The following is a 57,671-nucleotide window of genomic DNA, read 5'->3' as shown; positions in this document are numbered from 1 at the left end:
ACAGAAGAAAAGGAAAAAGCATATGCTTCAGCTGTTGATACGCTAGCATCTTTAACTCCATATACATAAACAAACTGCTCGTCTTTAAAAGATACTGCATCCTTCGAACTGTAATAAAGCTCCCCCGTAGCACACGCACCATAAAGAGTGTTTGGAAAACGAATAACTGTAGGAAAATTATCATACTGATTTCTTCTATAAGTCTGAGCCGCATCAGTACTTGCCAATGTAGAGTCAGGAAAAGAAAAACTAAGAAGAGAATTACTTGAAACAAGATGGAAAATACCTGCACAAATAACACTAACTACTACAACAAATCCAATAAACAGCGCAATGCGATCTTTAGCAGAAAGCTTTGCCATCGCACTCCAAAACCTATTTTTATCAGATGCATTCATTATTATCACTCTCCCAATTTACTGTTCTACTGGACTACCACTTATAGTAGTTGCAATGTCTCCGCACTGCTGATAATTCATTATTCTAAGAGAATATGTTCCCTGAGTTGCAGCAGAAAGTGAAAACTTAACCCCGTACTCAGTCTGTTCAATAGGTGTGCAGTAGGACTGGCCGTCCGGAAAAAATAACTCAAGAACAGCATTAGGATTAGCCATAGTCCAATCAACAGAAAGGACAAAATTCTCATAATCCGAAGGAACAACAACAGGTATAGACTCAGTGACCTCATCGCCAACGATTGCAAGAGACATATCCGTGCCATCAGTTGAAGATGCTTCAGCAGAGGCTAACGCCGCAGCCTCCTCCTCTTGCTTTGCTAATAATTCCTGTTGAGCTGCCTCCCTTGCATCAGTAAGCGCCTTGTCAAGCTTCTCATCATAGCGTACTGTCTTGATAATTGCAGACAATACAGATGCACAAGTATTCGCGGCATCTGTAGTCCTATTTACTGTTCCCACAGCGATAAACAGGTGATTGCCAAAATAAACACCCTCTGGAACATCAAGTGCGTATCCAAGAACTGTTGCCTGCTGATTAGCCACGCCATCAGTAACATATAATGAATCAGCAACATACTCGCCTTTAAAACCATTAATGTAGCCAACTTTGTCAACCTCAGTAGTAATCAAGGTTCTCTCAGGCACATAGTTAATAAGAAGAGCAGCTGGGAACTGAGATGCAATAATATCCTGAACATCATACTGGTCTGTATACTCAGCAACGTATGCAAAATAGCCATTTGAGAGCTGATAGATCATACCAGTACCAATCTTTGCTCCACTTCCAGTAGGAACATCGACCATATAAGGAACTGATTCAAAAGAATATGTGTTAGACAAAGCCTCATTCTCGACATACTCATTATTCTGAGCAACGAATACTGAATCCTGAAGCTCGCCTTGAGGAAATATTACCTGCTCGGGTTTCTCAATATGAACAGCTCCAACAAGCATATTCATTGCAAGCAAAAAAACAAGTAATACTCCAAGCACTGCTAATATTGTTTTTGAACGTTTATTCATACTATAACGGGCTTTACCCGCCTCCTACTAATAACAAAAATCTATATGCATCAAAGAAAATCTGGTTTAACCGGAACTAGGTCATAGCCCTGTTTATTCTTTGCCTTCTTTATTCTAAGGAAGCAATCAGAAGTCTCATTTCCAGCCTTATGAATACCTTCACCAGTGAAATAAACCCTATCAAGATCATCACCAAGATTATCAAGTTTCATGATCCAATCAGCCATTTCTACAAGATCAGCATTGTTTTCAACCACAACAACTGCTCTTCCGACAGTGTTCTTCATATCTCTTGAATATAAGAACTGTTTAATCAGATTAACCTTATAGATGCACCTGTCCTCATGGTCGCCCTTGGACTGAGCAATCTCATATCTGTTAAGATATGCATCGATAACACCAACATGTACAGGCTCACCATTCTCATATTTAAACTTAAGAATAGATGGGATGAAGCAAGTACCGATAGCTTTGGTCTGGAAAATCCCCTGCTTAAACTCACAGAATGTATCAGACAAAGCCATTTTTGATGCAACATAACCTGATGCAGCTAGACCAACAATCTCATATGGGTTCTTTGCTTGTATCCAATTCTGATGTACCATTCTCTTACCAAGAAACTGATTCATATGAAATATGCCATCTTGCGCGCATGTATAAAGTGACATATGTGTAAGCCTCGGCTTATTATCAGCATCAAACGTATCAACTTCATAAGTTATCTTGAAAAGGAACCCACTTGACATGAGCGCATGAAGTCTTGAACGTACATTATCTGAATTATTAACATCCATGATATGAAGTTCAGGCGCTGTTCTATGAAGAGCCTTATTAAACATTGTGATAGCATCTGTATCTGCTACGCCAAGATTTGCAACTGCATAAAGTAGATGGCAATCTGACACGAAGCCAAGCTCATCAGCTGCAAACCTCTTAAGTTTAAGGTCACTATCAAGGTAATGATACTCCCTACCAAGCGTGTCTCTCAACTTATCCTGACAAACATAAACCCTATTTCCACCATTTAACTGCTGTCTCATAATGACAGATTTTTGTTTTGTAGCGATATCCATCTCTAATACCTCTATTGACGGCTGTATTTAAATAACAGCCTTATTCTTTCTTCTGCTTCTATTAATAAACTTAACTGCTGCAATAGTCTGTGGGTCCTTAGATGCAAGCGCAAAAGGAACGACCTTAAACACATGGTCTACAGGGCTAAGCTTCTTTATCTTGCACTTATACATAGCCCCGATGAGAGGTCTTCCAATGTTCTCCGTGTAATCACACATGATCTCGATGCCTTTTACAAAATTTGACTTGCCCCACCAGTATGTTTTACCATCGGGCTTTTCAATACAAGTTACATCAATTACAGCATCTTCTTTTATAAATTCAGGAATGGTTTTCCAAGGATCCTCTGTGATAGTATCTCTTGTAAGTGCAAAGGCCTGTGTTGCATGTTTTCCCTTTGGAAGCATACTGTCAATGAGGAAATCATATACTTCTCCAACTTCTATCGAATTAACAAGCGTCCTCTGGAATCCATTGGTCCAATGCTTTATGCGGCAAATACCAAGAATGCCCTGTCCCAAAATATTTACAAGTACTCTGTTATCTGTAACAGATATGATTGTACCTGGAACAATAAGCTTCTTTCCGCCATTTAAATCGTGAATAATCTCAGAAATAAGTTTTGACTTAGTTGTTCCCCTATCAGAATGCGCACTACGAACAAATACAGTATTACTCTTTTCATCAATATCCTTAACAAGGACATTGAAATCAACATTCATAAATCTGTCTTTGATATATGTTGTAAAATAAGAAAGATCCTTTGCAATAACCTCATTTTCAAGTACAATAGTCACACCATACTCATCCTCTCCGTAAAGAGAACCTTCTGGAGTCGCAAGACCAAATACAACACTAAAAGCCTGATTTTTAGCCTTCGCCTCACGATATCTTGCTAAAGGCTCAATTACATCCCTATCTTCAGGCAAACGAGTTGCATTTCTCTGCTGATCATCTCTAAGCAACGCAGAATACTTTTCAATATACTTACCCATACAAAATCTCCTTTTTAGAAAAACCTATCAAACAAATTTACAATTCTGCTGTCTGCTGCATAGCAGAAAACATATACGATAATTGTCAGCGAGATTGGGATAACAAGTTCCATAATAAGAGCAAATTTCCTTATAGCTGCACTCGACTTGTTAATTCTTCTAATTAAAAAGCCCACCGCAAGACAAAAAATAGAAATAGGCGGCCAAACAGCTTTCAAAGCATCTGCGCCCTTGTTTATCTTATAGCGACCAGCCTCGACATACTCGCCACTCTTGGCATCGTAATACACATTGCTAGTCGCATCTCCAACTCCTCCCACCATTTCGCCGGCAGAGTAGGTATCAAATTTAACATTTATATTCCCACTATCAAGATACTCATTAACGGATTCCTGACCTGCTGCCACATTTTCAGTGATATATGAGCAGCCGCTCAAAGCAAAAATGAATATCATAGAAATAACCGATACTAGGAATGATTTCCTTATTATTTTTTTATCGCTCATCTAAACCACCACGCTCCCCATAATGCCTTTTGCGACAGGACGGAGCAAATTCAGCTATCATATCATCGATGTCAGTAATAAGGGGTTCTGTGAGTTGTTCACCAGATGCCCGCTTACTCAATCTGTAGTATCCAATTGACACCCTACGCTTACCTATGCCGTCTTTGTATGTATAGCCACTTTTCGAAGTTGCCTCAAGCCTAATTTCTCCACTAAGAGGGTCTTCTGGGCAAGTAATATCAACCACTTTGTAAACAAGTGGAAGTCCATTAGCGCCAAAATAACGGTCATAAGGCTTATATACAGCCTTTATTTTCCCTTGTTTGGTTCTCGAATATGTATATTTAACGTCAACAATTACGTAATCTCCGATATTAGGTAATGGATACCTTGCCTCATTATGTTCATATATTGGTCCGAAATCTTTTTTTTGGTGTAGCTTATACCCCGTTTGCTTTCTTTTTTTTATGTCACGTTTTTGTGAATTATCCTCTTTCATACTAAAATTTACCTCTCCTCAAATTCAATAACGCAGATAAATCTGCGTAACATAATACAGAAATATACTAAATTTACGAATAATTTATAAACTTTGCACAAACTGTATTATTTTATCATAAAAAAGCGATTAATAAAGCATAAACATCTATAGCTTACTTACTTAACATTGCAATAAGTTCTTCAGTGCTCATGGACGAATAATCTGTACGACCTGAATTCTCTGTTCTGCCAGGGGCTGGTGTAACCCTCTTAGGCACTGGTGTATTTTTGGGTGAATTAACAACCTGTCTTTCTCTAACAACTTTAGGTTGTCTAACAGGCTTATCAGCACTTCCAGGAATCTCTACTTTCAACAGACCCTCATTACCAAACTTTCCATAAGACGAATCTATTTGTTCTTCATATGACTCAGAAGAATTCTCCAAAATATCATCATCCCAAGACTGCTCAACATCTAAAATCGAAACAGGTTCCTCATCAAGTTCAGGAACCACTTTCTTCTTATTAAATATAGATTTCTTTTCTTTTCTACTGAAATCCACATCACCATCTATACCGAAAAGATCATCCTTACTTCTTTTTATTTTCGTATTTAAAGGTCGTTCATTTTTTTCAACTGCTTGAGGCTCAAAATCCTCAGAAGATTCATCTGAGAGCTGCCCTACTAATTCACTTCCTACATTTGCAGCTTTAATTATTGGCGTCTGTTTTGCCTTACGACTAGTCTTAGACTCGCTTGCGAGTTTTTTCTGAAGCTCCTCAGGAGTAATGCCACAAGTTACACCCCTTGGCATCTTATACTTCTGCTTTGCATAACCGAGTCTGTACGCCTTATTTGCGATGTCATAAAATTCGCGGTACTGCATCAGTATTTCTTTTACTTTAGCAGGAAGAGCATCGCAAAACGCCCCCATTTGGCCTGGATATAGCCATCTTGATATAGTCACAAAGCGTTCAGCTATATTAAGTCCCTCTTCCTTCGACAAGAGAAATTTATAACATTCTCTAAATTCCGAGTAAGTCAGATTGATGTGGTCGGGTATAACCTCATCAATTTTGTAATATTTTCTTGCTTCTTTCCTACCTCTTCCCTTTACGATGAGGTCAGCAATTACATCAGGGTCCGCGCCAAACTTACCATCGGAAAAATACGCCGTAAGGATTCCCGCACTATACAGGTCCTTCATCTCATTCTTCCCTCGATGTGTTGTCGCCAAGACTACAACGATCACCGCCTTCGTATAATCAGCAAGCTCTGCAATTTCCCGGATGCTATACTTCTCTCCACCATCAAGATACTCCTTAAGAACTACTGCTTGTACTTCACTATGTTTTATGATGTAGTCCTTAATAGTTTCCTTAGAAGAACGAAGTACACTTTTGGCCGTATAATTGCGAAGAGTAATCTCCTTATTTATGCTGGATTCAATAGTCTCATGTTTAAAACCGTATAGTATGTTTAAAGCCGCCATCAGTTACCTCCAAAAGCGCATTATATATGAATTTATTAACTATAGTTTGGCTCACCCTAATAAAGGTAATTGGACGTGCACATTTATAGCAACTATTTCTTCAAAAAAAAACCCAAAATATCCAAAGAAAAAAGCAACCCGTTAGAGGTTGCTTAAACGCAGTAAATACCAGCCTTTCAAGGATTTATAAGTTCCAAAAATCAGACTTGCCATAATAAAATTCACACAAAAAACACATTTAGCCAATTAAAAAAAGGAGCCGTAGGCTCCTTTCCAATTTATCATTACACCCAAGTTATTGTATCGCCACTACTAGTAACCCCAACATGACCAATACCAGTCACTGCTGCGAAAAAGAGTGGAGAAGTTGCACCGCCAACAATAGTATATATGCTTCCAGCAGCCGCCATTCCAAAGATCACACCATATTTACTACCAACCTCTATTCCAACATAGGTTCCAACAATGAAAATCGCTATTTCGACACCAATAACCAGCCAACTAAGGAAATTACTTAGAACATCGTTCGCACTATTTCCGTCAACCTTATATTGAACCAGGTCGCTTCTAGTAAAACCGTATTCTTTTGCAATCTTATTTCTAACTTTATTGTCACACAACGCGGTTGCCATCAAAAAGCCATAGCCGTTCCACCCAATCTCTCGGCTCTTATCAACACACTCTTGATATCCAGCAAAATCACCGTATAGTTTCCTACAGGACTCAAAGCGGTAACAATCATTCATCAAGTAAAACCTTTCAGCACATTGCTTAGTAGTCTTAAAGACAGCTAACTGCTCATCCGAAAATCCACGCTGAAAGCCAATACCAATCCCTGCAAGCAATTCAGGTATACGTATCAAATCGATAAAAACATCCTTAGTTGAACCGTGCGTTGACTTATAATAGTCACCCTCACGCAAATATTCACTTATAGTTGTTCCATACTTCCTATTGCTCCTCTCAAATAGTTTAAAGAAATAGGTAGTACTTAAAAAAGATCCTCCTTCATAACTGGAAAGCCCAGTCTCTAAATAAAAAGCCCGAGAAATCCTCAGATACTGCTCACAGTAAGAAAATACGCTATAAAATATCAGTGGTAGTACTTTATCACGATAGAACTTGAACAATTCCCATAACAATTCCGAATTGCCACATTTTTGGATGCTATACCATGCTTCACGCACCACATATCGAGCGATAACCTCGCATAATTTTGGTTCTTTGCTCCTATCTGAAAGCTGTTCCATAATAGGAACCAAATACTCAATAACGTCTTGATTACTAATCCTACACGATTGCAGTAAACCTCCTGACATCCTATAGTAATCAACAGCACTATTAACTCTCTCAAGTCCTTCACCGCTATCTTGTTGTATAAGCTCTAGCATCTCACGTGCAATACCTCGATATGCACAAGCTGAATCCAATTCAAAGTCCCCCTCTGAGGTCTCAGCAATGTATTTATTTCCAACTCTCCTAATCATTCTTCCTCCCATTACTACTAATAAAATATTTGCAAATTTGTATATATCTACTATCAATATAATAACACATGCTATTAAATAGTCAATTATATTTTTCTTATTTTGAAAAAGGCGAGGTAACTATTTTACCTCGCCATGTTTGACTCATTTTCTAGCAATCTGCCCCAAATTAATTCCCATTTGCTGAGCCTTTCTCTCTACCTTAGCCTGCTTATATTCACCATTTGCCTTATGCGCAGCCTTTCCTGCACTGACAACAGCCCCTACGCCATCAGCCATAGTTTCGCCAAACACTTCTGAAGCTCCAGACGCCACATATTGTTTTGCAGTATGATAGATTTTACCCGCCGAACTATCAGCGCCATGGAAGTATTCTGCATCCGTTGTAGCTCCTACGGATGCTATCATTCCAACAGCAGCACCTGTCATAACAGCAGCCTTATCAACCGTGGAAAATGCTTTAGCATAAATCTGACGTCTTTCAGCAGCTTTCTCCACCTCTATTCTCTGAGAAGGACTCAATGCGCCGCCACTAGCTCGCTTGTCAACATAACTACTGAAGCTCGCTATCTTCCTCTCATTAGCCTCCGTTTTTAACTGGCTTTGGAAAGAACTAGCATCGCTAAATGTCCTTCCCTTATCGTGTTGACCATACTCTTTCTCAATACCACTTCGTCGAGATACCTCCTGATTTAGTATAGTCTTAGCAGAGTTGGCTATGCCAATAGCATCGCTACGCTTCTCGATATTAGCTTTAAGTGTATCATTTCTCTTCTTTAGGCCCTCAATATCCGACGCTGACATTTTGCTTGGCTTTTTGCTTTCGAAGTCACGGATCGCTCTCTCATTCTGATGAAGCTCAAGCTTATCTTTTGCATTAAGCGCAGACAGCTTCGCATTCCCTTCATCAATAGCAGATATCTTATCTCTCATATTATCCATGGTCTTAAGGTTAGCATAGCGTTTACTGTTGAAATTGATATCCTCACTGCTACTATTTTCAGAGATACTCTTCGCATCCTTACTAAGCTCGCCATTATCACCAGCCATTGCTTTTTCAACATCCTCACCAGTTACAACAGAATCTGCAAGAACATTATTATAGATATCATCTCCTGAAGCACCACTGGTCTCTGAGCCATGAGGAATATCGTTGTTAATAGAAGAACCAAAGCCATTAGTATTCGACTCACTATCATTCGAATCCTCGAATTTTTCACTAGTGTCACTTCCCTCATCATCTGAATGCTTTGAAGGTGAATTAACAACCTGCAGATCATTCGTATCAAATGCAGCACTATACCTATCACCCAGCTTGTCAGGTTTGTCACTTTCTTCCCCAATATTGTTCGTATCATCGCCACCATTCTCAGGAGCAGAGCTTTCATTTCGACCTGGAACTACACTAAGACCTGTTTCAGTTCCATCGTTATTATGTTTTCCCCGTGCCTCGTCTTCCTTGGCAGATGGAATAGGAGCATTTGCTTTCACTTCAAGCTTATCAGCAGCTTCATTCTTAGCTTTACTACTCTCTTTCTCCTGGTTGGCTTCTTCTTTTCGTGCCCTATGCCTATCAACACCAGATTTAATACCACCAGCAATTACAGCCGCACCCGTTATAGCTCCCTTAGCAGCGGCAGCAATACCACCCGCAAAGCCAATAAGTCCTTTTCCGTTAGATATACCCCATTTATTACCAAGCATTGATAATATCTGATTACGAGTAGGTACAATAGCCTGGTACATGATATACGTAATCAATCCTTGAACAAAACTACCTTTAAAGTCACTGCTCACGCCAGAAGCCTCGCTCATTGCTGATAGCAATATCGATGGCAAAAGCATAAGCGCTATATCAATTACCGGAACAAAGCAATTCGTGAAGAATGTAACGCACCACTGACCTAACGACTGTTTATTATCTAAGAATCCTGCAAAAACAAACATTGGAAAAAGTCCAAATAAGATAAGCTGCATAATGGCTATCTTAATATATGAAAAAACATATGTTAGCGGCAACGAGCATACCAACGCATACGCAAGTGCATTTACAAAGGTGCTAGAATCTTCATACAATTTTTTGTAACCTGCCTCTATACCGTTTGCAAAATTCAGACTAGGTGCAAGCCCCGTCAATGTATTATACATAACAATAGACAAGTTGTCCCTTATAATACATACAGCATCGACAATGTTAGGCATGACAAAAAGGCAAATCATAGCACCAGCAAAGGCCACAATATTGTCCTTTAGAAACTGTCCCGCCTTAGAATCACCCTTCCACATCGCTTTAACGACTGAAAAAAGTGATACAGCAAAAACAAAAGTAAGAGCCAACTGCTGAAGTGTCACATACAAATATGCACCAATTCCACCATACACATTTCCATCAGTCAAGTCAAAAGTAAAGAAGGAATTACCACCAGTCGCGATCTTGCCCATTACGATTGAAGTTATATTCATTGGCACACCAGGAACAGCATTAAGTGTTCTAGAAATCTGAGTACCAATAGAAAAGACAAGACTAGCCATAATTTTTTCAATACTACTCGGCGTCTTATTAGGCTCAGCATCATCGCCGGTGTTTGTATCATTTGAAGTCGCACTAATGTCAACCCCTGCCTCTAAGGTTCCATCAGCAGTAGTTCCAGCGATCCAAGACCAATCCTCATAACCATCAGCACTAGCCGTACTACCAGGCATAGAAAAAACGACAATAGTTAAAATCAACGCGAAAAAAGTAGCTACCCTATCAATTATCTGTAATTTTTTACTTAAATCTTTTGACATAATCTTGTCCTTTAAGCAGACATCTTTGAGAATGCCTCCTCAATTCCTTTCGCATCCGTAGCAACCGCAAGCTGCTCAGTATCTTCACGATAATCGACTTTACAGAACGCAACCGTCTTATTATCAACAATACATACTTCCCCTCGGTGTTTGTTAGAATCAGACTCATCGTCCGGATTGCCACCAAGCGTATTAACAATAAGATCTGCTTGTGCAGGAGTAAGGCTAATACTATCAATAAGGAAATCTTTATCCTGCACATCCTGTTTTAAAATGAATTTTGTAGTAGCCTGCTTTAAAATATCCTGAGTCTCAGGGAATCTCGCATACTCACTAACCGTCTGAGAGATCAGCATAAGTGATACATTTCTAGAACGGGCAGTTCTTGATACTGCATTAAGTACAGCCCTATCATACTGGTTTTTAAACATCTCATGCGCCTCATCAACGATAACCTGCATCTTGGACTCAGCATCAAAAGAAAGTGAATTCTTCTTAATAAAGTTCTCATTTACGAATTCGAGAGCGATCTGCTGAACAAGTTTCTTCTCTGAATCTGAAAGAAGAGAGATATCAATATTAGTGAATGGGCAATCTCTATTAATACGAATAGAACTCTGTCCGTCAAAATATGCTCTTATTCCGCGAACTTCCTTAACAGCCTCTTTAATATTCTGGTCATTCTTATACTCCCTACACTTAGAAGCCTCACTATATGCAAGTGCCTCATATTGCTCCCTACTAAAGAACCTGCATGTTCTCTCGGAATAGTACAACTCTTTTACATAGTTAGCCAAAGACATAATCAGAATATTATAAGCATCAACCATGTTGGAATCTCTGTTATCTCTTCTTGAAATAAGGAGCTGCTTATAAAAATCAGTCATAGTAGGAATCTTCTTAAGGACTCTACCATCACCCAAAATCTCACTATCTGATGCATTAGCACTGCCAGGTGTTGTATACAGAGAGTCTGCATCACCGTCAATAAAGCCAAAGGACTTATAAAGCGCCTTAAGGTTTTCGATTACAATATTTTCTAAATACTTGTTTTCTGCGAGCGAAGTAGTAACGCCCTGCTCATCATCGCCAGCAACAAGCTTTAAAATAATATTTGTAACCATTGTGATCTTGTCTGTAAGTTCCAAACTCCTTATCTCATGCAAAATGCCACTAGCATCCTTAATATTCCTAGTCGTCTCAGTAATATCAAAGATGTTCATTACATCGCTAGACATGTTTGAAATCTGAAAATTAACTCCATCACACAAAGTTGCAAGAGCTGCATACTCACCCTCAGAAGTACCCTTCCTCTGCTTAAAGTCGATTGAAACAAAATGATAGCCCATAAGTACTTGCCTGCAGACCATCATCTTAACAAGTGCAGACTTACCAGTACCAGTTTTACCTGCTACAACAATGGTATAGCCATCATGTGCTCCATCGAATGAATCATATATAATAGGCATCGCCGTAAACATATCTCTTCCAAGAGGAACTCCCTTTCTGTGGGAGAATGATGACTGTGTATAGTTATAAAGTGCAGATACAGAATACTTGTCAAAATTAAAGAATTTAACGGCATCTGACTTAACCGTACTTGAATCGACCTTTACAAGTCTATTAAACGGGGCATTATTGGCAAAAGCTTCTGCCTGTACGCCATAACAACATGAAATGTTGATATTTTTTTCAAGTGCCTTTGAATGAAACTCCTGAGTAAGTTTATTAAGTTCCTTAATGTCTGTAGCATGAAGTGTAAATAAAAATCCTACAGAGAAGAACTTATTCTCACCGCTTTCAATCTGAGCAGCGAAATCATTAGCGTCCTGGATCTGACCTGAAATATCACGCACTCGATTGACATTGGAATTCTTCTCAGCCTCATAAGACTCACCAACAAGAACATTGATATGCTTATTGTACTTACGAAGCATCTCATCTTCTGCAATAGGCTTAATAAATATAGAAGATTCACAATTCTGGAAGTTCATAAGTGGTGCAAATGTGTTTGCAAACCTGGCCCTTCTTGGAATTGAAGTAATTGTAAATGATCTAATATAGACATTCTGTCCGCCATCAGATACAACCATATAACTATTAGGCCCTACATCAATAGAATCCGCAGAAATCACGTTTCTAAGAGTAGTTGCTTTCTCGCGTCTATCGAGAGTGTCATAATCAATATTCTTAAGATTATCATCTCGAAGCTTCTCAACTCTCTGCTCATCCATCTGCTGACGCAAATGTCGAAGAGCATTGATAACAACTACGGCAACAATACCAAGGACAACAAATACAATCGCAGTCCTTATTAACCCTATATAATCTGAAAATTGAACCAAAAACTCATATAACTCTGTCATAGCTACGCTCCTTATACAGCAGCCCCGGCAATCTGTTCAACCTCCTCGACCACCTTGGCATGTTTTCTATTTGCAGCCTCTTCATTTTCTCGAAGCCTTTCCTCAAGCTCTAACATTTCCCTTTCAAACTCTATCTCGCCACGCTTTTCCTTAGCAATTTCTTCTATTGAATCAGTAGTAACATAAAGTGACTTGTAAGAAGAGTTAAGAAGATCATCAAGCCTTACCTCATCGGAAGTAATCGGATGGAAATGTCTACGCAATAAATCAGTAAATCCATCAGCAGTAATAACTTTCCAGGTACATCCCGTATTTTCAAGAGATCCACCATAAATATCTGCAAGATTCTTAAGTTCAGCCTCTGCCCTTAAAAGAATCTCTTCATCAGAAAGTTCCTCCAGATCCTCATCTGGATTGTATGTATAAGAAAAAATTAGCTGATTTGTTTTCTTAGTGTTAAATGAAGCATCTGAAACATACTCCATATAATGAACCATTTCTTTTGCCTCTGAAAGCTGCCACTCAAGTGAGCTCATTGTATGAATGAGTTTTTCAACTCTTTTCTCCTCTTTTGAAAAAAGTTCATCATTCGAAGCAAAACGCTTCATGTTTTCAACCGCAATCTTAATATCCGTCTGAACATTGATAACCTTGATCTCAAGTTCCTGCGCGCGTTCTCTCATATCCTGAATATTCTGTGATATATCAATATTCTGAACGTTCTGACACATCTGAATAGGACTCTCAATGGTATTAAAGAAGGCTATAGCATTATGCATTGTGCGTTCTCTATCTGAAGCCGATGCTGCACTAAAGTTATATCCGTTTACCTCGATGCCACCAATGAAAGTATTGTTTCCTATAGCGATCATGCCCATTCCACTTTGGCCCTGAATAATATCATCAAACTTGACGAATTCATTGACATCCGTTCTTATGAAGTTTGAATAATTTACATTTTCCTCTGCAGAATTAACCTTTTTGATCTTCACAAAATAGAAATATGCTCCAGCCACGCAGATACCAAGCACAATCAGTGTAAAGATGATTAGCATTCCGTAGTTGCTAATGGAATTTACAACATTCATCAGTCATTCTCCTCTGAATCATAATTTTTCAAATACAACTTCTTCTTGCCAAAAAACTTAGTAAGAAGCCTCAAAACAATAATGTAAAGTGGGTAACCTCCACCGTATAAATACTTTGAATTAGGCATTGGGAAAAATGCCAAAACACCCGCTATTGAAAGAGTAATAACTGCAATAACTATCGCAACAGGTATAAGTCCCATCGGAACAAATATAAAAGCGAAAAAAGCAGCAATCAAAAGCCCAATTCCAAATATAAAAAGCTGAGTCTTAGTAAAGAACTTAAACCACTTATCCTCATCTTTAAGTTCTCTAGGAATATCATATGTACCATTTGCCATAATTACACCATCCTTCCAACATCATCTATCTATCAACCTGAAAAGAAAAACGCATCCAGTGTAAGTTTCATAATCAAGTCACCTATGAACGCATAAGCTGAAATATATCCAATAGAAATAAGGTAAAATGTAACCTTCTGTTTTGCATCCGAAACATATCTTGGATAGTTCAAGAACATAAGCGAAACAAGAGTCACAATTATTAGAATTGTTCCAGAGAAATATCCGACAAGCTCTAATATGTATTCAACAGGAATTATGCCTGTGGCAATATCCAGCTCTCTATTACCTGTCTGTATATAGTTAGGATTTAAAATATTAGCAGGACTTATAGGGTCCAATAAAGTAAATCTGTTAATTAAGAAATTCATCTCATAATCTCCATTAATCAAAAACAACCTCCCCAAGCATTACGCTTGGGGATATATGTTTTTATTAGCCAAACAAGTTCTTTCCGACACTTGTAAGAAGAAGGATAAGTGCTGGTACAGCAGCAACGCCTACAACAGCAATAGCCTTCCAGATCATTGAAGTCTTAGCATCCTGTCTTTCCTGAGGTGACATAAAGAAGAGCCTGCCGGCTGCTACAATACCACCAATAACAAAGAGGATAACAATAACAGTAACGACAAGTCGGTTAACTGACCAACCAACACCCTCTGTCTTTTCGACAAGCCCATCAAGAGCACTTGTATCAGCGGAATCTGAACTATTGATGATTGCTTCAAAATCCATACCCGCAGTGCAAAGAGCTCTAGCTGCTGATGTTGGCATTGCTGCCATGAGCTTCATTCCAAGTAGTGACATAAAATAACCTCCGTATTTTTTAATCTATGTAAATTTTTTAGATTTACCAAGAAAAAGCTTTGATCCACTGCGACACGATAAACGTCGTAGCCATTACAAGAACAAACAATATAACATGTGTAGCAAGTTTTCTCTTTGACTCGTTACGCTCCCTATTGTCCTTATTAAGGAACAAGGAACCAAAATGGATCTGCATATAGATTAGGCCAGCAAATATAGCAATTAAGATAACAAACACAGTCAATACCTGACCGAACATTACGGTCCCGTTATACAACTGATGAAAAGCCACACCATCATTAGCCGGACTCTCTGCAAGCCATCCATGAAACTTACCTCTAAAAAACTGTGGCATTATGCGATTCCTCCTCCTAAAAATTTCTTTACCATAGTGTAGTTTCGATGAAAGTGTTCATTTATAGCAATACCTTTTTTGGGTTTTTTGTTATTTTCTTTCATCATTAAAAAAAATCATAACCTCCTTCCAAACTTATTTAAGAAAGCAAAGCAAGAACTTGTACTCTCCTTTATGCTCAAAAGAATATTTTTAAGCATAAAAAAGAGCGCAAATAAATTTGCGCTCAAAAAGATTGTAGCTATAAAGCCAATCTTTTTATCCTGTTACAGAAGTAGCTTACTCCTCAGAAGCCTCTGGCTCATCGCCTGTACTTGGCTGTGTTATAACCTGGCATACGCCGATCACGTTCTTAGCATCAGTTTCTTCAAGAGTACCATTGTACAATGTTACAATGTTCTCACATGAAGCAATAACAACATTGCCTTTTGAAAGGGCAGTGACACCCGCTTTAAACTTAGTGCCATCAACACTCATAATTGTATCAACCGCACCGTTGAAAGCAGTAGCCTTAACTACAGATTCAATCTGTTCTCCTACGCCCGCAACAAGCTTAAAGTTAGAACCATCCTCGCTGATGATAATCCTTGTCTCCCCTGGCTTAGCATTAAGACCATTGATAGCATTGACAAAATCAACAGCCTTAACAAGCTGAGCGCCATCACATCCAACAAGGACATTAGCAGGCGCCTTCAAGAACTTCTCAATCATCTCAGGTGAAGCACCTAAAGTCTTTCCCTGAACAACGGTATAAATAACCTTGTTCTCAATCTGGAATAAAACCTTGCTCTTATCAACAGCAATAGCAACACCCTTCTGTCCCTTAATGATAGATTCAAGATTCTTTACAGCCTTTGCTGGGAGAAGAACATTAAAACTCTCCTTATTCTGCTTAGAGTCAGCACAGTAAGCATCAAGAGACGCCTCCATCTTATCAACAAGTGCCTTTACCTGCTCATTACCGCCTTCACTTGTTAAGAACTTAGCTTTTTCTTCTGCCATTCCAATGATGATTCCATCAGTAGAATAGCCCTTAAGAACGCCCTCAGAACGTCTGAGATTCAAGATCGCATTAGCGGTCTTGCCATTATTAGGGGATGCAAAAGCAAGTCCTTTATGAATAAGGTTTGTAAGTGATGCCCCTGATGTCATAATGTTAAAGAGCATCTCATTATCAGAAAATCCCTGAGGAGCCTCTGCTTCAAGCTCAATAGGAGTCTTGACTTTGCCCTCAACACCGATAATAAGCATTGTACTATCTTTCTCGAAATAGATATCCTCATTGTATGAGGCGATAGCACCACAGATAGTATTGAACTTATCAGCATTAACAATAAATGTCTCTGCCTCACCATTCCATCCCTCTGGCTTCTTTACCTGCATCTGATACTGGATCTGTTCAACATCAGTAGTAACTCTTACACCACCAAGAATGTTTGCGCCAAGGTCTCTTGAACCGAGAACAAGCATCACTTTAGTGTCCTTTTCCTTCACTGTTGCGATAAGTGAACAAATGTTAGAAACTTCTTTAGAATCAAAAATGTACTTCATATTATTATAATCTCCTTGTTATAAATGAAAATAAGGGAAGATGCTTAGTTATAGCAACCTCCCCTTTAAGTCAATAGTAGTTTTTATATAGCTTTAAGCTGCAAGGTCAAAAATTGAGACCTGACCGCTGATCGCTTTTGCCTTTTTGGGCTTGTTAGAAACAAAATCTTTAAGCTCGCTATTATAAACAACAGGCTCAAAATCACCAAAGATATCAAATAATGAAACCTGACTGACAATTGAAGTACTATCAACAACCTTAATAGTTGTGTCAGTAACCTTATTTGTCTTAACCACGCTCTTCTTAGTCGTTGTAGCCTTGGCGGAATTTGTTTTGGAAGTTGCTTTCTTAGTAGCATCAACAATAGTAGTAACACTAGTAATAATAGGTGTAACAGAATCAGTCTTATGCTCTTCATACATTTCAGCACCATCCATTACCTCATAGAAGGTCTTAGGTGGAATGTAATCAGCATAACTATCATCAGGACTATTATTTGACGCATTCATAACATCAAACATGTTCTCAAGAGACTTTCTGTCCTTACCACTATCACCCTCAGCAAGCATCTGTGCCATCTTAAGCCTTGGGTCAATGCCCTTAGCCATCGATGTAAGACCATCTGCCGAGAACTTACCTTGTATAGCAGATGCAGCTACCTGCTTTTCTGCCATGATCTGAATAGCAAGCTGCTGAAGTGTACCCTCAGTAGCCATGTAGTAAGTGTGACACTCTTCGGTCTGGTTAAGTCTATAATGTCTACGTGATGCCTGCCACATAACTGCAAGTTCATAAGTAAGCTGATAGAAGATAATTGTAGGGTAGTTGTAATGTGCGCCGTTATACTTGAAACAGAAATCGAGGCCCGTTTCAACCAGCTTCATATTACAGATAAATACCTTTATACCTTCTGACGCTTTCTTTCTGATAAACTCCTCGCGTTTTGTAGCAACTGGTGATGTAGAGTTCATTACAAGGACCTGACCTTTAAGATTACACTTTTCTTCGACAAGTGCCTGAAGTCTGCCCGTAATATTCATCTCTTCACTACCGGTATATGCACAGTAGATAAAACAGTTTCTATCCTGAGCAATCTCACTCTGCACAATCTCTATAAGTTTCTCTTCCTTAGGAAGAAGCGTAGACATATCATCAGAAATGTACTCATCATGTGATGGAACATTTGTGACAAGAGTATCTGCAAATAAAGGATGCACGATAGGATTGTAGCCGTAAGGTTTATCTGGATATGAAAGTCCAAACTGAAGCATAGTAGAAAGAAGCGCTCTGCCTCCCTTTTCTCTGCTTGCAGCCTTAAGATTATCGATAACTCTGCTATAGCTAGCCTTAACATTGTCTGGCTCTTCGGTCAGAACAACTTCCTCCTTTAATGGTGGTAAATAACTTGAAAGATCCGATAAATCAAGAAATACTGCCTTATCAAGTAAGAAATCAGTAAAAAGAAGTGGTGAAATACCCGGCTGAATCCTAGGGTTTTTTATTACTCTACCCTTAGACATTGACCTATATTCATCCTCATCATCATTTCCATAGCCGTACTTTCTACCCTGCGCTTCATACACGGTCTCAACACAACCATACTGGCGAGCAAAGTCCATAACGCCATTGTAGTCATACCCCTTCTTCTTCATACGTCTTGGGTCAAGCATGTAAAGAAGATAAAAGAATGAATCAGCCTTACCATTACTGATTGTGCCAGTAAGACACAGCGTAAATGAACTAGCAAGCATCAGCGCATGAGCAGCGACTGACTGAGCAGTGCCACCAGCCTCATACTTATGCGCCTCATCAAGAATAGTAAAATCAAAGAACCCTTTGAGATACTTCTTAATGTAAAGTGATGGCGCATATCTTCTTGGACCATACTCAACAGAGGACTTTCTCATATCCTCTCTAATCTTGCCCATGAGATAATCATTTTCATGACCTTTAAGGACAAAGGCAGTTGTTCTTCCCTTTTTCTGGTAGTTCTTATAGTGTGAAACTTTATACCATTTACGTCTTGCAGCGTCTTTTTCCTGCGAGACGCCTATAGGCTTGCAATCGACACCCCACAAATGTTCACCACAATGCATACATGTGTCATTAGTTGAAGTATGTGTTGCAAAATCAGCAGGAGTAAGAATAAGCTTTCCAGCATCCTCTTCGTCCTTCTTATAATAATTTGCTGCAGAGCGCATCAAAAGACCGCCACACTTAGGACATACAAGACCTGTATGTTCACCAAGCTCATACATTTCAACTTGCTTAAAGTTCCTTCCACCACAACGGCTACATTTAGTCTTCCCTGGTTCCTTATAAATAGTAGCGGGCTTCTCAGCCTCTTCTAGACAATCCTTACATACAAATGCCTTTGGAACCATCCTTGCTACATTAGTAGGAATCGGCGAAAGCTGACTTCCAAGCTTACAGAAGTCCTTAGAGATAAGATACCATTCTCTCCCTTTTCTTTCCTTACCTTCTGAACGCAGTTTGATAAGCTGCTCGAAATCATTAATGATAGTTACCTGGGCACCAGGAATCTCAGAAAGAATTTCTTCTCTCCACTTTGATACGAGATGTGAAGGAGCCATAAGTACATTTCTATACTTAGGCTGGTCCCTACTCATGTAAAGGTCTTTAAGACTCTTACCCTTATGTGTATCAAGCCACTTCTGATTGAAATAAGCATCGGCTACAGCTGCGCCCTGAAGCGTCTTACCACAGCCCATACCTTCAACCATGAGTCCGTATTTTGAACCTGCCTTTTTAAGAGCAATGATTCCGTTTACACAAGCAGCCTGCTGCGGATAAAGTCTCTTATTCTTAGCGGCAAAGCCGTCAAGTTCACCTTTAAGTGGAGATAAGGTCTCAATACTCTCTTCAAGATTTCTCACAAGAGAAGCGCCATAATTCTGGATATAGCCATCAAGAGACTCGATAACTAGCTTCTCAGATGGCACATCACTAACCTTAATAACACCTCGCTTAATTAGATCAGAAACACAATCCTTAAGTGTTGCATCATTGAGCTTATCAAAATCGATAGTGATTACATCACGCGCAGGAACATTCTTCCCATGAAGGATGACTCCTGGCATCTCAAAACGATTACCGTCCTCACCAGTTACATCACACTCCCAATATGCTCCATAACCATTGCTATAACGGATATCATGGAATTTAAGAAGCTGATTCTCGATTTCAGGCATCCAATCACGAAGAAGTGGCAGCCTATAATTCAACATAAGGAAATTATACATATCATCGTACTTATGCTCTGCATCGGTCAAAAGATACCTCGAACCTATCGCCTTGTTAAGAACAGTGACAAAGTTAAAGCTATCTCTACCGTTAGTAACCTTCTTATAGATCGTGTAATAGTCATGACCAATAGTATAAGCACCAATAGTATTATTAATAGTGACGCTATCGCCATCATTGATAGATGCAACAATAGCCTTTGACAAAACCTTTGATCTCTCAATAAATGAAAGAGCAATAAGTGGTCTACTGCTTGATGTATCAATTAGTGCAGAAACACCATAAGCATTATAAATACCTACTTTAACATTTTTTCTAATATTGTTATAATTCATTGTTCCTCCTAAATAAAAAAGAAGCCCACACTATCGTGGGCTTCTATAAAAACCCACTGCCGTGGACTCCAATCTTAAATTGGAGTATTAAATTGAATCAATTAAAACTTTTACTCTAGCACTGTAATAGTTCCATCGGTTTCAATGATAGACATTGTTACCTTGGCTCTAGTTGTAACAGCAATAGTTCCGTTGTCTGAAGCATTCGCTCCATCGCCGCTCTTATACTCGGCTTCCTCAATTACTTCAGCAACGCCTCTCTGAAGATGAAGATCCTTACCTCTTGTACCCGCAAACCCCTGACCTACACCTGCTGTAATCATAAGATATTCGCTATCTTTCTTAAGAGGGATAGGTGGTTTTCCGAGGTCACTCGATGCATATTCCTTCTGAGTAGCTCTCTTACCAGCAAGCTTCTTATAATCATCAAGATCTGCCTTAATTGAAAGAAACTGATACGCTTCCAAAGGATGAAATTCCTTTGTTGCAAAAAGAGTTATCTCGGAAGATTCCGAAGGATATACCTCAATGCTTTGATAAAGTTCTGTTCCTTCAAATGTAAGCGGAAGCTCAGGTATCTTGGTATCATCAGCATACTTATCATGGTACGCTGCTATCTGGTCAGTAAGTGCAATCTTAGTGGCCGTTTTTCTAGCAACAATGAGTACCTGATGCCATTTTTCATACTCAGAACCTCTGAATTTCCATACATGAAGTGTCTCATAATGGCCTATCATGTACTTGATAGTAGCATATTCAAGAAATCTTGAATATGGGATTACCCACACTAAGATACCATCTTTCTTAAGGTATGAACCGGTTACCCTTTCAAGGAATGTTCTTTCAAGTCTGTCCCTCTTTCCATCATCAGTATCATCATCGTCCATATATGGTGGATTACCGAATATGAATGAAAAAGCATTGTTCTTGATAACAACTCCATTTGTAAAGTCAGCGCTAAGACAGTCCTCGATAAGCGGATCCTTTTTTGTCTGCTGGGCTACATTGTCATTAAGCTCTACACCGAAAATTTTAACATTCTCGTTGTTTGCCCTGTCAGTGATAGCCTTAACAGCACTTCCATCTCCTATGGAAGGCTCTAATACACATACTTCCTTCCCTTCTGGGAATTTGAAAAGCCCCTTTGCAGAGTGCATTTCTTCAAGTCTTGTATAGTAGGCTCCCATTACTTTTGTGTTTGCATTGGTTCTTCCAAAAGAACCATTCTGTGTACTTACTCCGTACATAGATTTTTCCTCCTTGTTTAAAAATAAATTAATAGTCTATATATAAAAAAGCTGGCAAACAAAAAAAGCACAAAAGAAACCTTTTGTACTTACTGCGTGCGAACTTTATAATCTTCTCCTTGTTATATTATGTTAACCTCGGCATGAGGGTTTGGGTGAAACATAGTGATGATATTCACTAATACGAAATATCCTAATAAAAGACATACTAATTTTATAAATATTTGAAAAGTACTGCAATAACAAAATGCCGCAAAAACGCACAAAGAACGCCGCAGATATGAGATTCTATGGAAAAAAAGTATTGTGATACATTAAATCACCCGTCACCGCAAAAAAGAGCCGGCAAAATGTTATTTAGGGTAATAACATTTTACCGACTTTCTATGAAATGAAGAACATGATTATCAATATCAAGAATTAGAACAATATGCTCGTTGATATACATAAGTAGTATGTCCTGGATAATTAGATGAATATGAGCATGTAACTGTGTCAGATGTAGGCGTTATTGCAACAATAATACATGAGCCATACTGTGCAACTGTTGAGTATTCTCCGCCTGTCACTGAATAGCTTGGGTTACTAGAAAATCCTCCCGTAGCTTCAATTCCTATCATCAACATGAATATCTGACCAAGTTCCTGCGCGTTGTTCAGTGTAATTCGGCTTGTAGCATACTGTCCTAACCCAGGACTTGTTGCTTGTGTTGAACTGATCAGCCGCCAAGAGGTAGATGATGCTGGTCTACCAAACTTTTCTATATAGCCTAAAATATCAGTATAATATCCATCTTCACTACTTTCTTTTGAAAGTGCACCTCTATTTGCTACACTGTTCTGAATAGTAATGTCATTAGGATAATAGCCGCTAGGCAACGTGATTGATTCATTTACTCCAATATTAATGGTAGATATTCCATCAACATCAACCCCTACAGTTGGATTTGATGATGAAATGCCTACTCCAAGACCACTATTATCGCCACCATCATAATAATTACCAACGGCAGTAGTTGGTGCCGGAATATTATTGATATAGCCAACAAGTTCAGTAAATGAAGTGTCAGCTGGAATATTAGCTTTTGAATAAACATTACCATTCAAACCGCTTATGATAGCACTCTTATACTGACTTGTTGTGTCTGATAATGTATCAAAACTAGAGCTGAGTACTGAAATCTGCTCGTTTAATGAATCAATTCCTGTAGATATAGTTGTTAGATCATCTGAGTAGAACAATACCTCTGGTTCATCATCATTGTCCGAGTCATATTCAATATTTCCTCTGCTTTTAATACTATCTGCTTTAGTTTCTGAAGCAACTACCGTTATTCCAAAAGTAAGCGACAGCACAAGTGCTGCACCAATAAGTTTCTTCATAGAATTCGAATAAAACATAATATACTTAATAAAACCTTTTCGCTCACAGTAACGAGAGCGTCCTTAAAATACTAATTATAGTGAAGATGTACATCCGTTACTTGTCCCTGCTTTTTTCCGCAAGAGCATATATAAACAGTCTCAACTATATGCTGACTCTCAGTTGAATTTGGAGAAGTAGTCCATTTATCAACACTATTATTCACTGTTTTTGTAATCATAACATCACAAGGACCTAACGCCCATCCTGAGCCCATCCCTGCTGTCATTCTGTGCCCACAGCGAGAACAAATACACTCTAAGTAGCAACCATCTGATGCTGTATGCCAGCTCTGATATCCGCCGCACTGCTCTCTCACTGTATAGCTACTTGAATATTTGACATGATAATATGGAGTCGTAAAGCATCCCCCCGGCACGCTGCTTCTATAAGAATCATCATAACCCGCGCTCACAGATGTTACGTCTAAACTGTCATTTTCTTCACTTTTTGCGTCTGTCTCCAGATCATGAACATGATGAGAGTATGTCAGCGTAGCATCCAATTGTGTGTAATCGCTCGTAACGGTAAAAGATTCATAATATCCAGCAGGAAATGTCTTTGTTTTTTCTGTGTTTGTTAAAATAACATTTACATCACCTCGTGCTGGTATGCTATTTATCGCATCAATAATATCAGAAAAGCCTGACTCATCTGATAGATTATCTTTAGCGTAAACATTGGAATTTAGTCCATTGATTATATCTGTCTTATAGTTCAGTGTCTTATTCGTTAACTCATCAAAACTATTACTAAGCTCTCCCACCTGAACATTCAACTCACCTAATCCATTTGATACGTTAGCTAAATCTTCAGAGCAGAACAAAACATCGGGTGCCCCATCTTCATTGGAATCGTATTCGATATTCCCTCTACTCTTAATTTGTTCAGATGTAGTTGTCGCCCCTACCGATGTAGCGAAAGCTAATGAGAGCATCATCGATGCACCTATCAACCTCTTTACATCAATTGAATAAGCAAGAGTTCTTTTCATATAAAAACCTCCATATCCATCCCATCAAAAATACAAGAAGTGAAACGCCCATTCCCAGCATCTTTCTTACTAAATATACTCTCATAGGTATTATTTAAAGCGAACCCCATACGCTTGAAAAGAGACATTGTTACTTACACTGTGCGTCCATGGTGGAAGAGGCATATAGCCACGATATTCTGCAATTAACTTGTCTCCCTGATTCAGCTCAACAAGACCATTTACCGCATAACCATAATAGCCGCTTGCATATAACCCAGCGTTCTGCTGAGTTATTGTCTCTTCGGTTCCATCCGTTCTTTTGATATATAACCTTCCGGAACAACTCCAACCATGAGTATACTGATTTTCAGGGCCGGGGCCTTCTCCTGGTTCCACTTGAGCCCATGTTGAAGCTTGAAATTTTTGAATTGATAAAATCTCTTTTTGAGCTTCACAAGTATATGTTCCTCCTGAACACGACATGGTTTCCGCATTTAATGCCGCAATCTGATTATTTACAGCTACATCAACCGAAAATGCAGGATAATATCCAGCCTCATATTCTCCATTAAAGGAAATAATACCTGACTCCGGTATATCAGAACTTCTATTTACTACATTATTTTGAATAGTAATATCATTAGGATAATAGCCACTAGGTAAGGTGATCGACTCATTTGCACCGATATTAATGGTTGATACTCCATCAACATTTACTTCTACGTTTGGATTCGAAGCTGAAATACCTACTCCAAGACCATTATTATCGCCACCATCATAGTAACTTCCAACAGCAGTAGTTGGTGCTGGAATATTATTGATGTAACCAACAAGTTCAGTAAATGAAGTGTCAGCTGGAATATTAGCTTTTGAATAAACATTACCATTCAAACCGCTTATGATAGCACTCTTATACTGACTTGTTGTGTCTGATAATGTATCAAAACTAGAGCTGAGTACTGAAATCTGCTTGTTTAATGAATCAATTCCTGTAGATATAGTTGTTAGATCGTCTGAGTAGAATAGTACCTCTGGTTCATCATCATTATCTGAGTCGTACTCAATATTTCCTCTGCTTTTAATACTATCCGTTTTAGTTCCAGTAGCACCTACCGTTACACCAAAAGTAAGCGATAACATAAGTGCTGCTCCAAGGAGTTTCTTTAAATTATTTGTATTATACATAAGTTTATCAAATCCTTTTTAACACCAGCAAAAAGAGTATTATTATAATATTTACTAATTGAAATGTAGATGTACATCCGTTACTTGTCCCTGTTTTTTTCCACAAGAGCAAATGTAGACAGTCTCAACTATGTGCTGACTCTCAGTTGAATTTGGAGAAGTAGTCCATTTATCAACGTTGTTTGTAACGGTTTTTGTAACTGGTCTGTCACAATTAGTAGGTCCTGTATGTGCCCCCCATCTATTACCGCACGATGTACAATAATCAAACACCCCTCTAGGATCATTAACAGGATCATTTGTCCCTGTTGCAACATGACCACCACATCTTCCTTGATATGTATAGCTGCTAGAATATCTAACGTGATAATAAGGAGTAGTAAAACATCCTCCTGGAACAGAACTCCTATATGAATCATCATATACTGTGCTTACTGACGTAACATCCAAGCTATCGTTTTCTTCGCTTTTTGCATCAGTCTCCAAATCATGAATATGATGAGAATATGTAAGCGTTGCATCTAACTGTGTGAAATCACTTGTCACAGTAAACGAATCATAATATCCAGCAGGAAATGTCTTTGTTTTTTCTGTGTTTGTTAAAATAACATTTACATCTCCTCGTGCTGGTATGCTATTGATCGCATCTACGATATTATTGAAACTCGACTCATCTGATAGATTATCTTTAGCGTAAACATTCGAATTTAATCCATTGATTATATCCGTCTTATATCCATTTGTCTGACTAATAAGCTCGTCATAATTATTTGAAAGAACTGCAATTTGACTATTAAGAGCTTGCAGGCCAGTTGAAATAGCAGTCAAATCCTCCGAATAAAAAAGCACCTCTGGATTGCTGTTTTTATCGCTATCGTACTCAATATTTCCCCTACTCTTAATACTATACGATGTAGGTTCAGTAGCACCTGCTGTTACTGTAAGAGAAAGTGATAGTATAAGTGATGCACCAATAAGTTTCTTTATATTGTTCGCCGTTCCTATTCTATGCAAAATATACATCCAAAGCCCTTTCCGCTGTTACTCCATAACAGCCTTGTATGCATCAGTATATTTCTGATAAAGCTCAAGATATCTAGCTTCAGCATCATTAACTCCTGCTGCCATTGTATGAACATCTGATGCATCATAGTAAACCTCGTATCTACCATCCGAATCAGGTTCACCCCACTGTAATCTTCCAAGACTTTTAGTAGTATAAGTAACTCTATTAACAGCAGAATCTCCATCCGCAAAAGCATCTTCATAAGATGCTTTTGGGTTAGTAGGTTTACCTGTATAGTAACTAACAGTAACCTGTGCGTTTGTATTATTAGCAATTGCACTTGTCACAATGCCACCAAAACCAATACCAACTGCAACAATGCAGGAAATTAACGCTGCTCTACTAGCAGCGTTGCCATTCTTAAATTTCAATTTCATCTAGTCCACTCCTTAATGAATAACAAGAGTAGTAACGCCATCAGCATCAGTTGTGGCTGTTACACTAAGGTCTTTGTACTGAGACCATGTGTAATCAGAAGCCTTTGCTGGCGCTGATGTTGAAGCAGATGTAGCGATACCCATGTACTTAGTATCAGAAGAGGGATCAGCTGACATCTTAGCGTTAGAATATACAGATGGGTCCTCAGAAGCATAGCGGATATATGTATAATAGGTCACACCATCTTTTCCAGCTGCACCCTGCGCACCTGTGGCACCAGTGGCGCCCTGACTTCCAGTCTGTCCTGCGCTACCCTGAGCACCTGTAGCACCACGCTGACCTTCACTGCCGCGTTCACCCTTTTCTCCATCTTTGCCATCACGACCATCCTTACCATTTAACGAACCATTGTTTACCTGCTCCTTAAGAGCATCAACCTCGGCCTGTACCCTGCTCACATCGGCATTAGTACCATTTGTACCGTTTGTGCCGTTAGCATTAATGCCATTTGTACCGTTTGTTCCATTTTTTGAAGTTCCATTTGTACCATCTTTGCCACTAGTATTGTTGATAATCTGAGTAACAGTTCTGTTAGTGCCATTTGTACCGCTTGTTCCGTTAGCTCCATTAGAACCGTTTATGCCAGCATTACCGTCAGTAGCAGAAGCATCAACACCGTCCTTACCATCAGCACCATTCTTGCCATTGCGGATACGGTCCTGAGCAGACTTTCCTGCTGCCTTTACGGTCTCCCTTGTACTATAGTCATAAATAGGCATACCCGAATCAGTTCTACCAGTAACAGTAACGCTACCCTTGTAGATAGGATTGCCCGCTGCATCATATCCTAAGATGTTAGGATCAGCTCCGAAAGTGCCAAAGATAGGATTACCATCCTTGTCATAGCCAACCACAGTATTCCAATCAATATTTGTGTTAGTTATGTCATTAAGCCCACGAAGTCTAGCCTGCTCAATCGCAGAATAATCGTAGATAGGAAGGCCGTCCTCGGCATTACCAATAACCTTCATATCGTCTGCAAGAATTGGAGCACCAAGCATATCATATCCGCCAACGGCAGAAACCATTCCATTTGTACCATATACAGGATTACCATCTAGGTCGTAGCCAATAACATTATCCCAATCAATATCGAGGATTATACCGCCTGCGGCATTTCTCTCAACGTTAGGAGAATTACCCTCAATAAGGTCGCCAGCAGATGCACCGCCTTGCTTTAAACTGATCGACTTAAGTCCACTTGCAAGGCATACAACTAAAATAAGCGCTAAAGCGCCAACAACAGTTGCAGCTGCGATGAACTTCTTTTTGTTTTCAGGATTGTTCTTAAATTCTTCGAACCTATCCTTTAAGTTCTCGATAAAATTACCCATTTTATACTTCCTCCACTTATAAAATTGACTCTGCCATAGATAATGGTTGATATCTGGGAAAGCGAATGTGATTAGGTTTTAACGCGACTATCGAAAAGCGTGATAATGCTTGAGTGTTGGGGAAACGCGCTTGACGATATAAAAAGGAAAAATAACGCTTGAATACAAAATATCAACCACTATCTATGACAGAGCCTCGGATAAAAAAATCGCCATAAATCAGATGAGTAGAATCTCTCCACTGCAAACGACTTATGACGATAATCCAATCCGGTTTATCAATATAATATTAAAAAACTATATTGAAGATTATCATAAAGCTGTTCAAGAGGGAACACTCTTAATGTGATACAATACCCAAAAAAACCCAAAAATAAACACAATAATCAAATTACTGTTTTATAAAAGGCTTTTTTATTTTATATATGCACGCACCATAAAAAAAACAGTACAGCTCATTTAAAACAATTAGTTCTTTATCAAAGCCTTATACTTGGTTGTGTTAGTCACCTTCTTAGGTATCTTGATATCTACTGGTTTAAATTTTATCTTCTGCTTATCTTCATCCCAACCTTCAATCTCTGCGATTTCTTTGATAACAAACTCATCTATATATACAACAAGATCTGTCTGTTCACATAGTACTCTGAGTGCCTCATTCTTTGGTCTATCCTTTGTTGACCCAAGTGTAGCTACCTGTTCAATACCTGCTCTTGCAGAAGTTGAGTGAATAGAAGTCCAGCAGATGATGTTTCTTGATACCGCATCTACATACTGCGCAGCTTCTCCTCCCTTTATCTCACCGTTAATAAGATAGTCGATATCCATAAGTAGTCCAAAGCGAGTAAGGTAAGACAAGTCGTATGTGTACTGTCCATCCTCGGAAGGTCTGATAATTTGGAAAGTAAACAGTGGATGAGTCTTAGAAAAAAGCTCATCGTTTTCCTGTACTACAAGTCCTCTCTTATCGTGCCTGATGAAGTCAAGCATTGTGTTAATACATGTTGACTTACCAGATGCCATTGTTCCGGTAAAGATAATTGAAGCTCCTCTTCTCACCTTATCTACAAGATAAGCAGCAGTCTGAGGTGACATCATCTTGCGTTCAACAAGTTTGCTTAATGTATATTTCTCATTAGGCACCTTTCTAATAACAAGTGAAGGCTCACCATTTGCGTTGATATATTCCTGTGAATATACAAATCTCATACGGGCAGCCTCAGAAGTCTTTGTATCCATGAATGTCTTATCTGGCTTCTTATCTGAAAGATCAACATGATTCATCTTTACGATATGGTTGATAACTGCCTTAAAGTGGTCCTGAGACCTAAAAATGATACGTGAAAAATATCTCTTACCATATCTCTTGATCTGAATATTGTTATAATCAACAAGTGCGATATCAGATACAGCTGGATCTTCGATGAAAGGTGTAAGTATATCATAGTTCCACATGAACATGATGAAGCTCTCAAAAATATACTGTACAGACTCATCTGAAAGACCAGGATATTCCTTTATCTTCTTCTGAAGATCCTGCTCAAACTGACTCCTTTCTAAAAGACCGCTTTCAAGGTTTGACAATGGAATAGGATCAGTTTTCGTATAATATCTGAGGATATCTTCAAGGATCTCTTCTTCCTCTGTGAGGTCTTTCGTTATGACAATAGGGTTAAACGCTTTCTCTTCCATCTCATGAACAAAAGAATTTACATCTCCATCTTTAGCACTTAGCCAATCAATATCCTTAAGCTGGTCTTCCTCCATCGTTTCAACAAGAAAAGGCATAGTATCGATCTCATCATACTCTTCCTCGTTCTCTGAATGGTTTTCAGACTGTTCAGTCTCTACAGAATCTTTTGCATCTTCTAATAACTCAGATGGAAGTTCAGGATAAATTTTCTCTAATTCCTTCTCAGAAACAATATCCTCTACAATACCAAGAGCAGTATCACCGTTATCTGCATGCTCTGCCTCGATAATACCCTTGGCATTCCCCTTAGCCTTCTTTTTCTTAGAAGGCTTTTCAGAAACAGCAATCACATCCTCTGCACTAGGAGATTTTTTATCAGCTGCTACCTTTGGCTCAACCTCTTTAACTACATCTGCACTCTTCTTTTTACTCTTTTTAGAATGAATATTTTTGCCAGTCTGTGTAGTATCATCAGAAGTAATCTGCTCTGGAGAAAAGTCCTCGGTAATCCTATCCTTTTTAGTATCGCTTGCATTCTTTTGTCCAAGCCCCTCAACAGAATTAACTACTTCTTTTTTATTTTTTAACTTAGCTGAGACTTTGTTTACACTATCCTTATCAAGAGCTGTTCCTTTGTCCTTAGTTGGAACGAATGAAGCAATACCATAATATTCATACGCTTCCTCAGAAAGCCTACCATCGTCAAGAATAGACCTGATCTTAGGCCATTTAAAATCTGTCATATACAAAAAGTCATAATAGCCAAGGTTATAAAGTGCATTAAGTTTACCAGATGACTTTTTTGCAACTTCCATAAGCATGATTAGTACAAGGGATTCGTTAGCCTTCCTCCACTTATTGAGTCTACCAACGCCAATCCTCATGCCATCAACCTCTTCAGAAGTAATAAGCACGTCCACTACCGAAGTATCAAGTTCTTCAAGCTGCGAAGCCTTATTGATGAAAATGATATCGTCAGCTGATTTAAAGCTAAGCTTCTCGTTTTTATATGCTAAAAAGCAATTTGTCATACTAGATTTAAACTTATCCCACTTAACAGGATTAGAAATATCACTTATAGCGATTACTACCTTACTCATAGTCCCTCATCCTTAAAAGAAATATATTAAACTAGGCTGCTGCCCGGGAAGTTATTTTTATGTTTCAGAATCTGCAGACTCTACTATCCCTCTGATAGGACCATTGCCATCCACATACTCAAAAACAACAACTGTTCTATATTTGTGCATCGTGCACGTTGAAAGGCAGATCATATTTCCGCCTGAATATTCGTTATAAACGATGCTTGATGCATCTTTAAGTTTTGCAGCCTCCTCTTCACCAACGTCCATCTTAGAAACGACATAGACATCCTCATCAGTAGGCTGTGTGAAAATGTAATATAAAAGTCTATAATGCTTAATCTCGCCACTATCCATGTAAATATAAGCATTCTGGTGTAGGTCTCCCCACTTCTTATCAGAATATTTGTGAAGGTCTGTAAACATAGAACCATTTGCCATATTGTGACCGAAGATAATAGTCTTAACATCTGACATATCAGACGAATTGGCAAAGTTAATAAAAATAGCTCCTGCATCAGACTCATTTCCGTATGCATCCATACCAAGGTAAGTCTCATTATCGTTACCTTGAACAAGAGGATAATCGATGGCGGTATCAGGAAGATATAGCCAGCTAGTAGAAGTACTACCCTCAGACTTAACTACGCTAAAATCCACCATCCTCTCGCCATCAACAACCTTAACAGCATTGTCAGCGACAACCTCATAAGTTGTCTCGGCAGCAGTAGCAAGGAGCTTTTGTTTCAAAAGCCCCACTACTGCAAAGACAAGCAAGACTACTGAGCCAACAATGAGGCTATTAAGTAGTAAAAGCTTCTTATTCAGTTCCTTTTCCTTCAAAATCTGCCTCTGAGTCTTTACGACTGCGGGCTTTGTTGGCTTATAGTAGTCGTTTGTTGCCATTATCTGTTTCTTTTTCCTCTCTTACCGTTTGATTTAAGGTCACCCTTTGCCTTTGAAGCCACTACGATGAATATTACAAGGCAAGCGATTGCGATCATATAAAACACTATCTTTCCCGTTCTGCCAGTCTGTACATTGCCTGAGCTTGTACCTCTTCTTACTGTACTTGCAGAAGCATTTGGAATTGGGGCAACAACAGTGCTTGCAGTTGATACTGATGAAGCTGCATCAGTTGTAGCTGCTGTAGTAGATGCATCAACATAGCCCGGAACAGAGAATCCAGCCGTATAAGTGTTACCATAAGGATCTCTGTAAGTTGAAGTGAATGAGTTACCACCTTCTGCTGTAACTGTCTGTGAGTTAACTTCAAAATTCTTGGTAGTACCATTAGTGCCATCAGCGTAATAAAGAGTAACTGTCACATCATCAACGTTATATTTATTACCGACTAAGATCTGACCGCCCGTATAATTAGCTGCAATTGATTTAACTGTCTTATAACCATTTACAATAAATGGAGCAGAAAACTCCTTTTCATTTTGCGCTTTATCGACGTAATAAGCATTGATAGAGTTATCACCCGCCTCTGTTACTTTCTTTGTAGAAAACTTGGTAGGCTCAACCTCAAAACCTTCCTTCTTATTAGCATCATCTGTGTAGTAAGCCATCACTTTTACATAGCTTGAATCATACTCGTTACCAACAAGTACAGCTGGTCCTGAATAAGTAGCTTCTATAAGTCCGATATTCCTTATTCCCGGAACTGTAAGTTTAGCCGTCATAGAATTATTGCCATCCTTATAAGTAACTGTGAATGTATTATCACCCTTCTTAGTCACATCATAAGAATCAGCAGACCAATCATCAGCAGTAAGAGGAACTTTCTTACCCCCTGCGTCAATGATTGATACAACAACATCGCCCTTTGAATACTTCTCACCTACCGTAACAGGTTCGCCATTATATTCAGCGACGATACCCACAACCTCAGCTCCAATCACGAACGATGCTGTCTTTGCGCCCTTTGCTCCTGTGAGTATTTCTGGAAAGACACTAACAACATATGAACCCGACTTCTGTGTTGTATAAGTCTTTGTTGTTGCGCCCGCAATGTTAGAGTCGTCCTTTGCCCATGAGTAAGCAAGCGGAGCGATTGTTGCACTTGCCTCTGTTATGCCACCTGTATAGAGCTTTGACACAGCATCAACAAGCATAACTGCCTTATCGCTATCATCTTTAAGTGAATAAGTTCCAGCAGCATTTCCGTTAATGGTCTTAGACTTGATCTCAACAAAACTACGGTTATCGTTATCACCATTAGCGCCACCAAAAGCGTAAGCTAAGATGTTTGCGCCAGGCGTTCCATCAATGAACAGAGTTGTAAGCACATCATCTGCTGCGCTATCCTCTGCTCCTTCAACCCAAAACATATTGATTGAACTACCGTCTGTATCCTTAAGCACAACACCTGTTGCAGTGAGAATAGACTCTGGAAGTTTGATAGTTGTGAGCTTCACTGAAGGATAATCTGCATTAACTTCCATAGCGGCGATTCTTCTCAGCTCTACCGTATTAGATAAGTTCATTGCTGAAAGATCAAGTTCAGTAAGTGTATAACAGTTCTTCATCATCTCATAGGCACACTCAAGATTTGATGAGCTACCAAAGTTTGAAAGCACCTTCTTAAGCTGTGACGATGGGAGTTTGTAATTGTTACGGAACATTGTTCCAACATCCTGAAGGTTTGCCGCCGTAAACTTCTTACCAACACTTACAGAATTTAAAGCACTACATCCATCAAAAAGTCCCTGTGCATACACAAGGTTTACTGTGTCCCAACCTGACAGGTCTGCATTTGTAAGAGATGAACAATTCTTAAAGAAATAAGATGCATTCTTACAATTTGACTGAACAAGATTAGTTACACCAGCTGATGCAAGAGCAGTATCATTTGCGAATACGCCTCTTGCATCCTTAAGTTTGTTACCCTGTGCAAAAGCAGAAACCTTTGCAAGTCCTGTATCATTTGCAAACATGCCCATGATAGTTTCTGCATTAAATAAAGACTTAGCATCAGACATCATGTTTACAAGACCAAGCTTCTCGTTATCAGCAAAAGCAAAGGCAAAGTTCTTAACGTATCTTGTATCCCAATTTGATAAGTCAAACATTGAGATCTTTGTGTTACGAGCAAAGCTCTCTGCGTTTGTAAGAACAGATGAGACACCCCAGTTCTTAACCTCAACACCACTTATAAGTGATGAGCAATCTGAGAACATGAATGAAATGTCTTTTGTTTTTGACATATCCCAGCTTGATGTATCTACCTTTGTCAAGGCAGTATCGCCATCAAACATGAATCTAGCATCCTCAAGTGAACCGAACTTAACAGTACCCATAGCATCATTGCCAAGGCTTGAAAGGTTCTTACAATCTTTGAACATACCAGCTGCGCTGACAACATTATCAAGAGCTGATATGCCTGATGTATCGATAGTGCTAAAACCTGATGATGCAAACATTACATCTACATGCTCAAGTACAGGAGCAGACCATCCGCTTATATCTGCGGATGAAATTGCTGCCTTTGAGCCCGCCCCTCTGAACATAGCAGTTGCGTTCTTAAGAGTCGGCATTGAGCTACCCATCTCGATATTAGAGATATAGTCACATCTAAGTGCAAGACATGAAGCATCAATAAGCTCTGGGTAAGAAGCACCGAACTTGATCCCCCTGAAGTTCTCGCCATTATGAGAGAACATATAGCCCATCATCTTTACATTATCCATGCCCCAGTTTGACATATCGACAGTGCCAGTAATGACATCACCATACTCTGTGATATCCAAAAGACCAGGGTCCATATTTCCTAATGGCTTATCCAAGTCGATAACACCATCAGCATCGCCAGCGCTAAACATAGCGGATGCTTCTACAACACTACCAAGATTCCATGAATAAATGTTATTTGTACCTGCTCCATTAGGTTCAGATACAAGGTTGGCATTCTTTGCTCCAAAGAACATACCTGAAGCACACTGAACGCCATCCATGTGATAACTTGATACGTTTGGCTGAGAAATAGACTCACATCCACCATACATGAATGCTGTCGAATAAAGGTTTGTCGCGCCTGAAAGATCCATAGCATCAATAAAGGAATCTGTACCATTTACAAGATTCTTATCTCCATAGAACATGTAAGCAGTCGAAACCATATTAGTAAGCGGTTTTACATCCCCATTTCGAACATAGATATTCTCAAGAGTACCAATTCTTGCAAACATTCCGGCAGCAGATGTGACCTTGCTCATATCACAATAAAGATAAACATTCTTAAGGCTTGTATATAAGCTATCACCCATATCTCCAGCCTTGCCTGTCTCTCTTATATAAGTGAAATTACTGTTAAAGAGACCATTCATGTTGCCTGAAAGTTCGATATCGTCAGAAATGTAGATCTCAGTGATAGAACCCTCTTTTCCGTGCCAGCCAACCTTACTTGGCTCCATATCGCCACCAATATGTCCGTCAACCTTTGAGGCAATAGAAATATCCTCTCTATTAGCAATCTCCAGTGACATATAATTCTTGGTTGGCTCCGTTGTTGTGTAGAATTTCTCTGAAAGAAAATCCTTCTCATCTCCAACAACTGAATCATTAACCTTACCACCACCAATAGTAGTAAAGTCATACATGAGAGAAGGCCATTCAACATCAAAAGAAGTGCCAGTAAATTCAGTTTTAACTGTATTACTGCCAGTAGCTGTTCCATTATCTGATATTGTTACCTTTTCTCCTATTTTTCCTGTTGTACCGGTGATATAAAGCTTTCCATCATAGATGAACCACTTGGCATTTGAATTGCCACCCACACTATTACCATGAGCTTCTACCATATCCTCAGTAACAACAGTCACTACTCCGCCACCATCTAAAACAGATGGATTTGGTGCAGTCCTACATGTCTCATACAGAAATGAGATCACTGTTTTTCCTGCGTCTGCAACCTCGGCTTTCGCATTTGTAAAATCTGCGTCAGAGGTTGTATCTGTAGCAGTAAGGCTTGTGCCATCAAGATACTGATACGAAATAGTATCAGCAGCATAGACTGGCAGAGGGCTTCTTGTTGTCGCAAAAAGCGCAGCCGTACTTGCTATTGCAAGTAGATACCTTAGTCTTTTCATATAAACCTCCAATTTGCATTTGCATACGATGTAAATTAAATATGGAGGTGCACAGATATAGCAACTCCCATTGTTATTCGCCAAGTTCCCTAAAATACCGACAAAAACCCAATTTTCATACTCGCCACATCCAAAATTAATTAATCAAAAACAAAAAAATGCTTATATAAAAAGAAAAAACTTTATAAAAGCACCCAATGAGTATATCCTAAAGTATGCAATCTAAGGCTAAGATGGAGAAATTGATGAATAATAAAAACCCACAGCACCCATTATTAAAAAGCGTATTAAAAGCACTGATGATAATCATAGTCACATCAACAGTTTGCTATGTATTGTTACAGACAAACAAACATTTCTTGCATGTCAAAAATGACTATGAAGGATATGAATACTACTCCAGCATCTTCATAGATAAAAATTCTGCTGCGTATCATCCAGAAAAGGATATTGAAGATTTTCTAAAAGAATATCCAGACTATGTATATATACTTGATGAATTTTACCAGGATGGATTTTCCCTCATATACGAAAGCCCTATGACTTATAAAATACTCAATCCTAGCAAAGACTATACTCCCCTTGCCCATCTTGGAATAAACAAGATAACTAAAAAACCCATTGTAGGCATTAGAATTAATACTGTCGAGGATCAATTCACGCCACATACAATAATGCATGAACTAGGGCACTACATTGATTCCTGTCTAGGTTTTCCTTCACAAAGCGAAGAATTCAAAAAAATACTAAAAGAAGAACATAACAGTTCAAACATTACTAACGATTATTACTTTGCTCCTAGAGAATATTTTGCTGAAGAATTTGCTGATTACGTTACATATATGCAAAAAGGCAAGAGCATAGAGCTTTTTTCAAGAGAAACAGATACCCAAGTAGAATGTCCTAAGACATTTGACTATATTGAAAAAATTCTGAATACATTTACATACGAATAATTATGGGCTTATACTAACAACAAAAGAGGTTAAATCAACCCACGAAAAATCATCGCATTAGAGGAGAAAATATGAATATCATTTTTCCAAAATACACTGAAAAAGATGCAGAGTACCTTGTAGCACAATTACAGGATGAAGTAAAGCAACTTTCCGAAAATAATTTCTTATGTTTATTACCAAAGCTCATAATAGGAGTCATAACACTCATTGGACCACTTTACCTTTCCATAAAACTAATTATCTCTAAAGCTGATATATTTTCACCATTAGCACTTGAAACATTTAGCAGTTTACTTATATGGAATGTTGTTAACACGTTCTTATACAAATATATATTTCGCCCCTATATTGATCCAAAACTGCAACCATTTGAATCTTCCATAAATGAATTATATGAGACAATACAAAAACTAATGGACCTTTATAGCAGCTATAGATTATCCGATAGACTAAGTTCTCTTTCTGGAAACTGGGAATACCGTGTTAAGTATGACAGCAAACACAACAGTATCGAGGAAATCATGTTCACGTCAGAAACTGATTATTTTATAGAATCTTTCACAGAAGGTCTAACGTATGATAATGGAGTTTTGTCTTTTGCTAAATTAGACCTCGCCTACGAAAAAAGTGCCGAAATACTAAAAACCACAAAGGAAATCCGATTAAACAAACAAGGCATTAAGGAATATTAAAAATTATGGAAAGAAAGCCGGAATTACATGACAAAGAATATGCATAAAAAATGATAGCGCATTTAAAACGTGCATTAAAGGATAGTGATAGACATCATCTAAGAGGTAGTAATTATCCTCTTGGTACGGAAATCACAGCGGACTTTGAAATAAAATGGCTCGGCAGATTACTTTGTTCAGTGATAGAAAAACGTGTAGGAAATATAGGCGAAGAAAATGATGAATTTCATGAAATGTGGGACAATTTTGTAATTGAATTCAAAAGAGCGATTATATTTGAATATAATCGCTCTTCTCATTCACAGGAAAGTGTCACTCAAAATCCATCTTAGGAAGAAGCAATCCCTCTGCATCAAATATCGATTTACATAGTAAAAAATAGTCACCCCATGGGAGCGACTATTTTTTGTTACTGCGCTTCAGCAGACTTAGAATCTATATCGCTGTGTGGTTTTGCACCCACAATTCGTCGAATCAATTCTAATATCTCATGTTCTGAATGGCCTTTTTCCTCGCACCATTCGATCACTTCTTTAATTTCTGCTTTATCCATAATTGTTTCTACCATGCCCATACCTCCATAGCAGGACACTTTCTTTGATATATTCTAAGCCAAAGAAAGTCCCCAAGGACTCCCTTTAGTTTACCCATAAGGGAATCCTTCTTAGTAAGGACATTCTAGCACATCAAGAAACAGTGTGCCACCAAGCGTCAGCGTGACGCTAAGTTTTAAAATCAAGCAAGAACAGAACCTTCTACAAATCTGAGAATTCTACCAATAGCATCTCTCTCATCGTCATTTGCAAAGTAGATTGTCTCCTGCTCGTGATCCTCAGAAACTATATAAACAAGCTGCTGATTCTCAACATTACCATCCTCATCTTCTGCCGCCTCATCACGGGAAGTATTAAGGATGTTAAGCGCATCGTAAGTATCGTCAGTAGTATCCCACTGATAATCTCTTACATACTCGCATGCCTTCTCGATATTGAAAAACTTCTTGAGTTCCTCAACCTCACACTTTCCATTCTCTGTATAGCGTCTTACTACAACGTAGTTACGCTTGCCAAGGAGAATGTAAGCGAGTGCAGTTAAAAGAATTGCAAAGCCCATGAATAAAATAAGTCCTATATAAGGAAACTCATCACTCACAGCTTCTCCCACAACTTCCTCAAACCTGTTAGCGCCAAGAACTGCTACTACATCATCTTCTACTGCGGTCTTAACTTTATTTGTTGTTCTAACTGCTCTCTTAGACGCAGAAATTGCAGGTGTCTCCACCTCTGTTTCAACAACAGCAGTATTAACGACTGTTTCGACTACAGCAGGCACTGGTGTTTCTTCTACAACAGTTTCATGTGTTCCATTATCATCACTATTAGATGAAGGAACAGTTTCATGCACTTCCTCTGAAGGAATGTTGTTAGCAGGTGCTGGTGCAGGAGCTGGCTCTGGTGTTGGCTCCTCTACTACAGAAGGTGTTGGTTCAACCTCAGGTTCAACAACAGGAGTTGGCTCTGGTGTTGGCTCTTCTTCGTGAGCTGGCTCAGGTTCATCATTATGCTCCTCAACAGGAGTTACGTCCCAAACTACATCTGAAGAAGTCTGCTCATAACCCTCTTCTGCATTAACAGTAACCTTTGCACAAAAAAGTGCAACTACCATTGTTCCAAATCCTAAAATTACGTTGATCTTTCTCATTTTGTTTTCTCCTTTTTGACAAGCTCTTAGTAGCTAATTAAGAACTCATCACCCTTTCATTTTTGTTTTCATTGCAATAAAAACAAACAGGAGCGAACAAAGAGAAAGACTCTCCGTGGACACTCCTGAATGTTTGGTGACGCTCAGGAGCGTCCGTGTTTCTTAAACACCCTCTTCCTTATCCGCCAATAAGCGAACAATATCGAGAATATTCAAGGCGATCAGCAGGCAATTTAAACCCACTAACCATTTTGTTCTTTTTGACATGCGCAGAATTGTTATGGTAGAATGGTTCCAACGAAAGGGGAGGTTGCTGCTCCCCTCTGTTGAACCACTGAGTCTGTCACCTTAAAACGGCCTTAAGAATCTCAATCAGGACGTATGCAACTCCTTTTGCGATTGCAATCTTTTGGTCTACGGTGAACGGGCTCTTTTTCTTTTCGGTACTCAGTACAGTTTTCCTGCAATTTCCCTTATTCCTATCGTGAACCATAACGTTCCTCCTTCCAAAGCCGGCCCCCGAATAGGAGAAGTCGGCGTTTGTCGATACTGCACTCCTATTCAGGCAGCCATGCACTTTATCAGCTAAAATAGCTAGAAAGGAGGCGATGTCTCCTTATTAAATTGTAAAACAAGTAGAAAAGCCTTAAAGAAGGGTTCTCCACTTTAAAACTGACAAGGGCCTTGAACCCTTCTTAACATTGAACCTAATCAATGTCTACCTAGCCGATAAGCTAAGGTGGGTTCCGACCCGTCAGTTGCCATGTGTACGTCCCGCATATTCCCAGGCTGAAATATGTAGCAAGCAGATCTTTCTACTCGATACGCTCTTCTGCAGAGCTCGTATCAAAAAAACATCTTTCAATCCTTATCAGACTTAAAATCCCTTATTATGGAAATTGTAAGCTTTATAAGAACTGCTGTCACTGCAATGGCTGCAATTGACAATAAAATTATTTTTGACATAGTAGTTCCTCCATGGTAAAGTGAAATCAGAGGGTGAGTGGCTACCTCACCCATCTGTTTCACAGAGATTCTTAACCTAAAAGTTTGCTTAGCGCATAGGTTATCAAGCAATCAGCCACGATGCTCAACAACCAAGCTACAAACTTAAAGATTAAGCGTCTCTTTTTCTTTTCAGAAAAATGTTTCCATCTATACAATAGACTTCTACGCTTTTTCCTTCTAGCCATGGAATAAACCTCCCTTCTGTCGACTATCCCCTGATGAGAGGGATAGCACTTTTGCTCAACATCCCTACTCATTCATCAGATGAATAGTCTTTAACTCTTTATCTGCGTTATCCTCAGAAAGGTGGTAAAGCAACCAATGTCTTATGCAACAAAGTCTTTAAGCAGAGTTTGTTGCATAAAAAACTGACAAGGGCCTTGAACCCTTCTTAACATTGAACCTAATCAATGTCTACCTAGCCGATAAGCTAAGGTGGGTTCCGACACGTCAGTTGGTTTGAGAGATTTATACAGGCACCACCCTGTTTTCAACATATTCCAATAACGCAACTCCTCTCATAGTGCGATATCAGTCACTGCCATCTTTCGTGGGCAAAAGGTCCTTCCAACTTAAGTGAAAGAACAACGCCCTTCTTTAGGGAAAGCATCAATCTCGGTCTACAGTCAATTCTGTAGAATCTTTTACAACTCTAAGTTGAAGGGCTGGTTGAAGGCCCTAGAGGGATATACCCTCATTTACTCATCATGCCATAAGGCATACTGATAAGTAGTCTTTATGACATGATAAGTAATTAAGGTTGGAAAGAGACCTTAATTACCATCAAAAAAGACAATAAAAAAAGATCTTTATCTTTCCTAGTAGCAACTTCATATCTGATAAGATAATTAGCCACCCAAGACAATACGTCCTGATAAAACAAAGGTAATACACCAATGCTACTAAAAATAAAATAAAAATCTACGATTGTTATAGCACATAATAGCCTTATATAGCAATATTCTGAAAGCTTGATATATAAAAATACTTTTATAGAAATAAAAAAGAAGAGCAAAGCTCTTCTTTTTACATGGCAGGTCTAATGTCTGGTAAAACACCTGTTAAGAGAATATCATCAAGACCTTTTCCCCACTGAGCATTCCACTCGCCGGTAAAGACTGTCAGTTTTCTCTCTTTAAATGCTGTAATGACTAGCGATTCTGCATAGAGTACCGCCTCATTGACCTTTTTATCAGCATCAAGAACAATTACAAAAGCTCTCGTTCCTTTTCTTATAAGAGAATCAACAAGGGTTCTTTCCATACCCTGCTCATTTTCAAATAGTTTAAGGATAGAACTAGTACCTGGTACTGAAACAACAGGAACATTAAGTAAAAGGTTGCCTACAATCGCTTTCTTCTCTCCCTCTGTAACATATACAATAGTAGGATCGTCACCCGGCTTTGTATATAAGCTACAGAAAGAGCCTGACTCACACCCATTGGTAAACTTATTAATCCTTCTAGGATTACCCTGTTCATCTTTGAAGTGTAATTCTTTAAATGAAGTAAAATTCATGTACTTTCCTACAACCTTACCGTCAGGATAGCCTTTCTTATTTAAAGAAATAAGATTGCTTTCTGATCCGTACTGAAATGCAAGAATTGGCTCTGATTCACCATCTGGCATAAAATACCATCCAGGTATCTCGTCTTTCATATAATAGTTAAAGACACCATCCTTGCCATTAAGTGTTCCTTTTACCTTAGGGTAATCATTCCCTATCCTTATTCTAATGATGTTGCCATCACTATCAAAAACAGGAAAAACAATACCGCAAAGATAATACAAAGTCCATGTACCATCTTTTCTCTGATAAAATCCCGGCACACCTATCGGCTCACCAAGTTTATCAATGATGTTAGCCACTATCTTCTTCCTCGAAAGATTCTTAAACCTTTCTTTAGAGGAAAACCTAACTCTGTCCTCCGGAGGCATGGATTTTATTTGAAAATACTTAATTGCCTTTTCAAACGTACCCTTCTGACAATCCCATTCAGCTCTGAGTTTAGCCTCATGCTTATCCTCAAGAACAAGATTATTCAGTAGCTCCCTATAAAACACATTAAGCGTCTGTGGACTAGCACATTCAGATGTACCTTCTAAGGGAAGTGCATTCCAGTCAATATAGTCTGCTGACACTACCCTCTCATTACTACTGCCATTTCGATATGAGGAACTATTATAATAAGTTCCTTTTTGTGAGTTTTTAGGTAGAGCTTTTATAAAACTCTCCCTATTTGCATCATACTGTTCCTTAGGTTCCCATACTGTAAAGTGTTCAGGAGTAATTTTTTTCCATACCCACATTTTTCCAGATGCAGTTATGATATCTCCTTTTGCTCCATGAACTCTGTGACAATACCATAGATAATCACCATTACTGAATGTAACTTGGTTACACCAGTCTGGTTTACCACATATCGGACAGGGATTTGAAAAAGAACAGTTTTTAGATACACCTCCGCTCATAGCGGGCCTCCTTTCAAAGAGGCAAGATCTAGCTGATCTTTGCGCGCTCTATTTTTAGACATAAAAATAGAGCAAGACGCATGTTTGCTTCTTGCCCATTAATACAATGTGCCGACGAAATATTATAAGAATAATAAGGCAATAATAAAGCGACATGCTACCTCTGTCAATACGAAAATACATTAAAAATCGCAAATATTCATTTATAAAAGGATATTAAGTATACATGTTTATTTATAGCAAGAGAAAATTAATTCTCTATATGACAATGAAAAAAGCAAATGACGATAGCAAAGGAATATGGAATAACGCAAATATTGGCCAATACGCACGCAAAACATTCAACGTTGATAAAATCATCGTTGAAATGAAAAAACGCTCTAAAATCGAAAATTATAGCGTTTTTTACTTTGACAAAATATAGTAAAAGCTACAAGCACAAAATTTCGCAAAAACAAAAATCTTTTTAAAAAAACTATTGCTATAAATAAACACTCTCGGATTAAATCATCAATATGATGCAAAAACCAATTTCAAATAAGGAGACGTCATGAACGAAGATATTATTAATAGCAACAACGAGAATATCTTTGCTGGCAATAGTATATTTAGCTCAAATAAGGTGGAAAAAACATGCAAAGAGGCAACTGGAGACAGACGTGCCGACAACATTGATACACCACCCTCACCATATAAAGATTCAATGCCAGCAACAGATGAACACACCCAGAACGAATATAACCAAACATCACCTTCAGATAGTTTTATGAAAGACTTCGACTTCTTTTCATCAACAGGTATGATTGAAGAGCCAGAAGTAATACCCTCAACAGAATCAGAAATACTATACTCTACTTTTGACATTGCTAATGAACTGGGTATCACGCCACAGACCATCAGAAACTACACTGGGTATTTTAAAGATTTTCTTAATGTAGTAAAGAACGATAGAGGTATCGCCCTTTATACAACAGAAGATCTCGAAACACTCCGACTTATATTCAGTCTTAAGCAGAATAAGAAGTACGACAAGGAAAAAATAAGAATATATCTAGAAAATGACGGAAAAATGCCCCCTCTTGGCGGCATCAATGCCGTAAAAAAAGTTAAAAAAGAACAAACATCCCTCAGTAAAGATGCCATGCTCAAATTTGCAGACTATATCCAAAAGCTCTTTGAGTCAAACTTTAACAAGCTTGAGAGCACATTCACAGCCAAAGTAGAAAATGTTGGAAGCCTAATCAATGGAATGGACGCAACAATTAAAGAGCAGGCAGATATTATTGAAAAGCAGCGAGCTGAATTAGAAAAGCAGCGTGATCTAATAAACGGTGTTAAGAGCATGGCAAAACAAAGCAAAGATACCATCGAACAAATCAAGCAGACACAAGACGATAACGCTGGCAAAACAGACGAAGCACTCAAAAACACTGAGTCTGCAATGCTCAAAGCAATCTCAAACATTACAATACCAGAGTTCAATTTACCTGAAATCGACCTGGAATCTGTAAAGGAAGACATTAAGAAAGACATTGATAGCAAAACTAGATCAACAGCAAACGAATTGAAGGATACGCTGAACAAACAGCAGCAAACAATCGGAAGCCTTGATGCAAAGCTTTGTAAAATCGAAAAAAACACCGACACAAAAGATACTCAAAATGAAGCAAAAGACAGCATAAACCGTGTTAAAGACCAGCTTTCTTCAAAGATTGATAAGACAAACAACGAACTCACTAAAGCGTTCAAAAAGGATAATGAAGAACTCCTCAAAAAGATTGATAAAAAGCTTGAGAATATCAACGCTTCATCAGCTCAAGAATCAGAGCTGGTAAATTTACAAGAGTATGAACATCTCAAACACGAACTAGACAATGTCAGCGAAAAGCTTGAAATTGCTCAAACCATAATCAGCAAGTTAGAAGAAGAAAACTCAATGCTTTCCACCAAACTGTCCCTCTCAACAGAACTTATTAGCAGATTAAATCCCCCTGCTGATGACTATGTTGAAACAGCCGAGCCTACACAAAATATGGCACAGAAAAAAAAGTCGCAAAATTACGAATACGAAAATTATAATGAGGAACCTGAAGAAGATCTTGAAATAGGCGAATTCGCTGATATGTTTGACCTGCTTGATGAAAATGAACCCTCCCTAATTAGATAAATAAAAAAAAGAAGCCTAGGCCCCATAGGCCCTGGCTTCTTTTTTACTTCAAATCCCCAAACAAAAGCTCTTCGTATTTACGTGCCTTATCAATATAATCCCTATTTTCTTCGATATCTTTATCTATGAGATATCTTATATAAGTACCTACGCCTACACTTCTCTTACCTGTCTCCATCTCGTATTTTTTAATGAGAAGGTTCAGATCTTCCCCCACTCCATCGCCAATGTTAACAGAGATGAATTTTCTTTCCATAGCCTTACCTGTTGGCTTTCTGCCCCTTCTATCCTTAGGCTTTTCCTCGTCCGCAGAGCTATCCTCGGAAGGTTCCATTGTCACATCTTTAACCTTTTCCGATTCTATTTTTTCTGTTTTTGTCCTTGGTGAAGTGTCGTTTGCTTTTTTTTCTGCAGATGTTTTGCGCTCTTTTGTCTCAGGTTCACTTACTTTTCCCTTTTTACCAAGTTCAACTTTTTCTATTCCAGAAAAGAAATCACTCACTTGTAATCACCTCCAATAGTTCTCTCACAAAATTACTGTAATCTGTCGCTCCACTATTATTATCATATTTATATATTGAACCCTTTGCCTCAAGTATCCTTTGCTCACTATAGTTTTTAGGCTCATCTATTGAAACCCACGTCTGAGTTGATGAGATGGCATCTGAATGTCTAATCCTTGTTTTAAATGGATAAAGATTATATTGAGATAATCTATTAAAATCCTCACTAATTTTCTTATGAGTCGCACTATCCTTCAACATCGTTAATAATACGCCATATATCTTTAGTTGAGGATTAAGCTCATTCTTCGCTTCATTGATATCTTTAATTAGACTCCCAATACCATCAATAGAATACATCTCAGCTCTCATTGGGACAATTACACCATCCACTGCAGCAAGGACATTATCGAGCATGATCCCCGGAGCGGGGTCTGAATCAATGACTATCATATCATATTGGTCCTCTATTGGGGCTAATGCCCTTCTAAGTCTATATTCGCCAGCCTTAACATTCACGAGTTCTGTCAATGCAGCTTTCAACGGTTCACCAGATGGAACGATATCTCCCATATCATTTCCCTTGACTACTACATCCCTAATATCTGTTTTCTGCATAATCGCATCATATATATTAGGCTCCTGTCCCTTAACTCCAAATGTGCTTGAGCAGTTGCCCTGAGGCGCAAAGTCAACCAAGAGAGTTCTATAACCAATCCTTGTCAACGCATCCGTAAGACATATTGCTGTTGTTGTTTTTCCGACTCCCCCTTTTTGATTAACTATTCCAATCTTTATTGCCATACACCTATTCCTCCTTTGGCTATTTTATTAATTGCAAAACTGTCTGCATGTCATACATTAAAAAATTCAAACACTAAAACACAAAAATGCATGTCATTGTTTACTGTCAGATATAAAAACAGTAAAACATAATTACACATGGGCAAACATTATCCATCGGTTGTAATACTGTCCATATGTCACACATTAAGACATTATTCGCTCTCTTTAGACTTATTTAATATAATAACATAAATAATGTCATACAGTAAAACAATTAAACAGTAATAATAATCTCATTGTTTAGGTTTTAAATTAGTGTCAGACATAAAAACATCAAAACATAATTACATGTAAACAGATTTTATTTAATACATGTTTACAAGAGTATAATATAGCACTTAATTATATAAATCAAGAATTTTATATATTTTCAATCTTAAAACATTAAATTAATTACTGTTTTCATGTATGACATATAATAGTTATTAAATATTTACTATTTTATATCGTTACTGTTAGACAATCACACTTTCATGCTTTTAAACTATATTACTGTTTGCTAGTTATTCAGTTTTACAATATGACTATCATACTGTTTGTCAGTATGATAGTCATATTGTAGAGATGTCACACATTTAATATGTCTTATTGTTTTTTTGCATATATTTATTTATGTCGTTCAGTCAGACATACTGAATGTTTATTAAAAATACATCTTTGATTTAAGACTGCAATACTGTTGGACTTATATAATGTTTTTCTGTCTATAAATCAAACATTCAAGAATTAACTATTTCAAACATAAATAACACAATAAATACAAAACAAAAATTATAAAGACATTCAAACAAGGTATATGTAAAGAAGTAATAATGTTTTAGTGTATGGCATCAAAACATAAAGGCATAAAAACATCCTATAAATCATTTCCTTTTAATATATAAATGAACCCTTGCTATAACTGAACACACTGCGAGATTATAAGGAGAATTATGAAATTATATAGTAAAGAAGGAAGGTTAATATGCTACCGATCATCATTGGATTTATTATGCTATGCCTAAATATATTATTACTGACATACAGATATGGCTATGCAATGTACAACGTTCAAGAAATTGTTTTAACAACAAGCCCAATCTACATACTAATTGCATCAGTTCTACCAGTCATCTGGTGGCTATACTCAACAAAAGAAGATTCTTTCAACTTTTATGACAGAAAGAAACTGACACTAAAACTAGTAATAACAAACGCTACCATGTGTGTAGGACAAACGATTTGGACTTTTGTATTTGATACTTTGGTATTTAAGATCTGTAAAATTCCAACAGGAAGAAATCTAGATTCAAAAATGCTATTCATCCTATGCAGACTCGCCCTAATCGGAATAACTGGACTATTTGCATATGCAATCTTCGCGATAGTGAGAAGAGTAAAGGAAAATGAAGAAATCGTTGAAAATATTGAGAACGTAAGATGGCAACAGTTATTTGACACAAGAAAGAACAAGGACGTTGCATTCGACCTCAATATCCTACGTGATATGAAAACGGGAAAACCTATCCTAATCAAAGAAAATGACCGATTTGTTCACACATTCACGCTTGGTAACTCCGGTACAGGTAAAACATCAAGCACGTTTATACCAGCAATAATATGCGACCTAAACACAAAGCTAAGAAACATGAGCAAGAGAATTCCTCTCGAAATAAAATTTATAAAAGAGGGAAAGGGAAAAGCATATAAAAACGATAATGGACCAACAACAGAATACGACGTTATTCCAAAAAAAGAATACTCAGACGAGCTGGAACAAATAAGAAAGAGATATCCTGATTGCGGTATTACAGTCATGGCCCCAAACAACGCAATGAACAAAGACATAATAAAATTAGCAGCCGCTAGAAACATGAAAGTAAATGTTCTTGATCCAGCAGTAAACTACAAGAACAAAAATGTAAAAATGGTAGGATTAAATCCATTCTATGTAGAACATGGGCTAGATAAAGAGCAGAGACAGATTTATATAAAAAACAAGGCTCAGACATTTGCAGAAGTTCTTCTAGCTGTAAATGATATCCAAGGAAAAGGGGGAGATCCATACTTCAGAGGTATCAATGAGTCGGTTACAACCAACGCTGCCGTAATGTGTATGTTATACGCAGTCCTAAATGGCAAGCAAACAAACATTACACAGATTCAGTCAGTAATCTCTGATTTTGGAAAACTAAAACCAATAATTGAAGATATCGAAGAAAAACTTCACATGAAGGTTATTGTTCATGAATTAGAAACAAAAACTAATCAGAGAAAAGATAGAAGAGATGTAGATAGAGATGATATACAAGAGCCAACATTTGATGAAGATGCTACTGACGATATCATATTCTACCCACTCACTGATGAATCAGAAATACCGGAAGAATATAGGCAGCAAGGAGTATCCCTTGAAGAATATTCAGAAATGCTTAAAAGAGAAGCAGAAGGTTATGCGGAAAATATCCACTTCGTTAAGCAGGAGCTTCTTGGTGCAGGGGCAGAGAAGATGTTTGAGCAGGCGAGAGGTCTTAGAAACATCCTATCAAACCTCTTACTTGATGTGCGTGTTAAGAGAGCATTATCAGCACCTGAAGAGAATCTTCTTGATTTCGACAAGGCATTTGCAAGAGGCGAGATCACGCTTATAAACACAGCTATTGAATTTGGCGCGCAATCATCAACTGCACTTGGTCTTTTTATCCTCCTTCTTATGAAGCTTGCGGTAGTACGTAGACCATCAGAAAATCGTATGAACCACTTCGTATATATAGACGAAGCTGCTCAGTACATGCACCCAGTATACGAGGATATGTTTGCTCTTTACAGACAATACAGATTATCAGCAAACATCGCAATCCAGTCACTGTCACAGTTCAAGAAAAACGCAACAACACAGTACCTTAGAGACGTTATCATGGGTTCTGGTGTGCATATCGTATTTGGACGTGTATCTCCTGAGGAAATGAAGATATACGAGCAGATGGCAGGTATTGAGCATAAAGAGACGATACAGACAGCCATTAACTCCAACTCAGAACTTGACGTTAACTACAACGTTACAAAGAGTAAGAGAAGGACAGTGGAAGATAAGAGCGCTGTGGCAGGTGACAAGATAAGAATGAGAGGATTCCAGGAAGTCACAGTATATGCAATCGATGAAGGAAGAGTGCTTAAAGGCAAACATGCTAAAGCATCATTCCCTAAGCCATCAGACTTTAAGAATCAGAATGTACCAGATTACTCATTCGATAAGTATTCAAAAGAAGGTTCTCCAAAAGGAAAAATAATAGAAATGCCAAAAGCAAATAAAACCGCGAAAGAGGATCTCAAAAAGTACAAGACAACACAGCAAGTTCACAATTACAGGAATGAAGAAGATGCAATTGAAACACTCCCACTTAATGAGCTGGAAGATATTCAAAGTCTTGCAAGCGACGATGTAGTAAAGCAAAGACTAGGAAATGCATCCATGCTGCTCGCAAATGTGGATATAAGAAGGAGCTACACATCATCTCCGGAAACGGAAGATACTCCAATAGAGGTATTAAATCCTTCTCTTCTCGCGGCAAAAACAGAAAAAATAAATGAAAACAGAGTGGCAAGAGCTGATAAAATTCAAAAAAATACACCAATAGCGAAAAAGCCAAAGTCACAAGCAGACGAGAATACAAACTTCAATGACTTCTTCGACGATGATAACGAAAATGAAAGCACAGATATGTCCGAAGAAGATGCTCTCGATGAACTTCTAGCAGAACTTAATGGTGAAAAACGGAGTATGTAATGAACAGAATTAACCCATCTAGATTTTCGTATGAAAAAGGTTGCAGGATAGAAAACACAACCATAAAGTCAAAACTTAGTGACAATGAAAAGGCAACAGGAGAACAGATCATCTTGTCACTACTAAAAAAATATGGATACATGAACATGATGCACATACAAAGGGCATTAAACATGAATTCGCATAGAACAATCAATGCAAGAAAATCAATAAACAAAATGATGAGCAGGGGACTAGTCGAAAAATATACCATTACATATCCTGGTGATGAACCTGATAATGATGTGTATATATTATCTAAAAATGAACGTGACAAATCAAAGAATATGCGCTCTGCCTTTAGATTCAACATGAATGACATACCTAATATCCTTGAACACCTATCAGCAACACAATGGCACATATCCGTGCTTGAAGGCTCTGGAACAAAGGATAAGATGTTTTACAAGACCGTCCCATACCAAAAGTTCATAACTCAGGTCCCATCACTTATTCAGATAAGAACTCGTCTTGGCCGTAGGATGAGCATTTGCGCAATCCCAATACCAAAAGGAGACCGCAAAAACAAGATAGCTGCACTTATTACTCAAATAATAGCACTTCATGGCTATTTTTCAGAGGACATAGACAGATATGGTTCATTCGTACTCTGCCTCATCTGTGAATCAGAGTCACAGATAGAAGAAGTATCAAAGTTACTTCAACAAGTAAGTGAAACTTCAGACTTCTACCTGATTTACTCACTTGACTGCATCACAGACGATGAGCTGGTAGATCCACTTTCTCTGATTTACGACGTTGAAAGAGAAGATGGTGCAACAAAACTAAGTGTATTCAAACTAAGAGGTTAATCGTGAATAGAAAAAAAATATTATCAATCCTCCTGATATCATCAATAACTGTATCAACATTCTTATCCGGATGCGGAAAGGATAATTTAAGCGCAGAAGATTTAACATCAGGATATGCAAACAATGAGACCATCGAAAAAATAGCAAATGGTGCCATAACAGCATCGGAATATGCTGAGGATGGTATTGACTATGTAACAGACGAAAACAATATAAACAATGCCAAGCAAAACGCCGCAGACCTAAAGAATAAATCAATAAACTGGTGGGACTATTGGATAGCAAAGATTGAGATTTGCTGGAATGATTTTTTAGCAACCTTAATAGCTCCAACATCAGATTTTAAAGGACAGACATACGACTACAACGATCTTTCGGAATACGATACGCTTGGCGAATTTAAAAACCCTTGGCTTGAAGCTCAGGGAATAGACACCTCAAATCAAGGGACTCTAACAAAACAGCTAAAAGAATTTATCAACAAAGCTTCAGAAGATACAAAAAACACAGCACAAGCGATAAAAGATAATCACGATGCAAAACATAGTAACAATACTTCTGAATCTTCAGATGAAACATCTGCTGCCTCATCAGAGCAAGACACCATCTCACAGATAATATTAAGTCTTGTACCTGAGTATAGCGGAGAACCATATGTTGTAATAAACAATAACATTCCTTTTTTCACAGCAGATGATTACACATACGAACCCTTCGAATACTACTCGCCAAAGGATTCCCTTGGAAGATGTGGAATGGCATACGCAAATATTTGCAAAGATATAATGCCAACAGAACCTAGAGAATCAATAGGTCAAATAAAACCTTCTGGCTTTAATCAGGCAAAATATGACATTCTTAAAAATGAAGATAATCTTCAGGGATATATGTGGGCACGTTGCCACCTCATAGGATTCCAACTTGCAGGAGAGAATGCAAATGACAAGAACCTTATCACAGGTAGCTTCTACTTCAATACTATTGGAATGGAGCCATTTGAAAACGCTGTAGCATCATATGTAAGATACTATGACAGGCACGTAACCTACAGAGTAACACCTATATATGACGGCAATAACCTTGTTGCCAGTGGTGTCCTCATTGAAGCAAGAAGTGTTGAAGATGATACTATTAGCTACTGCGTATTTATCTATAACGTAGCCCCTGGTATCAAGATAAATTACGCAGATGGCTCAACTAGCCTACTGTAAGGTACAAAAAATGGAACTATCTTTTGATTGTAAAAACTTAATAGGTTCAAGAAAAGTCTATATAGACACGCAAAAAAACAATGTAATTATTGATAAAAACACCCCCGCGGCAGCAGGCTTTATAATGAGAGCAATGCTAAACAAAGGTGCATCAGTTATAGTGTATGGAAAAAACATGGACTATTACAGATATATATACGATATCGCACCAAATTACATTTACGGTGTAAATGGAAGTGAGCTTATAAATAAGTTTTCAGTTCCATTTATAAGAAACAATACATATTCAACAGCAAAACGATGTAAAGAAGTATTTAAAGATTACCGACAGGAGAGAATCCATGACTACATGAACATTCCTTCTAAAAAAAAGTTCTTTGATCCTAATATGTTCCAGAGCTTTTTTATAATCGACACTGCTGGAATTACAAAAAGAAAGCTTATTGCAGAATCACTGTTAACAAGCATATTAGAGCAAGCAATATCTTCAGAACCTATCCATGAGCTATGTATTTTCATGGATGCGCCACTTAAACCGCTCACATCAACTTGCATAGAAACATTAAAAGCAGCGGAATGTATGAGTAATATATCATTTGTATCACTATATAAAAAAGTGCCAGTGCTTGATAAGAATGATGTGTTGATTGAAAAAAACGAATCAAAATTCTCTTTAAATAGTTCAAATAAAAGATTTGAGGTTATATGTAATGAAAAAACAACAGCATAAACACAAAGAAAAAAAGACTATCATGACAAAGACTTTTTCAGGAAAGCAAGCCCCCGCTATTCTCTACATTGTGCCTATCAGCATAGCAGTGGTTTATGTTTTTGAAGTAGTTAAAAGTGGTGGTTATCTTGGCAGTGCAGTAACAAATGCCTCAATATGTTTAATGATATCTTCCCTGCTGGTAACATTCGTATGGATGATAGCCTATAAAAAAATGCTGATGGGAGCAAGCATAAAACAAATAGATTCTATGAGCGGAGAGCAGTTTGAAGATTACCTGGCTTACATGTATAAAAGCAAAGGTTTTAACGTAAGGACTACACCAAAAAGTTGTGATTTTGGCGGAGATCTTATTGTTGAAGATATGAAGACTGGTTCACTTACCTGCATACAAGCCAAAAGATGGCGCAGAAATGTCGGAGAAAGCGCTGTGCAGCAGGCTATATCAGGAGCGCAATATTATGAATGCGGTAACGCAATGGTTATTACAAATAGCACCTACACAGACGCAGCCAAAAAACTAGCACACAAGTGTGGAGTAAAACTGATAGACAGATTCTCACTTGGCACTCACAAAATGTATGAAATATAAATCTAACCCAACTACAAAATTAAAAACTAATATTTGCCCCATATAGAGGTTTTTATATAGTATGGCAATAAAAAATATGTAAAAACAAAAAAGGGGCAAAATAAGGCAAAATATTAACATTTATTTGGAAAGGCTCAAAACTAATGATAAAAATTGAAAAAAATTACCAAAATCATTAGGTACTATACTTATTTAAGCAGCTTATAAAAACGGAAAAGATGCCAAAAAGGACGGATACGCTTATGCATTTAAGTCAGCAATCATTGATTGTACACTATGGTTCAAAACTATAGACAATAAAAAAGGTATTTTAGTTTGAGTGTGTTTACATTTAAGATTAACTGTGTCTGGGTTATAATCTGATTAACAGTATAAGGAGCTTAAATGTAAGTTATCTTTAGTAGTTAATTTATAGCGAGGTAGATTGAGTGAATACTGCCGATTTGAGCCAACTTGGAGAACCTGATATAAATTTATATGCCACCTATATAAACGTTGCTCCGCTCTTTGTATTACTATTCATTATCGGAGTCAGAATTACGTTCTTGTTACTGAAAAGACACAGATTCCGCAAGGTAAACATCCTGTTATCTATAATCAATGTGTTCACTACAATAATCGGAATCTCTGGTTTTGATACATTTCTGAAGGACATATATCGTGGCAGTTTTGAGGTTAATCTTGCTACTGTCAGTGGAGTATGCGCCATCTCATCACTAATTGTGATTGTAATTATGCTGTTTCAGTTACTAAAGAAGGACTCTGAGAAATAAATCAGCTTGGGAGGATTGCTCCAAACACACTGCCTTATTTTTCTAAAGAATCATATCGAATTTTGTCTAAACACAGTTAAACTTAAATACCCTAAAAAAGAACACAACTCTATGCTGTTGTAGGTTAAAACACAATAAACTAAAAGGAGACTTATATAACATTATATAAGTCTCCTTTTTCTATGCACAAAAATGAGCAATAGACTTAAATTATGTTTTCTACAGATAAAAACATGTCAACCTACGGCAAAACATAAAAAGCTGAGTAAAACAACGCAAAATATAAAAGAGTTAACAAAACACATTTAAGAATCAAAAAGAGCTACTACACTAAAAGAATATAAGGTAAAAACTATAATCACATGCTAATCAATGAAACCTGTGCACCATCAGCCCTTTCAACAGCAGCTTTTTGATCTGATTTAATTTGTGCGCCATTTGTTGCGGCAGCAGTAGCAACCCCGCTCATATTCATTGTTGTAGAGGCGTCTGCAGAATGAATTGTTGATGTAGAAGTCAGAGATTCATTAGCTGAATGAATTTCTGACTGAGGAGTAGTATTTGTAGGAACTGTAGAAGCTGAAGCTTCAGGAACACATTCCTCAAAGAGCTCCTCTTCGCCCGGCTGAATGTCGTTATAACACATAGCAAAAGCATAGAATCTGCTAGTTGTAAAAGTGATTGTAGAATCATCGTTGTCCTCATCTTCAAAAGAATAAGGTTTACCATCTCTTGAAATGCAGACCATTCTCCAATGTCTGTCCGCCTGAATAAGATCATCTGGAATAGTAATCTGTATCTTTACAGGACTTTGAGTTTCATAAGTCGCAAGTGAATTATTAACCGTAATGTTAAAATAATCAGTTACAAGCCAATCTTTACCCTGTGCATACTTGAAAGCAGCATCACAAAGTGGTCCCTGTGAATGGTGATATACTTGAATAGGGCCATTCCCACCATCGCTCAAAATCTTATAAACAGCATTAACAGCATTTGCTTTTCCATCGTTACCACTCTTTTCAGAAGTAGTCGTTTCACCTGCAAAATTTGCTGTAACAACAATATTAGAATTAGCTACAGTAATAGTTGTAACTTTTGCCTTCTGATCCGCAATTTTCCCGCCAGAAGCAGTCCATGAAACAAATTCCTTTCCTGACACAGAAGAAGCTGTAATGGTAACGACATCACCCGCACAGGCTGTATATGTATCAGCCGTACCGCCATACATTGTGATAGATACCTCTTTTTTGATAGTAGCTGTAATAGTTACATTCTGAGAAGGCATTTTGAATGATACAGTAGAACCACTCTGCGGAATTCTTACACCATTTGCGTTAGTTTTCCAATTAGTAACAACCTCTCCCTCTCCAAGTTCAGCAGAAACAGTAACAGTATCACCTACCTCATAAAGACCATTTTCATTATCGAAACTAAGCTTATTTCCTGTAGCCCTATAAATTGTGGCAGTATTACTTGTAATAGTACCGTCATAAAGATTAGTATCTTTCAAAGTACAATAATAAGAACCAGCAGTTGTAGGCATATATTCTCTACTGTTTGAAACAGTAGATCCATCCTTATACCATGTGTACAGTGCCCCGCTTGTAAGTTCTTGTTCGCCATCATAGGATGCAGTTAGCTTTCCGGTTGTTGAAGAAAATGTTACATCAAGCTCTCCTTTAAGTGTTTTTAGCTCCTTGTCTGCTGCACTCACCTTAGGAGCGTTAATCAATAAAATAAAAAGAATGACAAAAACGCTGATAATAAAGGCTACCAAATTGATACTTAGATTAAGCTTCTTCATTGATTTTCCTCCAAATCTATATTTTCAGGGAAGATAACAAGTTCTCTCGTAAAATCCACTATTGTATCAGAAGTATCTTCTGAGAGCTTGTAAGGAAAATCAAACTTATAAAATCTTTCAATTCCCATATCTGATACAAAGCTAATTTCAACCCTGCATATATCGCCATCACATCTGGCAGTAGCATCAACTATCCTTGCTGATTTTTTTAACTCATCGCACATCTGATATAATCCAAGCTCTTTTTGTTTCTTTTTGTCACTATTTTTTCTTACAACATATTTGGAGAATGAATACGACTCAGTAAATTCATGTGATCTTAATCCTTTGATAATAAGGATTCTTAAAAATTTACTAAGAGATTTCAATGAAAATAATAATCCTCCAAATACTGCTATAAAAACAAATAGCGATGTATAAATGACATTCTCAGATCTTCCAGTGATAAGATAGAGCAAGCCCTTAAAAATATAAAGCGCCAAAACAAAATAAGCAGCATATATAAGATAGTAAAATATCCTGCCCAGCGTTCTAGGTAACAATGTTTTAAGGTTTTCTTTCTCAATATCGCCATTAAATTCTTCAATGACATTTACAAAAGAATCAGCCGATATATCAGGGTATACAAAGTTAATCTTCATACATAGCTTCCCTTCATCTAGCAATCTATAAAACTCTAAATCCATGTGTTTAGTTATAGCAATAGGTAGTGAATTATTTTTTAAATAATGTCATACATAAAAACAAACAAACATATAAACATTAATAATATTTTATTCTTTATAACCATCGTTCTCATTGACATAAATCGACATCCTACTCTAGAATTCAATTAACTTAGAGAGGAAACAACAATGAAAAGCAATAATAATATAGTTTTTACTTTAAAATGGATTGGAATAGCAGCTGTTGTATTTGCAATATGTCTCGTTACACTAAACTTCATTGCTGTGCCATCGATAGTTGATGGTAAATCGATGTATTCCACTCTCGACAACGGAGAGATGGTTATATGTGATAAAAGAGCATATAAGAGCAAGGATCCTGAAAGATTTGACATAATAATATTTAGCGTAGATAAAAGACTTTCGGAAAATGGATACTACATCAAGAGAATAATAGGATTACCCGGAGAGACAGTTCAGATTGATTATGAAGGTAAAATCTACATAAATGGAAACCTATTAGAAGAAGGTTATGGATTCCAGCAAATAGAAAATCCTGGAAGAGCGATAATGCCTATAACAGTTCCAGAAGGATGCTATTTTGTACTTGGAGATAATAGAAATCACAGTCAGGACAGCAGATTTGAAATGCCTGGATGTATTGAAAAAAATACAATACTTGGAAAAGTCGAAATTAGATTTTTACCTCTAGAAAAAATAGGTTATATAGATTTATACAAAGAAAGATGTAATAGATGAGAATGTAAACACAACATTTAAACATTTTTGTTGCTGGAAATACTATCGGTGTTGTTTAAAAATTATTAATACAACAAATTGATTAATTAATTAGAGAGATACAAAATATAGTAAATAAGCGGTAATTAAACGTTTAAAATGCTGTTCTTTGGGATACATTATGCTATAGTTTGGGATATATGATGCTAAAAAATGGGTGAAATTCTGCTGTAGATTAGGATT

General features: G+C 37.8%; 45 protein-coding genes (1 of these 45 running past the window's edge). 10 read left to right on the top strand and 35 right to left on the bottom strand.

Translation table 11 applies throughout. From position 1 onward, the window contains the following. The 27 genes from bhn_RS14780 to bhn_RS14650 form a co-directional block, all read right to left on the bottom strand. Window positions 1-398 carry the beginning of a hypothetical protein gene (locus tag bhn_RS14780; RefSeq protein WP_071177603.1) on the bottom strand. Its footprint begins 805 nt before the window's first position, so the window shows 398 of its 1,203 coding nt (coding positions 1-398); its start codon is at window positions 396-398; the stop codon falls past the left edge of the window. Window positions 399-416: 18 nt separating this feature from the next. Beyond that, window positions 417-1,481: a hypothetical protein gene (locus bhn_RS14775; protein WP_071177602.1), complete on the bottom strand. Its 1,065-nt coding sequence runs from the start codon at window positions 1,479-1,481 to the stop codon at window positions 417-419. 50 nt (window positions 1,482-1,531) lie between these two features. Continuing rightward, window positions 1,532-2,554, bottom strand: a complete 1,023-nt coding sequence (locus tag bhn_RS14770) for a hypothetical protein (RefSeq protein WP_071177601.1) — start codon at window positions 2,552-2,554, stop codon at window positions 1,532-1,534. A 27-nt stretch (window positions 2,555-2,581) separates the two neighbouring features. Continuing rightward, window positions 2,582-3,550 carry a hypothetical protein gene (locus tag bhn_RS14765; RefSeq protein WP_071177600.1) on the bottom strand — a complete coding sequence of 323 codons (969 nt, stop codon included), beginning with the start codon at window positions 3,548-3,550 and terminating at the stop codon, window positions 2,582-2,584. A gap of 14 nt (window positions 3,551-3,564) precedes the next feature. Then, the gene (locus bhn_RS14760; RefSeq protein ID WP_148661983.1) at window positions 3,565-4,056 is read right to left on the bottom strand and encodes a hypothetical protein; all 492 of its coding nucleotides are present in this window, start codon (window positions 4,054-4,056) and stop codon (window positions 3,565-3,567) included. Further along, window positions 4,046-4,555: a hypothetical protein gene (locus bhn_RS14755; protein WP_071177598.1), complete on the bottom strand. Its 510-nt coding sequence runs from the start codon at window positions 4,553-4,555 to the stop codon at window positions 4,046-4,048. Before bhn_RS14755 ends, bhn_RS14760 begins: the two co-directional genes overlap by 11 nt. Window positions 4,556-4,709: 154 nt before the next feature. Continuing rightward, entirely contained in the window at window positions 4,710-6,029 is a 1,320-nt protein-coding gene (locus bhn_RS14750) for a hypothetical protein (RefSeq protein ID WP_071177597.1), read from the bottom strand. A gap of 284 nt (window positions 6,030-6,313) precedes the next feature. Beyond that, complete coding sequence (locus bhn_RS14745; RefSeq protein WP_161487342.1) at window positions 6,314-7,573, bottom strand: hypothetical protein; 1,260 nt, start codon at window positions 7,571-7,573, stop codon at window positions 6,314-6,316. 87 nt (window positions 7,574-7,660) lie between these two features. Next, a complete protein-coding gene (locus bhn_RS14740; RefSeq protein WP_148661981.1) occupies window positions 7,661-10,219 on the bottom strand; it encodes a hypothetical protein in 2,559 nt (852 codons plus the stop codon). A gap of 98 nt (window positions 10,220-10,317) precedes the next feature. Further along, the gene (locus tag bhn_RS14735) at window positions 10,318-12,672 is read right to left on the bottom strand and encodes a VirB4 family type IV secretion system protein (protein WP_071177594.1); all 2,355 of its coding nucleotides are present in this window, start codon (window positions 12,670-12,672) and stop codon (window positions 10,318-10,320) included. 11 nt (window positions 12,673-12,683) lie between these two features. After that, window positions 12,684-13,760, bottom strand: coding sequence for a hypothetical protein (locus bhn_RS14730; RefSeq protein ID WP_071177593.1), 1,077 nt, complete (start codon window positions 13,758-13,760; stop codon window positions 12,684-12,686). Then, window positions 13,760-14,101: a PrgI family protein gene (locus tag bhn_RS14725; RefSeq protein ID WP_071177592.1), complete on the bottom strand. Its 342-nt coding sequence runs from the start codon at window positions 14,099-14,101 to the stop codon at window positions 13,760-13,762. Before bhn_RS14725 ends, bhn_RS14730 begins: the two co-directional genes overlap by 1 nt. A 32-nt stretch (window positions 14,102-14,133) precedes the next feature. Then, complete coding sequence (locus bhn_RS14720; RefSeq protein ID WP_148661980.1) at window positions 14,134-14,472, bottom strand: hypothetical protein; 339 nt, start codon at window positions 14,470-14,472, stop codon at window positions 14,134-14,136. A gap of 64 nt (window positions 14,473-14,536) precedes the next feature. Further along, window positions 14,537-14,908: a hypothetical protein gene (locus tag bhn_RS14715; protein WP_071177590.1), complete on the bottom strand. Its 372-nt coding sequence runs from the start codon at window positions 14,906-14,908 to the stop codon at window positions 14,537-14,539. A gap of 43 nt (window positions 14,909-14,951) precedes the next feature. Continuing rightward, a complete protein-coding gene (locus bhn_RS14710; RefSeq protein WP_071177589.1) occupies window positions 14,952-15,263 on the bottom strand; it encodes a hypothetical protein in 312 nt (103 codons plus the stop codon). Window positions 15,264-15,542: 279 nt separating this feature from the next. Beyond that, window positions 15,543-16,814 (bottom strand): hypothetical protein, encoded by a 1,272-nt coding sequence (locus bhn_RS14705; protein WP_071177588.1) that lies wholly within the window; start codon window positions 16,812-16,814, stop codon window positions 15,543-15,545. Between the two features lie 93 nt (window positions 16,815-16,907). After that, on the bottom strand, window positions 16,908-20,414 hold the full coding sequence (locus bhn_RS14700) for a DEAD/DEAH box helicase (RefSeq protein WP_071177587.1): 3,507 nt from the start codon (window positions 20,412-20,414) through the stop codon (window positions 16,908-16,910). A gap of 110 nt (window positions 20,415-20,524) precedes the next feature. Next, window positions 20,525-21,661 carry a DUF6094 domain-containing protein gene (locus tag bhn_RS14695; RefSeq protein WP_071177586.1) on the bottom strand — a complete coding sequence of 379 codons (1,137 nt, stop codon included), beginning with the start codon at window positions 21,659-21,661 and terminating at the stop codon, window positions 20,525-20,527. A gap of 413 nt (window positions 21,662-22,074) precedes the next feature. Then, window positions 22,075-23,043, bottom strand: a complete 969-nt coding sequence (locus bhn_RS14690; protein ID WP_071177585.1) for a hypothetical protein — start codon at window positions 23,041-23,043, stop codon at window positions 22,075-22,077. Between the two features lie 71 nt (window positions 23,044-23,114). Next, the gene (locus tag bhn_RS14685) at window positions 23,115-24,077 is read right to left on the bottom strand and encodes a hypothetical protein (RefSeq protein WP_071177584.1); all 963 of its coding nucleotides are present in this window, start codon (window positions 24,075-24,077) and stop codon (window positions 23,115-23,117) included. 90 nt (window positions 24,078-24,167) lie between these two features. Then, a complete protein-coding gene (locus bhn_RS14680) occupies window positions 24,168-25,244 on the bottom strand; it encodes a hypothetical protein (protein WP_071177583.1) in 1,077 nt (358 codons plus the stop codon). A 54-nt stretch (window positions 25,245-25,298) separates the two neighbouring features. Then, entirely contained in the window at window positions 25,299-26,258 is a 960-nt protein-coding gene (locus tag bhn_RS14675) for a hypothetical protein (RefSeq protein WP_148661979.1), read from the bottom strand. Between the two features lie 27 nt (window positions 26,259-26,285). Continuing rightward, a complete protein-coding gene (locus bhn_RS14670; RefSeq protein ID WP_071177581.1) occupies window positions 26,286-26,687 on the bottom strand; it encodes a hypothetical protein in 402 nt (133 codons plus the stop codon). Window positions 26,688-26,699: 12 nt separating this feature from the next. After that, the gene (locus tag bhn_RS16045) at window positions 26,700-28,082 is read right to left on the bottom strand and encodes a collagen-like domain-containing protein (protein WP_071177580.1); all 1,383 of its coding nucleotides are present in this window, start codon (window positions 28,080-28,082) and stop codon (window positions 26,700-26,702) included. A gap of 468 nt (window positions 28,083-28,550) precedes the next feature. Continuing rightward, entirely contained in the window at window positions 28,551-30,875 is a 2,325-nt protein-coding gene (locus tag bhn_RS14660; protein WP_071177579.1) for an ATPase, T2SS/T4P/T4SS family, read from the bottom strand. A 57-nt stretch (window positions 30,876-30,932) separates the two neighbouring features. Continuing rightward, window positions 30,933-31,763, bottom strand: coding sequence for a class B sortase (locus bhn_RS14655; protein ID WP_071177578.1), 831 nt, complete (start codon window positions 31,761-31,763; stop codon window positions 30,933-30,935). Further along, complete coding sequence (locus bhn_RS14650) at window positions 31,763-35,950, bottom strand: BspA family leucine-rich repeat surface protein (RefSeq protein ID WP_071177577.1); 4,188 nt, start codon at window positions 35,948-35,950, stop codon at window positions 31,763-31,765. The genes bhn_RS14655 and bhn_RS14650 overlap by 1 nt, the downstream gene beginning before the upstream one ends. Before the next feature lie 245 nt (window positions 35,951-36,195). On the opposite strand from bhn_RS14650, the gene bhn_RS14645 reads away from it, so the two are divergent. The 3 genes from bhn_RS14645 (at window position 36,196) to bhn_RS14635 (ending at window position 37,933) form a co-directional block, all read left to right on the top strand. Beyond that, complete coding sequence (locus bhn_RS14645) at window positions 36,196-36,906, top strand: hypothetical protein (protein WP_071177576.1); 711 nt, start codon at window positions 36,196-36,198, stop codon at window positions 36,904-36,906. A 71-nt stretch (window positions 36,907-36,977) separates the two neighbouring features. Then, window positions 36,978-37,601: a hypothetical protein gene (locus tag bhn_RS14640; protein WP_071177575.1), complete on the top strand. Its 624-nt coding sequence runs from the start codon at window positions 36,978-36,980 to the stop codon at window positions 37,599-37,601. 50 nt (window positions 37,602-37,651) lie between these two features. After that, window positions 37,652-37,933, top strand: a complete 282-nt coding sequence (locus bhn_RS14635; RefSeq protein WP_071177574.1) for a hypothetical protein — start codon at window positions 37,652-37,654, stop codon at window positions 37,931-37,933. 77 nt (window positions 37,934-38,010) lie between these two features. Here bhn_RS14635 and bhn_RS15755 read toward each other — a convergent pair whose 3' ends face one another. The 4 genes from bhn_RS15755 to bhn_RS14625 all read right to left on the bottom strand — a co-directional run bounded on the left by bhn_RS15755 (window position 38,011) and on the right by bhn_RS14625 (window position 42,782). Further along, complete coding sequence (locus tag bhn_RS15755; protein WP_161487341.1) at window positions 38,011-38,169, bottom strand: hypothetical protein; 159 nt, start codon at window positions 38,167-38,169, stop codon at window positions 38,011-38,013. A 167-nt stretch (window positions 38,170-38,336) separates the two neighbouring features. Then, window positions 38,337-39,302 (bottom strand): hypothetical protein, encoded by a 966-nt coding sequence (locus bhn_RS15825; protein ID WP_071177573.1) that lies wholly within the window; start codon window positions 39,300-39,302, stop codon window positions 38,337-38,339. A 343-nt stretch (window positions 39,303-39,645) separates the two neighbouring features. Then, window positions 39,646-39,795 carry a hypothetical protein gene (locus bhn_RS15750; RefSeq protein ID WP_161487340.1) on the bottom strand — a complete coding sequence of 50 codons (150 nt, stop codon included), beginning with the start codon at window positions 39,793-39,795 and terminating at the stop codon, window positions 39,646-39,648. A gap of 1,541 nt (window positions 39,796-41,336) precedes the next feature. Then, window positions 41,337-42,782 (bottom strand): DUF3854 domain-containing protein, encoded by a 1,446-nt coding sequence (locus tag bhn_RS14625; RefSeq protein WP_071177572.1) that lies wholly within the window; start codon window positions 42,780-42,782, stop codon window positions 41,337-41,339. Window positions 42,783-43,332: 550 nt separating this feature from the next. On the opposite strand from bhn_RS14625, the gene bhn_RS14615 reads away from it, so the two are divergent. Continuing rightward, a complete protein-coding gene (locus bhn_RS14615) occupies window positions 43,333-44,949 on the top strand; it encodes a MerR family transcriptional regulator (RefSeq protein WP_071177570.1) in 1,617 nt (538 codons plus the stop codon). A gap of 43 nt (window positions 44,950-44,992) precedes the next feature. On the opposite strand, the gene bhn_RS14610 is transcribed toward bhn_RS14615, so the two are convergent. Continuing rightward, window positions 44,993-45,451 (bottom strand): hypothetical protein, encoded by a 459-nt coding sequence (locus tag bhn_RS14610; protein ID WP_071177569.1) that lies wholly within the window; start codon window positions 45,449-45,451, stop codon window positions 44,993-44,995. Continuing rightward, on the bottom strand, window positions 45,444-46,256 hold the full coding sequence (locus bhn_RS14605) for a ParA family protein (RefSeq protein WP_071177568.1): 813 nt from the start codon (window positions 46,254-46,256) through the stop codon (window positions 45,444-45,446). The genes bhn_RS14610 and bhn_RS14605 overlap by 8 nt, the downstream gene beginning before the upstream one ends. Before the next feature lie 1,081 nt (window positions 46,257-47,337). On the opposite strand from bhn_RS14605, the gene bhn_RS14600 reads away from it, so the two are divergent. From bhn_RS14600 to bhn_RS14580, 5 genes are read left to right on the top strand one after another with little or no spacing between them, the layout of a single operon-like run. After that, complete coding sequence (locus bhn_RS14600; RefSeq protein ID WP_161487339.1) at window positions 47,338-50,064, top strand: TraM recognition domain-containing protein; 2,727 nt, start codon at window positions 47,338-47,340, stop codon at window positions 50,062-50,064. Then, window positions 50,064-50,915, top strand: a complete 852-nt coding sequence (locus bhn_RS14595) for a hypothetical protein (RefSeq protein WP_071177566.1) — start codon at window positions 50,064-50,066, stop codon at window positions 50,913-50,915. The genes bhn_RS14600 and bhn_RS14595 overlap by 1 nt, the downstream gene beginning before the upstream one ends. Before the next feature lie 2 nt (window positions 50,916-50,917). Then, window positions 50,918-52,126: a DNA/RNA non-specific endonuclease gene (locus bhn_RS15980; RefSeq protein WP_236845993.1), complete on the top strand. Its 1,209-nt coding sequence runs from the start codon at window positions 50,918-50,920 to the stop codon at window positions 52,124-52,126. A gap of 10 nt (window positions 52,127-52,136) precedes the next feature. Beyond that, window positions 52,137-52,856 carry a hypothetical protein gene (locus tag bhn_RS14585; protein ID WP_148661978.1) on the top strand — a complete coding sequence of 240 codons (720 nt, stop codon included), beginning with the start codon at window positions 52,137-52,139 and terminating at the stop codon, window positions 52,854-52,856. 22 nt (window positions 52,857-52,878) lie between these two features. After that, entirely contained in the window at window positions 52,879-53,448 is a 570-nt protein-coding gene (locus tag bhn_RS14580) for a restriction endonuclease (RefSeq protein ID WP_161487338.1), read from the top strand. Window positions 53,449-54,579: 1,131 nt separating this feature from the next. Here the strand turns inward: bhn_RS14580 and bhn_RS14570 are convergent. Then, window positions 54,580-56,025, bottom strand: coding sequence for an InlB B-repeat-containing protein (locus bhn_RS14570; RefSeq protein WP_071177562.1), 1,446 nt, complete (start codon window positions 56,023-56,025; stop codon window positions 54,580-54,582). After that, window positions 56,022-56,666 carry a hypothetical protein gene (locus bhn_RS14565; RefSeq protein ID WP_071177561.1) on the bottom strand — a complete coding sequence of 215 codons (645 nt, stop codon included), beginning with the start codon at window positions 56,664-56,666 and terminating at the stop codon, window positions 56,022-56,024. The genes bhn_RS14570 and bhn_RS14565 overlap by 4 nt, the downstream gene beginning before the upstream one ends. A 213-nt stretch (window positions 56,667-56,879) precedes the next feature. Here bhn_RS14565 and lepB point away from each other — a divergent pair, with 213 nt between their 5' ends. After that, window positions 56,880-57,449, top strand: coding sequence for a signal peptidase I (gene lepB / locus bhn_RS14560; RefSeq protein WP_071177560.1), 570 nt, complete (start codon window positions 56,880-56,882; stop codon window positions 57,447-57,449). Window positions 57,450-57,671 lie beyond the last annotated feature (222 nt).

This window comes from Butyrivibrio hungatei, from assembly GCF_001858005.1.
Taxonomy (GTDB): domain Bacteria; phylum Bacillota; class Clostridia; order Lachnospirales; family Lachnospiraceae; genus Butyrivibrio; species Butyrivibrio hungatei.
Note: the sequence above shows the minus strand (reverse complement) of the source record. Positions and strands in the feature narration are given on the sequence as shown.

What these genes read in the sequence shown, in the direction of transcription:
- bhn_RS14775 (WP_071177602.1), bottom strand. Translation starts at nt 1,481, where the DNA reads ATGAATAAACGTTCAAAAACAATATTAGCAGTGCTTGGAGTATTACTT.
- bhn_RS14770 (WP_071177601.1), bottom strand. Translation starts at nt 2,554, where the DNA reads ATGGATATCGCTACAAAACAAAAATCTGTCATTATGAGACAGCAGTTA.
- bhn_RS14765 (WP_071177600.1), bottom strand. Translation starts at nt 3,550, where the DNA reads ATGGGTAAGTATATTGAAAAGTATTCTGCGTTGCTTAGAGATGATCAG.
- bhn_RS14760 (WP_148661983.1), bottom strand. Translation starts at nt 4,056, where the DNA reads ATGAGCGATAAAAAAATAATAAGGAAATCATTCCTAGTATCGGTTATT.
- bhn_RS14755 (WP_071177598.1), bottom strand. Translation starts at nt 4,555, where the DNA reads ATGAAAGAGGATAATTCACAAAAACGTGACATAAAAAAAAGAAAGCAA.
- bhn_RS14750 (WP_071177597.1), bottom strand. Translation starts at nt 6,029, where the DNA reads ATGGCGGCTTTAAACATACTATACGGTTTTAAACATGAGACTATTGAA.
- bhn_RS14740 (WP_148661981.1), bottom strand. Translation starts at nt 10,219, where the DNA reads ATGCCTGGTAGTACGGCTAGTGCTGATGGTTATGAGGATTGGTCTTGG.
- bhn_RS14735 (WP_071177594.1), bottom strand. Translation starts at nt 12,672, where the DNA reads ATGACAGAGTTATATGAGTTTTTGGTTCAATTTTCAGATTATATAGGG.
- bhn_RS14730 (WP_071177593.1), bottom strand. Translation starts at nt 13,760, where the DNA reads ATGAATGTTGTAAATTCCATTAGCAACTACGGAATGCTAATCATCTTT.
- bhn_RS14725 (WP_071177592.1), bottom strand. Translation starts at nt 14,101, where the DNA reads ATGGCAAATGGTACATATGATATTCCTAGAGAACTTAAAGATGAGGAT.
- bhn_RS14720 (WP_148661980.1), bottom strand. Translation starts at nt 14,472, where the DNA reads ATGAATTTCTTAATTAACAGATTTACTTTATTGGACCCTATAAGTCCT.
- bhn_RS14715 (WP_071177590.1), bottom strand. Translation starts at nt 14,908, where the DNA reads ATGTCACTACTTGGAATGAAGCTCATGGCAGCAATGCCAACATCAGCA.
- bhn_RS14710 (WP_071177589.1), bottom strand. Translation starts at nt 15,263, where the DNA reads ATGCCACAGTTTTTTAGAGGTAAGTTTCATGGATGGCTTGCAGAGAGT.
- bhn_RS14705 (WP_071177588.1), bottom strand. Translation starts at nt 16,814, where the DNA reads ATGAAGTACATTTTTGATTCTAAAGAAGTTTCTAACATTTGTTCACTT.
- bhn_RS14700 (WP_071177587.1), bottom strand. Translation starts at nt 20,414, where the DNA reads ATGAATTATAACAATATTAGAAAAAATGTTAAAGTAGGTATTTATAAT.
- bhn_RS14695 (WP_071177586.1), bottom strand. Translation starts at nt 21,661, where the DNA reads ATGTACGGAGTAAGTACACAGAATGGTTCTTTTGGAAGAACCAATGCA.
- bhn_RS14690 (WP_071177585.1), bottom strand. Translation starts at nt 23,043, where the DNA reads ATGAAGAAACTTATTGGTGCAGCACTTGTGCTGTCGCTTACTTTTGGA.
- bhn_RS14685 (WP_071177584.1), bottom strand. Translation starts at nt 24,077, where the DNA reads ATGAAAAGAACTCTTGCTTATTCAATTGATGTAAAGAGGTTGATAGGT.
- bhn_RS14680 (WP_071177583.1), bottom strand. Translation starts at nt 25,244, where the DNA reads ATGTATAATACAAATAATTTAAAGAAACTCCTTGGAGCAGCACTTATG.
- bhn_RS14670 (WP_071177581.1), bottom strand. Translation starts at nt 26,687, where the DNA reads ATGAAATTGAAATTTAAGAATGGCAACGCTGCTAGTAGAGCAGCGTTA.
- bhn_RS16045 (WP_071177580.1), bottom strand. Translation starts at nt 28,082, where the DNA reads ATGGGTAATTTTATCGAGAACTTAAAGGATAGGTTCGAAGAATTTAAG.
- bhn_RS14660 (WP_071177579.1), bottom strand. Translation starts at nt 30,875, where the DNA reads ATGAGTAAGGTAGTAATCGCTATAAGTGATATTTCTAATCCTGTTAAG.
- bhn_RS14655 (WP_071177578.1), bottom strand. Translation starts at nt 31,763, where the DNA reads ATGGCAACAAACGACTACTATAAGCCAACAAAGCCCGCAGTCGTAAAG.
- bhn_RS14650 (WP_071177577.1), bottom strand. Translation starts at nt 35,950, where the DNA reads ATGAAAAGACTAAGGTATCTACTTGCAATAGCAAGTACGGCTGCGCTT.
- bhn_RS14645 (WP_071177576.1), top strand. Translation starts at nt 36,196, where the DNA reads ATGAATAATAAAAACCCACAGCACCCATTATTAAAAAGCGTATTAAAA.
- bhn_RS14640 (WP_071177575.1), top strand. Translation starts at nt 36,978, where the DNA reads ATGAATATCATTTTTCCAAAATACACTGAAAAAGATGCAGAGTACCTT.
- bhn_RS14635 (WP_071177574.1), top strand. Translation starts at nt 37,652, where the DNA reads ATGATAGCGCATTTAAAACGTGCATTAAAGGATAGTGATAGACATCAT.
- bhn_RS15755 (WP_161487341.1), bottom strand. Translation starts at nt 38,169, where the DNA reads ATGGTAGAAACAATTATGGATAAAGCAGAAATTAAAGAAGTGATCGAA.
- bhn_RS15825 (WP_071177573.1), bottom strand. Translation starts at nt 39,302, where the DNA reads ATGAGAAAGATCAACGTAATTTTAGGATTTGGAACAATGGTAGTTGCA.
- bhn_RS15750 (WP_161487340.1), bottom strand. Translation starts at nt 39,795, where the DNA reads ATGGTTCACGATAGGAATAAGGGAAATTGCAGGAAAACTGTACTGAGT.
- bhn_RS14625 (WP_071177572.1), bottom strand. Translation starts at nt 42,782, where the DNA reads ATGAGCGGAGGTGTATCTAAAAACTGTTCTTTTTCAAATCCCTGTCCG.
- bhn_RS14615 (WP_071177570.1), top strand. Translation starts at nt 43,333, where the DNA reads ATGAACGAAGATATTATTAATAGCAACAACGAGAATATCTTTGCTGGC.
- bhn_RS14605 (WP_071177568.1), bottom strand. Translation starts at nt 46,256, where the DNA reads ATGGCAATAAAGATTGGAATAGTTAATCAAAAAGGGGGAGTCGGAAAA.
- bhn_RS14600 (WP_161487339.1), top strand. Translation starts at nt 47,338, where the DNA reads ATGTACAACGTTCAAGAAATTGTTTTAACAACAAGCCCAATCTACATA.
- bhn_RS14595 (WP_071177566.1), top strand. Translation starts at nt 50,064, where the DNA reads ATGAACAGAATTAACCCATCTAGATTTTCGTATGAAAAAGGTTGCAGG.
- bhn_RS14585 (WP_148661978.1), top strand. Translation starts at nt 52,137, where the DNA reads ATGGAACTATCTTTTGATTGTAAAAACTTAATAGGTTCAAGAAAAGTC.
- bhn_RS14580 (WP_161487338.1), top strand. Translation starts at nt 52,879, where the DNA reads ATGACAAAGACTTTTTCAGGAAAGCAAGCCCCCGCTATTCTCTACATT.
- bhn_RS14570 (WP_071177562.1), bottom strand. Translation starts at nt 56,025, where the DNA reads ATGAAGAAGCTTAATCTAAGTATCAATTTGGTAGCCTTTATTATCAGC.
- bhn_RS14565 (WP_071177561.1), bottom strand. Translation starts at nt 56,666, where the DNA reads ATGAAGATTAACTTTGTATACCCTGATATATCGGCTGATTCTTTTGTA.
- lepB (WP_071177560.1), top strand. Translation starts at nt 56,880, where the DNA reads ATGAAAAGCAATAATAATATAGTTTTTACTTTAAAATGGATTGGAATA.